This is a genomic window from Alkalihalobacillus deserti (assembly GCF_020734105.1).
Taxonomy (GTDB): Bacteria; Bacillota; Bacilli; order Bacillales; family Bacillaceae_D; genus Halalkalibacter; species Halalkalibacter deserti.
In genome coordinates this window covers 634,386-692,056 of record NZ_JAJAFR010000001.1, presented here as the reverse complement: position 1 = coordinate 692,056, position 57,671 = coordinate 634,386, and the positions used below count along the sequence as shown (strand labels likewise).

60 protein-coding genes, 4 pseudogenes and 1 riboswitch (2 of these 65 cut by a window edge) are annotated in these 57,671 nt (G+C 35.8%); of the genes and pseudogenes, 31 read left to right on the top strand and 33 right to left on the bottom strand.

Features of this window, described 5'->3' with window-relative positions; all coding sequences use genetic code 11:
• From LDX58_RS03435 to tenA, 3 genes are all read right to left on the bottom strand, one after another.
• Positions 1-1,060 carry the 5' portion of an ABC transporter ATP-binding protein gene (locus LDX58_RS03435; RefSeq protein WP_227935426.1) on the bottom strand. The gene continues 629 nt to the left of window position 1, outside the view, so only the first 1,060 of its 1,689 coding nucleotides appear in the window; it begins with the start codon at positions 1,058-1,060; its stop codon lies off the left edge, out of view.
• The gene (locus tag LDX58_RS03430; RefSeq protein ID WP_227935425.1) at positions 1,047-1,649 is read right to left on the bottom strand and encodes an ECF transporter S component; all 603 of its coding nucleotides are present in this window, start codon (positions 1,647-1,649) and stop codon (positions 1,047-1,049) included. The genes LDX58_RS03435 and LDX58_RS03430 overlap by 14 nt, the downstream gene beginning before the upstream one ends.
• 79 nt (positions 1,650-1,728) lie before the next feature.
• Positions 1,729-2,415, bottom strand: a complete 687-nt coding sequence (gene tenA, locus LDX58_RS03425) for a thiaminase II (protein WP_227935424.1) — start codon at positions 2,413-2,415, stop codon at positions 1,729-1,731.
• Positions 2,416-2,573: 158 nt separating this feature from the next.
• Positions 2,574-2,677, bottom strand: a riboswitch (TPP riboswitch).
• A gap of 491 nt (positions 2,678-3,168) precedes the next feature.
• Between tenA and LDX58_RS03420 the strand changes: the two genes are divergently transcribed.
• Positions 3,169-3,621, top strand: a complete 453-nt coding sequence (locus LDX58_RS03420) for a hypothetical protein (protein WP_227935423.1) — start codon at positions 3,169-3,171, stop codon at positions 3,619-3,621.
• Positions 3,622-4,038: 417 nt separating this feature from the next.
• On the opposite strand, the gene LDX58_RS03415 is transcribed toward LDX58_RS03420, so the two are convergent.
• The 7 genes from LDX58_RS03415 to LDX58_RS03385 all read right to left on the bottom strand — a co-directional run bounded on the left by LDX58_RS03415 (position 4,039) and on the right by LDX58_RS03385 (position 11,943).
• On the bottom strand, positions 4,039-4,902 hold the full coding sequence (locus LDX58_RS03415) for a DUF421 domain-containing protein (protein WP_227935422.1): 864 nt from the start codon (positions 4,900-4,902) through the stop codon (positions 4,039-4,041).
• 334 nt (positions 4,903-5,236) lie between these two features.
• Positions 5,237-5,446: a DUF1657 domain-containing protein gene (locus LDX58_RS03410; RefSeq protein WP_227935421.1), complete on the bottom strand. Its 210-nt coding sequence runs from the start codon at positions 5,444-5,446 to the stop codon at positions 5,237-5,239.
• Between the two features lie 216 nt (positions 5,447-5,662).
• On the bottom strand, positions 5,663-7,084 hold the full coding sequence (locus LDX58_RS03405) for a phospholipase D-like domain-containing protein (RefSeq protein ID WP_227935420.1): 1,422 nt from the start codon (positions 7,082-7,084) through the stop codon (positions 5,663-5,665).
• 391 nt (positions 7,085-7,475) lie between these two features.
• Positions 7,476-8,768 carry a voltage-gated chloride channel family protein gene (locus LDX58_RS03400; RefSeq protein ID WP_227935419.1) on the bottom strand — a complete coding sequence of 431 codons (1,293 nt, stop codon included), beginning with the start codon at positions 8,766-8,768 and terminating at the stop codon, positions 7,476-7,478.
• A gap of 11 nt (positions 8,769-8,779) precedes the next feature.
• Positions 8,780-9,391, bottom strand: a complete 612-nt coding sequence (locus LDX58_RS03395; RefSeq protein WP_227935418.1) for a DUF421 domain-containing protein — start codon at positions 9,389-9,391, stop codon at positions 8,780-8,782.
• Positions 9,392-9,868: 477 nt separating this feature from the next.
• Positions 9,869-11,341: an alkaline phosphatase family protein gene (locus LDX58_RS03390; protein ID WP_227935417.1), complete on the bottom strand. Its 1,473-nt coding sequence runs from the start codon at positions 11,339-11,341 to the stop codon at positions 9,869-9,871.
• A gap of 434 nt (positions 11,342-11,775) precedes the next feature.
• Positions 11,776-11,943 (bottom strand): hypothetical protein, encoded by a 168-nt coding sequence (locus tag LDX58_RS03385; RefSeq protein WP_227935416.1) that lies wholly within the window; start codon positions 11,941-11,943, stop codon positions 11,776-11,778.
• Positions 11,944-12,308: 365 nt separating this feature from the next.
• Between LDX58_RS03385 and LDX58_RS03380 the strand changes: the two genes are divergently transcribed.
• Positions 12,309-12,470: a hypothetical protein gene (locus LDX58_RS03380; protein WP_227935415.1), complete on the top strand. Its 162-nt coding sequence runs from the start codon at positions 12,309-12,311 to the stop codon at positions 12,468-12,470.
• 371 nt (positions 12,471-12,841) lie between these two features.
• Here LDX58_RS03380 and LDX58_RS03375 read toward each other — a convergent pair whose 3' ends face one another.
• The 3 genes from LDX58_RS03375 to LDX58_RS03365 all read right to left on the bottom strand — a co-directional run bounded on the left by LDX58_RS03375 (position 12,842) and on the right by LDX58_RS03365 (position 14,064).
• Positions 12,842-13,000: a hypothetical protein gene (locus LDX58_RS03375; protein ID WP_227935414.1), complete on the bottom strand. Its 159-nt coding sequence runs from the start codon at positions 12,998-13,000 to the stop codon at positions 12,842-12,844.
• Positions 13,001-13,642: 642 nt separating this feature from the next.
• Complete coding sequence (locus tag LDX58_RS03370) at positions 13,643-13,822, bottom strand: CsbD family protein (RefSeq protein WP_227935413.1); 180 nt, start codon at positions 13,820-13,822, stop codon at positions 13,643-13,645.
• A gap of 92 nt (positions 13,823-13,914) precedes the next feature.
• Complete coding sequence (locus LDX58_RS03365) at positions 13,915-14,064, bottom strand: hypothetical protein (RefSeq protein ID WP_227935412.1); 150 nt, start codon at positions 14,062-14,064, stop codon at positions 13,915-13,917.
• 351 nt (positions 14,065-14,415) lie between these two features.
• Here LDX58_RS03365 and LDX58_RS03360 point away from each other — a divergent pair, with 351 nt between their 5' ends.
• Positions 14,416-15,099 carry a DUF421 domain-containing protein gene (locus LDX58_RS03360; RefSeq protein ID WP_227935411.1) on the top strand — a complete coding sequence of 228 codons (684 nt, stop codon included), beginning with the start codon at positions 14,416-14,418 and terminating at the stop codon, positions 15,097-15,099.
• A gap of 229 nt (positions 15,100-15,328) precedes the next feature.
• Positions 15,329-15,850: an undecaprenyl-diphosphatase gene (locus LDX58_RS03355; RefSeq protein ID WP_227935410.1), complete on the top strand. Its 522-nt coding sequence runs from the start codon at positions 15,329-15,331 to the stop codon at positions 15,848-15,850.
• Positions 15,851-16,705: 855 nt separating this feature from the next.
• Here the strand turns inward: LDX58_RS03355 and LDX58_RS26595 are convergent.
• Positions 16,706-16,879 carry a YetF domain-containing protein gene (locus LDX58_RS26595; RefSeq protein WP_227935497.1) on the bottom strand — a complete coding sequence of 58 codons (174 nt, stop codon included), beginning with the start codon at positions 16,877-16,879 and terminating at the stop codon, positions 16,706-16,708.
• Between LDX58_RS26595 and LDX58_RS27035 the strand changes: the two genes are divergently transcribed.
• From LDX58_RS27035 to LDX58_RS03295, 12 genes and pseudogenes are all read left to right on the top strand, one after another.
• Positions 16,856-17,029, top strand: a complete 174-nt coding sequence (locus LDX58_RS27035; RefSeq protein WP_504752622.1) for a YetF domain-containing protein — start codon at positions 16,856-16,858, stop codon at positions 17,027-17,029. The two genes, LDX58_RS26595 and LDX58_RS27035, sit on opposite strands and share 24 nt — an antisense overlap.
• 537 nt (positions 17,030-17,566) lie before the next feature.
• Positions 17,567-17,773 (top strand): hypothetical protein, encoded by a 207-nt coding sequence (locus LDX58_RS03345; RefSeq protein WP_227935409.1) that lies wholly within the window; start codon positions 17,567-17,569, stop codon positions 17,771-17,773.
• Positions 17,774-18,128: 355 nt separating this feature from the next.
• Positions 18,129-18,335: a DUF1657 domain-containing protein gene (locus LDX58_RS03340; protein ID WP_227935408.1), complete on the top strand. Its 207-nt coding sequence runs from the start codon at positions 18,129-18,131 to the stop codon at positions 18,333-18,335.
• 123 nt (positions 18,336-18,458) lie between these two features.
• The gene (locus tag LDX58_RS03335; protein ID WP_227935407.1) at positions 18,459-18,896 is read left to right on the top strand and encodes a hypothetical protein; all 438 of its coding nucleotides are present in this window, start codon (positions 18,459-18,461) and stop codon (positions 18,894-18,896) included.
• Positions 18,897-18,910: 14 nt separating this feature from the next.
• The gene (gene spoVAC, locus LDX58_RS03330) at positions 18,911-19,390 is read left to right on the top strand and encodes a stage V sporulation protein AC (RefSeq protein WP_227935406.1); all 480 of its coding nucleotides are present in this window, start codon (positions 18,911-18,913) and stop codon (positions 19,388-19,390) included.
• Between the two features lies 1 nt (position 19,391).
• Positions 19,392-20,408: pseudogene (spoVAD, locus tag LDX58_RS03325) on the top strand (stage V sporulation protein AD).
• Positions 20,405-20,755, top strand: coding sequence for a stage V sporulation protein AE (gene spoVAE, locus LDX58_RS03320; protein WP_227935405.1), 351 nt, complete (start codon positions 20,405-20,407; stop codon positions 20,753-20,755). Before spoVAD ends, spoVAE begins: the two are co-directional and overlap by 4 nt.
• A gap of 13 nt (positions 20,756-20,768) precedes the next feature.
• Positions 20,769-20,975 carry a DUF1657 domain-containing protein gene (locus LDX58_RS03315; RefSeq protein ID WP_227935404.1) on the top strand — a complete coding sequence of 69 codons (207 nt, stop codon included), beginning with the start codon at positions 20,769-20,771 and terminating at the stop codon, positions 20,973-20,975.
• Between the two features lie 14 nt (positions 20,976-20,989).
• Positions 20,990-21,850 carry a DUF421 domain-containing protein gene (locus LDX58_RS03310; protein ID WP_227935403.1) on the top strand — a complete coding sequence of 287 codons (861 nt, stop codon included), beginning with the start codon at positions 20,990-20,992 and terminating at the stop codon, positions 21,848-21,850.
• A gap of 63 nt (positions 21,851-21,913) precedes the next feature.
• Positions 21,914-22,207, top strand: coding sequence for a DUF421 domain-containing protein (locus LDX58_RS03305; RefSeq protein WP_227935402.1), 294 nt, complete (start codon positions 21,914-21,916; stop codon positions 22,205-22,207).
• A gap of 16 nt (positions 22,208-22,223) precedes the next feature.
• Positions 22,224-22,394 carry a YetF domain-containing protein gene (locus LDX58_RS26590; RefSeq protein WP_372459083.1) on the top strand — a complete coding sequence of 57 codons (171 nt, stop codon included), beginning with the start codon at positions 22,224-22,226 and terminating at the stop codon, positions 22,392-22,394.
• Positions 22,395-22,464: 70 nt separating this feature from the next.
• Positions 22,465-22,623 carry a hypothetical protein gene (locus LDX58_RS03295; RefSeq protein ID WP_227935400.1) on the top strand — a complete coding sequence of 53 codons (159 nt, stop codon included), beginning with the start codon at positions 22,465-22,467 and terminating at the stop codon, positions 22,621-22,623.
• A 477-nt stretch (positions 22,624-23,100) separates the two neighbouring features.
• Here the strand turns inward: LDX58_RS03295 and LDX58_RS03290 are convergent, their stop codons facing one another.
• Positions 23,101-23,373 (bottom strand): DUF1294 domain-containing protein, encoded by a 273-nt coding sequence (locus tag LDX58_RS03290; RefSeq protein ID WP_227935399.1) that lies wholly within the window; start codon positions 23,371-23,373, stop codon positions 23,101-23,103.
• A gap of 692 nt (positions 23,374-24,065) precedes the next feature.
• Between LDX58_RS03290 and LDX58_RS27030 the strand changes: the two are divergent.
• Together LDX58_RS27030 and LDX58_RS03275 are read left to right on the top strand one after the other, a co-directional pair.
• Positions 24,066-24,646, top strand: a pseudogene (locus LDX58_RS27030) (DUF421 domain-containing protein).
• A gap of 193 nt (positions 24,647-24,839) precedes the next feature.
• The gene (locus tag LDX58_RS03275) at positions 24,840-25,418 is read left to right on the top strand and encodes a class I SAM-dependent methyltransferase (RefSeq protein ID WP_227935397.1); all 579 of its coding nucleotides are present in this window, start codon (positions 24,840-24,842) and stop codon (positions 25,416-25,418) included.
• A gap of 462 nt (positions 25,419-25,880) precedes the next feature.
• Here LDX58_RS03275 and LDX58_RS26360 read toward each other — a convergent pair whose 3' ends face one another.
• From LDX58_RS26360 to LDX58_RS03260, 3 genes are all read right to left on the bottom strand, one after another.
• Positions 25,881-26,180: a hypothetical protein gene (locus LDX58_RS26360; RefSeq protein WP_308017425.1), complete on the bottom strand. Its 300-nt coding sequence runs from the start codon at positions 26,178-26,180 to the stop codon at positions 25,881-25,883.
• 134 nt (positions 26,181-26,314) lie between these two features.
• A complete protein-coding gene (locus tag LDX58_RS03265; protein ID WP_227935396.1) occupies positions 26,315-26,644 on the bottom strand; it encodes a cadmium resistance transporter in 330 nt (109 codons plus the stop codon).
• Positions 26,645-26,847: 203 nt separating this feature from the next.
• Positions 26,848-27,732, bottom strand: a complete 885-nt coding sequence (locus LDX58_RS03260; protein ID WP_227935395.1) for an SDR family oxidoreductase — start codon at positions 27,730-27,732, stop codon at positions 26,848-26,850.
• Positions 27,733-28,068: 336 nt separating this feature from the next.
• On the opposite strand from LDX58_RS03260, the gene LDX58_RS03255 reads away from it, so the two are divergent.
• The 4 genes and pseudogenes from LDX58_RS03255 to LDX58_RS03240 all read left to right on the top strand — a co-directional run bounded on the left by LDX58_RS03255 (position 28,069) and on the right by LDX58_RS03240 (position 29,527).
• The gene (locus tag LDX58_RS03255; RefSeq protein WP_227935394.1) at positions 28,069-28,275 is read left to right on the top strand and encodes a DUF1657 domain-containing protein; all 207 of its coding nucleotides are present in this window, start codon (positions 28,069-28,071) and stop codon (positions 28,273-28,275) included.
• A gap of 94 nt (positions 28,276-28,369) precedes the next feature.
• Positions 28,370-28,651 (top strand): annotated as a pseudogene (locus tag LDX58_RS03250) (SpoVA/SpoVAEb family sporulation membrane protein); the annotation flags it as partial.
• A gap of 24 nt (positions 28,652-28,675) precedes the next feature.
• The gene (locus LDX58_RS03245) at positions 28,676-28,882 is read left to right on the top strand and encodes a DUF1657 domain-containing protein (RefSeq protein WP_227935495.1); all 207 of its coding nucleotides are present in this window, start codon (positions 28,676-28,678) and stop codon (positions 28,880-28,882) included.
• A gap of 486 nt (positions 28,883-29,368) precedes the next feature.
• Entirely contained in the window at positions 29,369-29,527 is a 159-nt protein-coding gene (locus tag LDX58_RS03240) for a hypothetical protein (RefSeq protein WP_227935393.1), read from the top strand.
• A 787-nt stretch (positions 29,528-30,314) separates the two neighbouring features.
• Here the strand turns inward: LDX58_RS03240 and LDX58_RS03235 are convergent.
• Positions 30,315-30,878, bottom strand: coding sequence for an HPP family protein (locus tag LDX58_RS03235; protein WP_227935392.1), 564 nt, complete (start codon positions 30,876-30,878; stop codon positions 30,315-30,317).
• A 904-nt stretch (positions 30,879-31,782) separates the two neighbouring features.
• Between LDX58_RS03235 and LDX58_RS03225 the strand changes: the two genes are divergently transcribed.
• From LDX58_RS03225 to LDX58_RS03215, 3 genes are read left to right on the top strand one after another with little or no spacing between them, the layout of a single operon-like run.
• Positions 31,783-32,097, top strand: a complete 315-nt coding sequence (locus tag LDX58_RS03225) for a hypothetical protein (protein WP_227935391.1) — start codon at positions 31,783-31,785, stop codon at positions 32,095-32,097.
• 52 nt (positions 32,098-32,149) lie between these two features.
• Complete coding sequence (locus tag LDX58_RS26585; RefSeq protein ID WP_372459081.1) at positions 32,150-32,569, top strand: protein kinase domain-containing protein; 420 nt, start codon at positions 32,150-32,152, stop codon at positions 32,567-32,569.
• Entirely contained in the window at positions 32,560-32,877 is a 318-nt protein-coding gene (locus LDX58_RS03215; RefSeq protein WP_227935390.1) for a hypothetical protein, read from the top strand. Before LDX58_RS26585 ends, LDX58_RS03215 begins: the two co-directional genes overlap by 10 nt.
• A gap of 392 nt (positions 32,878-33,269) precedes the next feature.
• Here the strand turns inward: LDX58_RS03215 and LDX58_RS03210 are convergent, their stop codons facing one another.
• The 4 genes from LDX58_RS03210 to ytvI form a co-directional block, all read right to left on the bottom strand.
• Positions 33,270-34,226 (bottom strand): calcium/sodium antiporter, encoded by a 957-nt coding sequence (locus tag LDX58_RS03210; RefSeq protein ID WP_227935389.1) that lies wholly within the window; start codon positions 34,224-34,226, stop codon positions 33,270-33,272.
• 130 nt (positions 34,227-34,356) lie between these two features.
• Positions 34,357-35,178 carry an EcsC family protein gene (locus LDX58_RS03205; protein ID WP_227935388.1) on the bottom strand — a complete coding sequence of 274 codons (822 nt, stop codon included), beginning with the start codon at positions 35,176-35,178 and terminating at the stop codon, positions 34,357-34,359.
• Positions 35,179-35,454: 276 nt separating this feature from the next.
• Complete coding sequence (locus tag LDX58_RS03200; protein WP_227935386.1) at positions 35,455-35,841, bottom strand: sporulation protein; 387 nt, start codon at positions 35,839-35,841, stop codon at positions 35,455-35,457.
• A gap of 603 nt (positions 35,842-36,444) precedes the next feature.
• Complete coding sequence (ytvI, locus tag LDX58_RS03195; protein ID WP_227935385.1) at positions 36,445-37,560, bottom strand: sporulation integral membrane protein YtvI; 1,116 nt, start codon at positions 37,558-37,560, stop codon at positions 36,445-36,447.
• A 477-nt stretch (positions 37,561-38,037) separates the two neighbouring features.
• On the opposite strand from ytvI, the pseudogene LDX58_RS03190 reads away from it, so the two are divergent.
• Positions 38,038-39,068: pseudogene (locus tag LDX58_RS03190) on the top strand (aldehyde dehydrogenase family protein); the annotation flags it as partial.
• 221 nt (positions 39,069-39,289) lie between these two features.
• On the opposite strand, the gene LDX58_RS03185 reads toward LDX58_RS03190, so the two are convergent.
• Together LDX58_RS03185 and LDX58_RS03180 are read right to left on the bottom strand one after the other, a co-directional pair.
• Positions 39,290-39,823, bottom strand: a complete 534-nt coding sequence (locus tag LDX58_RS03185) for a flavin reductase family protein (RefSeq protein ID WP_227935384.1) — start codon at positions 39,821-39,823, stop codon at positions 39,290-39,292.
• Positions 39,824-39,965: 142 nt separating this feature from the next.
• Positions 39,966-41,051, bottom strand: coding sequence for an LLM class flavin-dependent oxidoreductase (locus tag LDX58_RS03180; RefSeq protein WP_227935383.1), 1,086 nt, complete (start codon positions 41,049-41,051; stop codon positions 39,966-39,968).
• Positions 41,052-41,365: 314 nt separating this feature from the next.
• Here LDX58_RS03180 and LDX58_RS03175 point away from each other — a divergent pair, with 314 nt between their 5' ends.
• From LDX58_RS03175 to LDX58_RS03160, 4 genes are all read left to right on the top strand, one after another.
• Positions 41,366-41,797, top strand: coding sequence for a MarR family winged helix-turn-helix transcriptional regulator (locus LDX58_RS03175; protein ID WP_227935382.1), 432 nt, complete (start codon positions 41,366-41,368; stop codon positions 41,795-41,797).
• A complete protein-coding gene (locus LDX58_RS03170; protein WP_227935381.1) occupies positions 41,784-42,989 on the top strand; it encodes an MFS transporter in 1,206 nt (401 codons plus the stop codon). Before LDX58_RS03175 ends, LDX58_RS03170 begins: the two co-directional genes overlap by 14 nt.
• A gap of 347 nt (positions 42,990-43,336) precedes the next feature.
• The gene (locus LDX58_RS03165; RefSeq protein WP_227935493.1) at positions 43,337-43,894 is read left to right on the top strand and encodes a DUF2179 domain-containing protein; all 558 of its coding nucleotides are present in this window, start codon (positions 43,337-43,339) and stop codon (positions 43,892-43,894) included.
• Between the two features lie 776 nt (positions 43,895-44,670).
• Positions 44,671-46,170: a bifunctional metallophosphatase/5'-nucleotidase gene (locus tag LDX58_RS03160; RefSeq protein WP_227935380.1), complete on the top strand. Its 1,500-nt coding sequence runs from the start codon at positions 44,671-44,673 to the stop codon at positions 46,168-46,170.
• A 777-nt stretch (positions 46,171-46,947) separates the two neighbouring features.
• On the opposite strand, the gene brnQ is transcribed toward LDX58_RS03160, so the two are convergent.
• From brnQ to LDX58_RS03135, 5 genes are all read right to left on the bottom strand, one after another.
• Complete coding sequence (gene brnQ, locus LDX58_RS03155; RefSeq protein WP_227935379.1) at positions 46,948-48,258, bottom strand: branched-chain amino acid transport system II carrier protein; 1,311 nt, start codon at positions 48,256-48,258, stop codon at positions 46,948-46,950.
• 475 nt (positions 48,259-48,733) lie between these two features.
• Positions 48,734-49,735 (bottom strand): LLM class flavin-dependent oxidoreductase, encoded by a 1,002-nt coding sequence (locus LDX58_RS03150; RefSeq protein WP_227935378.1) that lies wholly within the window; start codon positions 49,733-49,735, stop codon positions 48,734-48,736.
• Positions 49,736-49,940: 205 nt separating this feature from the next.
• A complete protein-coding gene (locus LDX58_RS03145; RefSeq protein WP_227935377.1) occupies positions 49,941-50,627 on the bottom strand; it encodes a MerR family transcriptional regulator in 687 nt (228 codons plus the stop codon).
• Between the two features lie 432 nt (positions 50,628-51,059).
• Positions 51,060-51,266 carry a hypothetical protein gene (locus LDX58_RS03140; protein ID WP_227935376.1) on the bottom strand — a complete coding sequence of 69 codons (207 nt, stop codon included), beginning with the start codon at positions 51,264-51,266 and terminating at the stop codon, positions 51,060-51,062.
• Positions 51,267-51,345: 79 nt separating this feature from the next.
• Positions 51,346-51,969, bottom strand: a complete 624-nt coding sequence (locus tag LDX58_RS03135; protein ID WP_227935375.1) for a histidine phosphatase family protein — start codon at positions 51,967-51,969, stop codon at positions 51,346-51,348.
• A gap of 639 nt (positions 51,970-52,608) precedes the next feature.
• On the opposite strand from LDX58_RS03135, the gene LDX58_RS03130 reads away from it, so the two are divergent.
• Positions 52,609-53,172, top strand: a complete 564-nt coding sequence (locus LDX58_RS03130; RefSeq protein ID WP_227935374.1) for a hypothetical protein — start codon at positions 52,609-52,611, stop codon at positions 53,170-53,172.
• Positions 53,173-53,850: 678 nt separating this feature from the next.
• On the opposite strand, the gene LDX58_RS03125 is transcribed toward LDX58_RS03130, so the two are convergent.
• The 3 genes from LDX58_RS03125 to LDX58_RS26355 all read right to left on the bottom strand — a co-directional run.
• Complete coding sequence (locus tag LDX58_RS03125) at positions 53,851-55,353, bottom strand: ATP-binding protein (protein ID WP_227935373.1); 1,503 nt, start codon at positions 55,351-55,353, stop codon at positions 53,851-53,853.
• A gap of 382 nt (positions 55,354-55,735) precedes the next feature.
• A complete protein-coding gene (locus tag LDX58_RS03120) occupies positions 55,736-56,407 on the bottom strand; it encodes a spore coat protein (protein WP_372459080.1) in 672 nt (223 codons plus the stop codon).
• Between the two features lie 336 nt (positions 56,408-56,743).
• Positions 56,744-57,671, bottom strand: partial view of a bifunctional diguanylate cyclase/phosphodiesterase gene (locus tag LDX58_RS26355; RefSeq protein WP_308017434.1) — the 3' portion only. The gene runs 617 nt beyond the window's last position; 928 of the gene's 1,545 nt are visible here — the last part of the coding sequence; its start codon lies beyond the right edge, outside the window; its stop codon occupies positions 56,744-56,746.

Genomic DNA, 57,671 nt, shown 5'->3' with positions numbered 1-57,671 from the left:
AAATTTGAGCGAGCGTACTTTTCCCTGTTCCATTCGGACCTAAAACGGCAACAAAATCACCAGATTGAATGGAAAAATCAATATCCTTTAAAACGTGATGATTTTTATATGAATACGATACATGATCTACGTGTAAGATCGATGAACGAGGATTGACGTTAGGACTAACTGCCGCTGCCTCTTTTTCTTCAATTATCGCCTCTGGTAAAGTAAGCCTTCTTTTTTCAAATTCACATTCCCATTCTTTCTTTGAAAGCGGGAATGTTTCCCATTGCAGTCCCTTTTGTTCTAAAGATTTGGCATAGGCACAAATTTTCGGGACCCAAATTCCTTGTTCTGTGAGCTCATTGAAAGAGTGATTAAAAATAGTACGCGGTGTATCATCGGCTATAATCTCTCCCGTTTTTCCTAGAACAATCACCCGCTCCAAATAAGGTAATAACTGATCAAGTTTGTGCTCAATAAAAATCAATGTTTTATTTAATTCAGAGGATAGCTTTATCATTAGATCAAAGATTTCTTCCGTACTAGCAGGGTCTAGATTCGCTGTTGGTTCATCTAAAATGAAAACCTCAGGATCCATCGCAATCAAGCAGGCAAGCCCTAGCTTTTGTTTCATCCCACCTGAGAGCTCTCTTATCTGAGCCTTCTTCCAGTCTATCAACCCTACTAATTGCAAGCTTCTTTCTAATCTCACGTCCATTTCTTCTTTTGAAAGATGAAGGTTTTCTAAGCCAAAAAGAATTTCATCTTCAACAGATAACATACAAAATTGCGTATCCGGATCTTGAAAAAGAATACCGATATGGTTACATATTTCACTGAAGCTTAAACTGATTGGATCCTTACCATCAATAGCTACAGTTCCACTCACCTCAGCTTCCATCGATTTCGGAATAATCCCATTGAGTGCAAGAGCAAGCGTACTTTTCCCTCCGCCACTCGGTCCAAGAATCAGTACAGTTTCCCCTTTCTCAATATCCAAGTTAACCCCTTTCAGCACATCTTTGTTCTGAAAGGGGTAACGGACGGTTAAATCATCAATTTTAAGATACTGCATCATGGTCAATCCTTTTTTTCCGTTCCACTTTTCCTAACGCAAAATTATCCAAAACTCCTGTTCTACATAACGCATCCGCAATGCTCTTGCTGCCCCATCCTGCTAATAAAGCCCCGCTAATAAGCATCGTCACAAACATAAGTCCAGTCACAATCGAAGAGTACTGGCTATACCCATATAGGAAGTAAAGAGTGATAAAGTTAGCAATAATTCCAAACATTCCACTTAGCATTAACACAGGTAGACGATAGCTTCGATATAAAAAGAGTGCTAAAGCAAGCTCCGCCCCAAGGCCTTGAGTGAAACCGAGAATGAGAACCACTCCAGCATTTACCGAGCCAACAAGAATTTCCGTAACTGCTGCAATCATTTCCGCACTTAATGCGACACCTGGCTTTCGAATAATGTAGGCACAAACAATTGGGGCCATAATCCAAAACCCCGAAATCAATCCTCTCCCGACTGGACCAAAAACACCTTCAACAAATTGACCAAAGAAAATCCAAACAAGATATAATATCCCAAAAACAACCGAAATTGACGACATCACAACAATTTCTCTTAAATTTAACGCCTTCGAATTTTTCATCGTCATCCACCTTTTTTTATGTAATAGTTGTTCAAAGAGAGTTCTTAGAATATCCCCCTTTGAACAACGATCTATGAATTTATACAGTCGTACTATCTTTTTGAACAGGCCATTCTTCTAACTTATACGGCATATCAAAGAACATATATTCAAGCTGGCAACTTAACACAAAGTGTTCTTTCATTCTTCTCTTTTCTTCTTCTGGAGCCTGTTCAGCTAATTCATCAAGCTTCGTTAGGTAGGCATTCATTCTCGGTTCCTCTTGTGCACCGTAAAATGAAATCCACTCGTAGAACGGATGGTTTGGTTCAGGCTTGTATTCCTTCATAATCCGTTCTCCGATATACAAGTAAATCCATGGGCAAGGTAGGGATACAGCAATTATTTCCCCAAGCGTTCCTGCTTGAGCAACGTTAAGCATATGGCTAATATAGTGTTGAGCTGTTGGTGCTAGTGGATACCCTTGCAAGTCCTCATACTCTACACCTGCGACTTCGCAAAAATTACGATGCGGATGAATTTCACTATTCAAAATAAAACCAATACTCGTATTAAACATTTCCATGTCTTCACGATTTGTGCATTTGGCCATACCCAAAGCTTTCGTCTGGATCATCGCGTTTAAATATTCATAGTCTTGTTTCACATAGTGAATCAGCTGTTCTTTTTCAACCTTCCCCTCTGCAACTCCCTTAATAAATGGATGGTTGAAACACGCCTCAAAAATGTGATTGGCTTCTTTACGTAATTGCTCTGAAAAACTCATGAAAACACCCTCCTATTTTTTATAAGACTCCTCCTATTTCGAACAAAAAAAGGCCGCCCCGGAAGTGGAGCGACCTTTTCTAAATAAACGTTGATTCGTTTCAAATTCAATGAAACTACGATTCGAATCTACGTAAAATTAGTATTTTCATAAAATATACTGAGTCGACTCCACTTTCCTACGCTGGTGCTAACCAGATCAGGTTCGAAGGGATTAAGGAAAACTCCTTATCTCAGCCATTATGGCACCCCTAGTGGATTTCTTATTAAGTTGACACAATCATACCATATATCCCCAATCCGGTCAAAGTTTTCTTATCAACAACTTTTTCATTCACTGCGATTCGTATTATGCTCTTTGGCTTTGTTAATGCTCAGAAGAAAAATTTAACATTAAACGCCAAATACACTTCTATTTATTTAGCATTCAATTCAGTAAGAAATGATAGTATCTTTTTTTCGGATAATAATCAATCCATTAATACATGAAATTATATCCTGTATATGATGGATTAAATAATTATTACTGTATTCAACGATCTGGCCCGGTTGCATGTCTGCTTAATTTAAATTACATTTCCTTCAATTATAGAGTTACTGATAAATGGTTATTCACATAGAATATTTTAGGGATTTAGCGATACATGCAATGTTCAATTATCCGAAAGTTATTCCAGTAAATTTACTGGAACAATCTTAAGTTCTACTTTTTTAAGCTGAATATACTTTGTTAATGGAAAGGCAGGTTAGTCAATTGAATCATTATGGTTTAAGACAAAATTGGGACCAGATTTTAGAATTATTAAATCAAAGCTTATTTGCTGAGCAAATGGTTTGTTCAACGAGTTCACAGTTGTTTCATATTGAAGCAACAAAAGACCTAGAGGGTAATTCAGAAATGCATAACCATCTTGTACCAGCTTCGTATCACAGAGTTACAGCATTAGGTTCCGCTCATCGACTTCAAAATGGCGAATCCCATGTTTCAGTTATTGATACTTTGATTTCATGTGTAAATAATGCCCTTAAAGAAGATCAGGAAGTAACGAAATGGTTACAAGTGATGTTGGAAAATGCACCAAATGAATTTAAACCATTTATTCAAAACATAAGTAGTTGGCAACAACAAAAAGAACAAAGTTTATTTTCTGTTCAACAACTTTTAAACCAAATGGGCTTTGAATCTAACAATCAAAATCAATATTGATAACGAAAATTACTGTTAGGTCGTTGTATTGTTCATTCTATTAATCATCTTTAGTTCTACTAATTTCCACACCGACTGACCAGAGTTCAAAAAAAGAAATAAGAGTCATCATTGTGGCTCTTATTTCTTTTGATAAGGGAAAAAAGCCACCGTATTACCTCTTAGTAAATTCAAACATAGTAGGTTATTTTGTATTCTTGAAATAAAAACAGGCTGAATTTATATCAATCATCATCTTATCGCCATTTAAATCAAGTTCAAATTTTTTACTATGTAAACATCACTCAAATACGGAAAATAATATTCATACTTATTCAATTTTTCTGCATCGTTGAAATAAACGAACCCGATAAAGGTTTAATAAAAACGTAACAATGACTTAAACTTATGCTACTTTTTCACTTAACCCAAGCTGTACTACTCTTTTAAATACCCACTCATATCATCTAACAATTTATCCATTTGCTTAGCATAGCCATTGTACATATCCTTTGCATTTTTATTTTCAGTTTGCAAAGAAAAATTTACTAAATTTGCCTGTAGTTGCTTAATATTGGCTGCAACCAATAACTTTTGTTTCACTTGTGGCATTTTCAATGTATCGTTATACAGGTCAACATAAACATTTCCCATCGAATCTATTTGGGCAAAAAACACCTCCGAAAATTTCTTTGCTCCTTGCTTCATAATTTCTCCTAATAGCCAATCTTTTGTATACCCATACTCACTCAAACTTCTTTCCATCACATTCCCATCTATAATAACAATCCGGGGTTCTCGTTCTTGTTCCGTTACCTTCCCGACATCCTTTGGCGTTAATGGTAGCAGTTCGCTTTTTTTCATCACACTAACTTGTCCATTTTTCTCCATGACGGCTGTTTCGACTTCGGAAAGTTTAAAAACATCCTTTTGTCTTAAAGCAATCATAAGTTCATCGACTGTGAAATCTTCCTTTTTTAAACTTTTTTCTAGGATTTTACCATTTTTAATTAGAATTCTCGGTGTACCTTCGACCAGTGTTCGAAAGCGTAATGACTTTAATTCAATTTTCGATATAAGAACCGGTATGGCTGCCCAAATAAGCATCCCAAGAATAAAATTAGACATTCTTACCTCTGTTCCGAAAGTTAATTCCGCCGCTAAACTTCCGATTGAAATCCCTACAACATATTCATAAAATGTCATATTCCTAAGATGTTTCTTTCCCATAAGACGAGTTAAAATTAGTAAAAAAATAATTCCGAACACGCCTCTGAATAAAACCACCCCTAATTCATTCATTTAACTCACCTCTAATTTGATTCAAATGTACTATTCTAACATTATTGGGTAAACGATCTCTAAACATACTTATTTAGAAACTTATTTTAGATGTGTCAATAGCGAAAAATGGAACTTACAACTTCTAGAAGTACAAAGTGACTAGCACGAGATTGAATAAAAAAATAACATTACCTAAAGGAATGTTAAAAATGAGGACGAGGTAGAGACTAATATCGGGCTAAGAAAAATTCTCTATTATCTGAATTTTATTTATAGCAGCTAACAAAATTAAATAGATCTAACTCAAAACTATTGAGTAAGACCTATAATTTTTACAGTGAATGTTCAAAAGTTACTGATCAATCTTAAAACTTGGTTCTTCCTGCTCGATTTCTCCCATTCGTATTTCTAACCCTTCAATTATTTCTTGAATCTGTGCCGCAGCTTTGTTATACCGCTCGCTAGCCTCCTCATCTTTTGTTTGCAAGGCAAACGTTTCAAAATTTGCTTGTACACTTCGTGCATTTGCTAAAGCTTGTCTAACTTGTGTTCCTACTGTCACTTTAAAAACCTCCTCTGAACGAGTAACTAACCAATTAACCTATTCTCTATTGAATCTAAGTTTGAACAGTATTTATGATTGCCAAGTACAGTACTTTAAAATGTTACACAGTTTATACTTGCTTAGTACTCGCCTCAAGTGTAACTATAAGGCTACGGTACTTTAAGACATACTCAAATATATAAATTTTCAACAATGATATCCATTTCAGGGAGATCATAACAAATGTTCATTAAACCGAGTAAGGCCAGATAAAACTCGAGTAATAGTTGCTTTTACAGGAGAAACCATTTTTTCTTCTATCCGTGGGTGAGCGATGTATGAACCGTTATTTCTGACCCTTAGGCTATTATGATTGATAACATCATCAATCTTATTTTTCATTTGGCTTGCGAACTCCTTGCTATCAATTACAACCATTATTTCCGTACTTAGATAAGTACTTCTTGAATCTAAATTAAAGGAGCCAACTAGACTTATTCTGTTGTCAAAAATAAATGATTTAGTATGATACGATTCTGACGGGCCTTGAAATTCGTAGACATTGATCCCTAAATCAACTATTTTTTTTCGATACCTTCTATATCCTGAATAGGCCAAAAGATTGGGGGAGGCTGCAAGTGAATTCGTCAAAGCCACTACTTTGCCAGCAGAAAGATTTTCTTTATCTAAGGTTTGCAACATGTTATTAGTAGGAATGATATACGGACTTTGTATTAAAATAGACTTTTTTGCTTCCTTCATCAAATTTGAGATCTCATACCAAACCCAAGGCTCTTTTTTTAGACGCTCAATTGGATTGTGAATAAACGTAACTTTATTAGTTGGCTGAGACCTTTCTATCCAATTGATTTCACGTTGAAACATTTCAAGGTGAGAGTGGAGAAGAGTTTTAAAAAGCTGCCTTATATCTGAAAGTTTTTTTTGTGCGATTAATTGCTGTTTCTTTGTTAATTGAGTGACTGGGTGTTTGGTAAATTCGTGATTCCAAACATATTCATAATATTCTTTAATTTGCGAAATAACACTTGTTTCAAAGTTGTCGACATCCGTATTAACAATCACTACATCGCGATCATTTGTTGCCCCGTCATATCCAGCAGGAGCAAAATACTTATCACCTATGTTCCGACCACCTATCATCGTCAGTTCATGATCGACGATAATGATCTTATCATGAAGTCTGTTATTCCACGTCCAAGGTCGTAAAGGATCAAAAGGTTCATAAAATTTCAACTGTATATTGGGGTGATCAGACAAAGAGTAAAGAATATCTTTCCTCTTTCCCTTCATGTGATGAAATAATCCGTCAAGAAGAATTCTGATTTGAACTCCTTTATCAGCTGCATTCACAATACTAGCAAGAAAAATATTACTAGCTAATCCAGGACTAATCATATAGTAAGATATATCCAATGTCTCATGCGCATTTTCAATAAGGTTAATACGAGCAAGCCCTGATTCATACCTCTCTTCCACAAGAGCGACCCGATCCTGACAACTCTCTTCACCAAAAAAGCGTTGAGGAGCGTGTTTATCTTTATAATGACTTCTCTTATGCTTGTAAAATTTAAATAAAATAAACCCTGAAAGTAATACATACAAAAAATATATGCACACTATGTAAGTGATTATCATGATCAAATCCCTCTTTTATATCGATATTTTCCACACTTTTTAAACAAATGAATTAGATCTAACAAACCAATTCTCTATATATTATCCTTCTCATTACCACCATAATTCATGAAGAATTTTTCAATAAGTGATTTGTAAAATATTTCTAAAGATAGTTTAAAACCTTTATGTGAGTAATAAGGATTACGTGCACTACCATTATTTTTCTACTATACAAATATTGTTATCGAATATTACCATTTACTATAATGATGGCGCCCTAAGGAAAAAATATAACGGCCTTTTCCCGGTTGAATACTAAGAAAAGGCCGCAACTTTATATTGTTTCGAGGAGCAAGGAGACGCTCTTTATTGTCATTATTTAAGTATTTCATTACGAGATCCGACCAAGCTAACGTTTTCTCAACTTTTCAATATGGCCGATGGTTTCTTCGTTAGAGATCGTATATAATCGGCTCTTCGGCTCATATATCGTTTGAGAAGGCCAAAGTCCATGATGTCCTGAAAAGATATAACTGACTAGGCATGCAACAAAAAAATATTCAATTCCTTTTCCATCAAACATCTCAAGAGCTAAGAGGAAGGCTGCTATAGGAGTATTAGCACCACCAGCAAAGGTAGCAATCAGTCCTAAAGCAGCAAGAAAGGACATAGGTAAATCAATGAAGGTCGACAAGGTATTCCCTAAGGTGGCCCCCATAAAAAATAGCGGGATGGCTTCCCCGCCTACAAAGCCAGTTCCCAGTGTAATTGCTGTAAATACTAGCTTAGCTAGAAAGGCAAAGGGAGGAACATCTTCTTTAAAAGATTGTTCAAGCATGTCTAACCCACGCCCATTGTAGGCTTCCGAACCTACGATCAACGTTAATGCCACAATAATGATTCCCCCAACAAAAGCTCTTAACATATGATTTTTCTTTAAATACTTCTCAGAAAAGTTTTGTATCCCATGTCTTAATTGGCAATATAAAACACTTAAGAGACTAAAGACAGTTGCTAGGAGAATAACGATTGTAAATGTGGACAGAGAGGCTTCAGGTACTGTTTGAATGTTGAATGATTCATGTTGAATTCCCCATGCTTTCTCGGACATATAATGACCGACGTAACTCGCGATAAGACAAGGGACGAATGCTTCGTATTTCATTTTCCCTAAAGCAGTCATTTCCATTCCGAAAACAGCTCCTGTAATAGGAGTACCAAACGCTGCTCCAAACCCTGCGCTTATTCCACTCATCAATAAAATGTTTTTGTCCAATATATTCACTTTAAAAAATTGATTTATCGCTTCCGCTACACTTCCTCCCATTTGGATAGAGGCCCCTTCTCTTCCAGTCGACCCACCAAATAAGACTGTAATAAATGTACCTAAATAGACAATCGGCCCCATTCTCCGTAGTACTTTAGCTTTACCATGAATCCCCTCTATAACCAGATTATTTCCTTTAGCTGAGTCATTTCCCGATTTCTTGCCGTAATTCATATATATATAACCTATAATTAAGCCTGCTAGCGGGAGAAAGAAGATCAGCCAAGAGTCTTTCTCACGTATCTCTCCGAGTAAGTCATTCGTATGTAAAAGGAAAGCCGTGGTCGATCCTATGATGACACCGATCCCTACTCCCGAAAGTATCCATTTGGATAAGGTTGAAATAAATGTTTTATACCTGAGTTTTAAATTCACTCTATCTTCCCTCATTTCAAATGTTCTGGAGGTTCCTGTATATGCTTTTTAGTTTCAACTTCAGTAAATAGGTTGTCTAATCCATTTGATTGAGTCACTGGGGTTTGGATAGGTGAGATCATCATGTTTCCTTGAATCGTCGATATCAGCATTTGAATATCTTCTTTGGTTGCGTATTGCTTTTCTGGTTTTAGCATATATCCTAATTGACCGTTTGATTCTACCGTAGCCCATTGTAAATCACTGATTCTTTGAACGCTTTGCTGTCTCAATCGGACTTCTAGCATATCAACGGTTAAACGCATTTTTTTTAAATTTCTTTCATTAACCTTTCCATTTTCAACCACCATGATTGATTTGCTGTAAATTATGCTTTCAAGGACGTCAAATTTCATTACGATATACTCAATAAAAATAAGAGTGAGTACAAGTAAAAGTGTAATTACCATAGTAATCCAAATGTTTCTATCTCCCACTGGCTGAATAATCAATGAACCAACGGCGACCATCATGACAGTCTGAGCAACCGTCAGTTGTGAAATTGACTTTCTTCCTGCCAATCGCAAAATAAGAACCCCACCAATAACAATGACGATAGATTTCCATATAAAATGTAAATCCAAGTCATAACCTCCTTCTCAAGCTTCTTCTTTTCTTTCTTCTTCTTTCAATATCTTTAACTGAAATTAATTAATATATGTAGGTAGGTTGTATCTGAAGGCAAGTATAATCGGAAAAATCGGATAGTATTACAGGTTAGCAGGGACTTATAATTGGGATTGTTCTACCATGCGATCGAATACGTTTTAGGAGGATTAGATACTGAACGAAAAGTCTTTCCTGCAATTAATCTATTACGTTCGGGGACGAGGAAGGAGAAAATGCTATTTACAGATACTTAGACGTATATGGGACTAAAATTCAGCCCCTGAATCCGGCAAGCTTTTAACACAAAGACTAAAATTTTCACCAATTTACTTCCATTGGAGAAAACTCTTTACCTTTAGAATAATTGCTTCTTTCATTTCGTCAAGATACTTTCCATTCGATGCCCTCCCACTATAAGGTTCCTATTATTTATATTTGGAAATGCTAAGCAATTAATTAGTAAGGTCTAAAATCCACTTTTTTAAGTCAATCATTCGGAAAAAATCAGGAGTAGATTCTGTACCTGTAACCAGCATCGGAACCAAAGAATCATTTTTATGAAAACCTCCATGACTTGCTCCTCCAGCATGTGAAGGTGTAATTTCCCCTTTTAATTCACAACCCGGTTTTACAGATATAACTACAAAGTCTCCTTCATGAGAATGGAGAGTGCTATGAAGCCTTCTTAGGGCATCTGGAAAATCACCGAAAGTGACGTCGTTTTCCTTTATAGTTAAATCAAGAATAGAGTGGTCTCCCCTAATCTCCCAAGTTTGATTGAATTCGTCCTTTGCTTTTCCACTTTCTTTAAATTTAAAGCTTTCTTTGCTCTCACCCGATGCAACATGAATCCATTCATCTATTTTCCAAGAGATCATATCGAGGCGTTCCTCTGTTTTTAATTTCTCGACAATCTCTGTTATTGGTACATCGTTTGTGTCTAATGAATAGATAAAACATGACCTCAAATTGTTTGCTATAACTACTTGATCTTCCTTTCGCACGCCCTTACTCAATTTTGTGATCTTTAATGGCCGTAATAATTTCATTAGATCAACAAAAGCTTGTTTGCGATCATCTTTTATGCCCGATTGACCATTATCCCCAATCAAAATCCAAATATGATTGTCAAGTGCCTCTTGCCATGTCGGAAAGGAGTCCAACATTGTTTGTAAGTTTCTATCCATGTCCTTAATACCCTTCGTATCCATAGGCCCTCGTTTATGAACATTCTTATCATGATCAGGCAGATAGACAAAGGAAAAGTCAGGAATGTCTTGATTATTAACTAAGTGAGTAAATTCTTGAGTCGAGAATTTATTATTAAAACCATATTTATGCCAAATACTGCTGTATTTCCCATTAGGATTCAGCCTAGATAAGCTACCATAGACATATTTTGTAGTTGCAAATGTATCAATGTGCTTATTAATACTTACAAAGTACCTTATAAAACCAGGAATTGTTAATCGGTGCTGAACGTTCCCTCTGTTTACAAGCGGATTGATAGAAGCAGTTTTTTTCCCTTGCTCGTGTAACTCCTCATGAATGGTTTTCACTTTTTTATTTAAATGTTCATTATTTAAACGGTAAAGAGAATCTTTCAAGCATGTACTAAGTCCCAGTTTCATTTGATCGAAAAGGTGTGTCCCATAATTAATGATCCTATTTTCTTTTTGGCTATACCATGTAAGAGAAGGGATTCCATGTTGATCTGAATAATGTCCTGTCAGTAATGCGCTTTCCACATTTACTGAGATTGTAGGGAAAGGGGCAACGACGCTAGGATAATATGTTCCATGTTCCATAAAGTATGTAAAAGCAGGTAAGGTTTCCTCTTTTAACGCAATGTGTAATGGTTTATCCATTAATGTATCAAGCATTACCATAATAACTTTTTTATTGGAAGTAGTAATTGATGTCACCCCTAATCATTCTTATTAAAATTTCACCTAAGAAACTAGTCCATTTTAGTATGCAAAAAATAATAGTAAATTATGTAGTAAAAAATATAGCTTACTGCTTGCTTCAAAGGTTCCATGGGCTAGATAATTATACATAGCAGTCATGATAACCCAAAGAACGACAGCCACCATTATGGTTTTGACAATTAGAGTGATACGTGTCGAAAATTAAAACCTCCTTAGTTGTTATTCAAATTTACCTAAGATGGTTATAAGTTTGAACTCATAATCTGGATGGTTGGATGGTCCCGTTCTCTTATTTTCTTGAATTAAATAAGCATCCTAAATTAAGGCTATTTTTTCTTTTAAGTGAAAGATAACAACAGAAAGGTGTCAACTGTTAGTTGACACCTTCTTTGGCTATGCGAGTGTGTGAACGAAGCTGAGAGAGCTAATTAGCAATTAGAGTTGTTAGTGCGATTATTGTTGTTATTTTTACTGTTGTTTAAGTTTTGTGCGTCATTTTCAATTGCAAATTCTACATTTTCATTTTCAACATTAAGCTCATTATTGTTATTATCCTTATTATTGTTGTTATTATTACGATTGTTGTTGTTAGTCATTTTCTCACCTCCAAGAATTAAGTTCTCCCATAATTTCTTTTTGATACGTCTTAGTCCTTCAATAAAAAAAGGATTCAAAAGGAAGATACAAATGGCTGATATGGAAGTTTAAGTCCTTTTGGAGATGTTGCAACTCCCCTTCACACTTGAACAAAATAAAAGAACTAAATATTAAAGGCTTCTATTTAATCAAGATGAGGATATCCCTTAGCTTAAAAAATTTGGTAACTAAAACCTTGTTTATTTTTAAGATCAAAAGTGAGACTAATTAATGTTTGAATATAGACATTTGATATTTCAAACGTTTTTTAGGTAACTCCGCTGACGAATTGGGCTTCAAACAACAACCGATAGGAGATGTTAATATGTTTGGGATGGGACGAAATAATAATGGAAATACTCTAATGTGGTCATTAGTTGGCTTAGGAGTAGGTGCAGCTACTTACGGAATCATGAGGGGACGTAACAATAACGGAAATAACATGATGCAGCCAGTTCAAAGAGCATTTAATCAGATGAGAGATTAGTTAACCGTTTTGGAGTTGATATAGGACAGCTTATCTTAGATAGGCTGTTCTTTCTATCCAAGTATTACTGATGCTTACCTACACATTATGGATTGAAAGCATTGTGATTTACCAATTCTGAAATTTCTCTTTAAATAATAACAACAGTATTTAATCCAAGCATTATCCCAACTGGCTATAAACATCTTTTCAGTTAGAACCTTCCTTAAAATCATTATTAGTAATTTAAATCTAAGATATTTTTATTGTATCCCTTACTTTTTTATCGTTCCTATACTTGAATCAATTGTTGATAAAAAAAACTCCAGTACTACGGTAATTAAACCCGTTGTCTGGAGTTTACTTTTATTATTTTTACAGATAAGGATGTTTTATTCTTGATCTAATACTCCAGTTGTCTCTTGTGATGCCATTTGTTTTTGAGCTTTGGCAACATGGTTACGTTCGTGGTTGAATTCGTTGACTTCACTGTATTTTTTTATATCTTCTTGTTCCTGTTCTTTTTTTGTTAGAGATTCCAACTTATCCATATTTATCCCTCCTACCAATAACTTTTTGAAGTTAACTGCAAAAAATCCTATCTCAACTAATTGGTAACTTTGTCTTTAATCATATACCTCTTCAGGTTTCTTGTAGTATGTCATGAAATAGGAATTGTTATGCGTAGTTTCCAATCGCGTAACGGACCCAATGGAACAAATTCATTGAAGAATATTTTGGCTTTAGAAAGGAAGTTTAATTATTTATGAAAGCAGAATACCAAGCTTTCCTGTTTTCCTAAACTGGTGAGGTGACGTAGCTTAATAATAAGTACCTTTATTATTGGAGTAAAACCTTTTAGGTTCATCAACTATTTTTTCTAAACGATTTTGCTTTTTACCCTTCTTAGTTTTATGTGCCTTTGGACGGTAGTATAATCCCCCATTGTTCAATACCTTAACGCCTGGGATCGCATTTAAAGCGGTTCCTTATTTGTTTTGCTTTTGAGTTTCTGAGTTTCATTATTAAGGAAGATTGCGTAGGAGCTACGACTTCTCCTGAACATAAGATAGTATATTCTCAAGCTGTATCCTCTTTTATATTAACAGATACAAAAAAAGCATATAAAGATATCATCCTTATATGCTCTGTCATTTATAAATGAAATATGTTATTTTTTTATATAGTTTCAATTAACGGTCCTTCGCTTTGCCAACCTCCTCTTGCACATCACCTTTTACTTTATCCTTCTTACCTTTGCGTTGAAGTTTTTGGTTGTCTGTTGCATTTCCTACTTGATCTTTCAGTTCACCTTTTGCTTTATTTACTCCACCTTTTACCTTATCTGATACCCCGTTATTGTTATTTGCCATGATCAATTCCTCCTTCTTGTGTTTAGAGGTATATAACCTTTATTTAATGGATGTAAACATTCAAGTATTAGGTGATAATATTCTTTCTTCTTCTATTTCTTTTGATGTAATTTTTGTTCTTCTTCGGTTTTATTTGTAACATATTCAAATCCATACCCTGTTGAACTTATTTCTAAAGTTTCTTCGTTAGCTTTTTTTTGCAAATTAAAATTTAAATCATCCTGACTTTTATCTTTTTCCATGTTAAAACCTCCTGTTATTTTTATGTTATTTTGCTACCTTATAAATTCACTTAAAAGTGTCTCTATCTTTTATATGGTCCCACTCTACTTAGGAGACATACTGAAAAAAATTGTTCGACTATTTACTTCTATCTAGAAACGAAGAAAAGCTCTTTATTGATAATGGCTGCCGTTACGACAACATCCTGCTCATTTGTTCTGGTACCGTTGCGAAATGAATTCCATTCCATGCTTATGTAGCCGTTTTTTAGTGATATACCATCTAAAAAGGACCCCCCTATTCCTCTTTTTGAGTATTATCCCCTTAATTGGTTAAAAATAGGTTTATGTAGTAAGAAGGAGGCAGGTAAAGTGAATACAAATTTCTTTCATCTAACAATTGAATTAACTATTGGTTTTATTGCATTAATCTTATTAACAAAGATTCTTGGAAAAACACAAATTACACAACTTACTCCCTTCTATTTTATTTCTGCTCTTATACTTGGAGAGTTATTAGGAAACGCTATTTATGATAAGGAAATAGGAATACAATATATTCTTTACGCTTTAACACTATGGGCAATACTTATTTTCACCGTTGAAGTAATCACTCAAAAAGTTAAAAAAACCCGATCTCTTCTTGAGGGGAAACCTTCGATTGTTATTCGAAATGGAATAATTGATTATCAAGAGTTGAAAAAAAATCGTCTTGATATAAATCAATTACAAATACTTCTTAGAAAAAAGGATGTCTTTTCTATCCGTGAGGTAGCCTACGCTATCTTAGAATCTGATGGCTCTGTCAGTGTAATGAAAAAATCAATGTATGATACCACTACGAAACAAGATATAAATATGATACCGAAGCCAGTCTTCTTACCTACCACCATTATTTCAGATGGAGAAATTTTATATGACAATTTAGCACAATCAGGCTACAACGAAGAATGGCTACTTAATGAGCTTAACAAACTAGGAATTGCAAGTATTAAACAAGTATTTTATGCAGAATGGCTAGAAGGGGAAACGCTTCTTGTAAATAATTACCATTAATTTGTAATGAGAAGTGAAAGAAACATGTGAACAAATCCATTAAATTAATAACCAAACTATTTTTCGATCATTACAGAGCATTTACCCGTTAATATTCGCTGCGATAAATTGTTGTACCAATTTAAAATTCAAAATCGCATTAAAAATTGTTAATTTCCTTTGTATTTCTGTATAGTACATGTTTCTCATTTCAAAGGGTATGATATGTATATCTACAAAAGATTAATTTATGGACTACAAAATATTTAGGGCGTTCAATCGGTTGGCGGGACGTAACTTTTTAATAGATATGCTAATGATATTTATTTCAAACAAAGTTCGTTTTATATTTATATTTGTTTTGATTTTTATGTTATTCCGAAACTATTCACACAAAAAAGTAGCGCTATCTGCGATTACAACAGCAGCTTTTACCTTGTTTATCAATAGTGTGATTAGACTCGTTTATTTTAAGCCCCGTCCCTTTGTTAAACACCGTGTAGGCATTCTTATTCCCTCAAAGGTAGACTCTTCATTTCCAAGTAAACATACATTGCTTGTATTTGCTGTAGCTACTTCAATTTTTCTACGGGAACGCGTTCTCGGATCAATCATGTTGGGTCTATCCGTACTAACGGGATTATCGCGTATTTGGGTAGGACATCATTTTCCATCTGATATCATCGGAAGTGCCTTCATTAGCATTTTCACAAGTATCGGCATTGGTAAATTTTCTAACTGGTTCACTTCAAATTTGAAGTCCAAAAACTAAGATAAATAAGATGGCATTTTTGCGTATCTCAATTGCAGTTATAAAGAGTTTAAATAGCACATAAGCGCAAATTTGATCAAATTACTCAGCAAGTATTTTACTGTCTTCTTTTACTAGTTTTTTCTTATGTCTTTAGGAACTAAGTTCTAACTATTTTAGATAAGGGAATACGCGTACCGAAGCTTATTGAACATAAAAAAGTAGCATTTAAAGCTACTTTTTTTATTAACCAAAACCTCACTAAACACCTATCCTTTAACAAAGACTTCAACCTCGATAACGGTAGACTGGAGCTTACAAAAACATTAAGAAGTATTGAGTAAATTGCTCTATTGTTTAGCGTGTTTTTTCATCTATAGTTATTTTTGTTTATACGCTTTTCTTTCATAAAAGGGGCTAACTAGTTTTATAAAAAATTTGTCTTTTTCACTCCAATTTCCTACTTAGCACTTACAATGATTATTTCTCCTAATTTCCATAGAGTTATAAGTATAATTAAACTCTTCTTTCAGTAGCTTTAGGTTGGAAACCTATTCTGCTTGACAGAACTATGATGCTATTCTTTTATATCCACTCATATCATCTAATAATTTATCCATTTGTTTAGCATAGCCATTGTACATCTTTTGCATTTTTATTTTCAGTTTGCAAAGAAAAATTCACTAAATTTTCCTGTAATTGCTTAATATTTGCTGCAACCAATAACTTTTGTTTCACTTATGGCATTTTCAATGTATCGTTATACAAGTCAACATAAACATTTCCCATCGAATCTATTTGTGCAAAAAACACCTCCGAAAATTTCTTTACTCCTTGCTTCATAATTTCTCCTAATAGCCAATCTTTCGTATTCCCTTACTCACTCAAACTTCTTTCCATAACATTTCCATCTAAAATGACAATCCGGGGTTCTCGTCCCTGTTCTGTTATCTTCCCGACATCCTTTGGCGTTAAAGGTTGCAGTTCGCTTTTTTTCATTACACTAACTTGTCCATTTTTCTCCAGATGGTAAAAATGAACCTTAAAAATCTCACTTTTATGAATAAGACAGAAGAATGGTTAAAAAGCGAATTAGAACATAAAGGATTCGATGACTTTAAATCTATTTTTTATGCATATGTTAAGGAGGAAAACGATTCATTAACGATTTTTCGCATAAATAATTTTTCTCACTTCTGAATCGACAATGGCTGTAAAATAAATGTTTTATATAGTCCCTGTCCCCAAGGACATCGAAAAAAGTAGCTCCGAGCACCTCGTATCAAACCGAGGGTCTCTTTTTTTGTTCAACCCTCAAATTACTTCATTACAGGAATGCTCCTTAAAACTTTCTTCGTCTACTCTCTTTTTATTTCAGTATCTCTTACTGAAAAATTAATTTATAGTTTGGTTCAGTGATTAAAGCATTATAAAACCCAACCCAAACTCAATAACGTAAGCTATGACCTAAACACTCTTGCCCTATTACAGTAAGTAAGAAGAAATTTAATTGGACTGATAAGCTTCTTTGCTTAAAAGCATTGCAGAGTTATGTACTTTTCATTTGCAACACTCTGTACTTATATTCTCACTTATATACCACTCCTAATACTAAGTCAGAGCTTTCCTGTTGCTAATCAAAATACTTAAAATAATTTCCTTAAATACAAGGGATAAAACATTTTGTTTGATACATCCTATACTTTGTCGACAAAACAAAAATTAGGAGGAAAAAACATGACAAATCAAATCGATACTAATAAATTAAAACAAGCGGAGGCTGCTGCTTCTATTACAAAAGATATGATTGCTCAAGCAATTGAACAATCTGCGGCAAACTCCACTCTTGCTTCAGAAGCGTTAAAGCAAGCATCATTTGAAGTTGCACAAATACAAACTTGGATTAGCCAAGTACAATCAGAGTTGCAAACTCAATCATCGTAATAAAAATGATTTTAATTTTCTAAAGAATTAAAGGGTTAATTAAAAAAGTCTTTTTCAGCAACGAATTCAGGCGAATAAATATATTGACAACTTATTAAGTACTTTTCATTTGAAAGTGTTTTTGACAATTAAAAATGTATTTTATGATAATCTCTTTTTCGGATGTAAATAAGCCGTTTATATACAAGTTATAACGGCTTATTCCCAATCCAACGTACAAAATGTCCGAAATATTGATTTGTTTCCATTATTTTGAACATATGGTAGGATTTCACAATGATCAAGCAGGATAGTGCTTGATCTACAATATAAAAGGAAGTTTATCAGACTTCAAAACACTAAGGAGGACTTACAAATGACAGTAGCAGCAAAAATGAAACAAACCGTAGCGGGATTAAAGAGTGCTCAAGCAAGCTTAGAAACGTTTGCACTTGAAACAGAAAACGAACAAGCAAAACAGCTTTTCCAACAAGCAGCTCAGCAAACACAAGGGATTGTTGATAGTTTGGATCCTCGTCTTCAGCAAATTGAAGAAGAAGAGCCACAATACAAACAACAATAAACTATTAGGGTGACTCAAACAAAAAGGGTCTCCCCCACGAATAGTAGGCGCTATGCACAATTGTGGGGCAGATTCTTTAGAGTCACCCTTTGTTATACATAACCATTAAAGGAGGAGGAAATGATGAAAGCGATCATTAACGCAATGGTTGTGGTAAGCTTGTTAGCCGGTTGTCAAACATTAACAGGTGGTGCAAGACAGGATATAAGGCCAATGCAGTTATCAGAAACAGTCATTATTGATCAAGAATATGCTGATGAAGCAAAGAAAATCGTCCTCTTAATGGAAGAAGTAGTTGAAATCAAAGGCGTTTCAGATGAAGACAATATTTATTTAGCCCCAAAAGTTAAGCACTTTGATCGCTTCAGATTAAAAGAAATTCGCAAACAAAGTCATGATGCTGTAAAAAAACGTTATCCAAACGCAACCGTTCATGTATCAACGGACCAAAAGATATTCATGGAACTTGAGAAACTAGAACAAGAGTTACAAAAAAGAACAATAAGTGAAAAACGTTTAAAACAAAAATTAAAAAAGCTTGATGAGATGATGAAAGTCTAATGAGGTGAATGTAAATGTCATCGAGTAATAAGAAAAATGTTACTCCTGCTCAAGAAAAGTATCAGAAATTAGCAAACAAATACGAAAAAAAACGTCCGGTTGTTAAAAACTGTCTTCGAGCATTTTTGATTGGTGGCCTTATTTGTTTAATCGGACAAGGCTTTCAAGTATTTTATTATACTTTCTTTGATTTTACTCAACGGACTGCAAGTGATCCAACGGTAGCAACAATGATCTTGATTTCCGTTTTATTAACTGGATTTGGAGTATATGACCGATTTGCACAATTTGCTGGTGGTGGTACAGCAGTGCCTGTAACAGGATTTGCGAATTCAGTTGCATCCGCTGCTATTGAACATCGAACAGAAGGTTATGTCCTTGGTGTAGGCGGGAAAATGTTTAAACTCGCTGGATCCGTTATTGTTTTTGGTACAGTGGCTGCCTTTTTCATCGCTATTATAAAGACAATTCTTATTCAGTGGGGAGGTTTATAAAATGTTACGAGGACATCAAACATGGGAATTTGAGAATAAACCTGTTATTCTTTCAACCGGTACTGTTGGTGGACCTTTTGAAGCCAAAGGTAAATTAGCAGATGATTTTGATTTATTACATGATGATTTATGGCTTCAACAAGATTCTTATGAAAAAGCTCAAAAAGTTTTAGTTGAAGAATCTATTTCGCGTGCCATTGAAAAGGCGGAATTACGAAATCAAGATATTTAATTTATGTTTGCTGGGGATTTAATTAATCAGATAACCCCTACTAGCTTTGCAAGCAGAACTCTTGCTATTCCTTATTTTGGTCTATTTGGTGCCTGCTCAACATCGATGGAGGGGTTAGTGCTAGCAGCTTTTGTCGTTAATTCTAAAGGTGCTGAAAGAGTGGTTACAGCTGCTTCCAGTCATAATGCTTCAACAGAAAAGCAATTTCGTTATCCAACTGAATATGGGGCACAAAAACCCCCTACTTCGCAATGGACCGTAACGGCTTCTGGTGCTGCCGTTATATCTAATGTTGGAGATGGTCCAGTTGTAACATCAGCTACGATAGGAAAAGTCATAGATATGGGTTTGTCAGATCCATTTAATATGGGCGGAGCAATGGCCCCTGCAGCAGCAGATACTATCGTCTCTCATTTTAGAGATCGAAACCTTCCACCAGATCATTACGATCTTGTTGCTTCTGGGGATTTAGGAGAAATTGGCCTTCCAATTGCAAAAGATCTTCTGAAGCAAAAAGGATTAGAGTTACCAGAAGGTACGTTACAAGACTGTGGTTTGATGATTTATCGTAAAGGACAACCAATCCTTGCTGGCGCTAGCGGTGCGGGGTGTTCAGCGGCAGTAACTTATGGACATTTATTAAATCGCATGAAAAGAGGAGAAGTAAATCGAATATTAATTGTAGCGACAGGAGCCTTATTATCACCAATGACTTTCCAGCAAAAAGAGACAACCCCTTGTATTGCACATGCTGTTTCAATTGAGGTAGGAGGTGGAATGACGTGATTTTTATATCGGCATTTGTTGTTGGAGGCCTTATTTGTGTCATTGGACAAATATTAATGGATGTATTTCAATTAACACCTGCACACATGACAAGTACGCTCGTTGTATCTGGTGCCGTCTTGGATGGCTTAGGATTATATGAACCATTAATAGACTTTGCTGGTGCAGGTGCGACTGTACCTATTACAAGCTTTGGTAATGCACTTGTACATGGGGCGATGGCTGAAGCGGAGAGCAACGGTTTAGTTGGTGTGCTTACAGGTATTTTTGAAGTAACAAGCGCTGGTATTTCCGCAGCAATTATTTTCGGATTTATTGCTTCCCTTATATTTAAACCAAAAGGATAAAGGAGTTGAAATGATGACAGTAGGAAGTCAGGTTCAAGGGTTACTTATTTCATTACAATCAATTGATGCGATCCTCTCATCGCTAGCAGTAAAAACAAAGGAGCAAGAAGCAAGGGAAGTATTTCACCAAAGCGCATTAAAAACAAGGACGGTTATTAAAGAAATTCAGAAAAGAAAGGGTCAAATTGAATTTGAAGAACCCGAGTACCAACAAACGTAAAAGGAGGTATTAACATGCAAGGTTGGATTGAGGTTGCACTTCGAAGTTTTGTTGCTTTTTTGTTATTTCTCGCAATTGCTCGTTTATTTGCCCGAAAACCTATTGGAGAGACCTCTCAATTAGAATTTGGTCTTATTGCCTCCGTTGCCGTCATTTTAGCAATTGGTTCAATTCAATTATCAATTCCTATTTCGCACCTGCTAGCGGCTCTTGTAATTTGGATTGGGGGAGCATTCGGAATCCTTATGTTTAGCTTGAAAAATGCAACATTTCGGTCCGCTATCTATGGCAAAGGGATCCCTATTATGAAGGATGGAAAAATTCTAGAGGAAAATATGAAGAAACAGCGTTTAACAACTGATGAGTTATTACGGAAACTTCGTACGAAACAAGTGTTTCAAGTAGCCGATGTTGAATTTGCTGTACTGGAAGGAAATGGCGAGTTAAATGTTCTTGTAAAAAAAGAACAACAGCCTCTTACTGCGAAAATGTTGCATCATCATGTACCACCCATTAAGGAACCAGAAACGGTTATTATGGATGGGAAAATCCTTCACGAACCCTTGGCTACAAGAGGATTAAGTCAAGAATGGTTAAAAACGGAGTTAAATAAAATGGATGCCATTGTTGAAAATGTCTTCATGGCACAAATAGACGAATACGGCCAGGTAACATTCGATTTATTTGATGATATTCTTCAAGTACCACAGCCAACCGAATTACCATTGCTTGAAGCAAGCATCAAAAAAGTACACGCTGATATGGAATTGTTTACCCTTGATACAGAAAATGTCCAGGCTAAAAAAACATATAAATGGTGTGCTGAACAAATGAAACAAGTTCACAATATGGTATCACCATTTATAAAATCATAGGTTATTTGGGTTAGTAGGAGGATATATTTCATCTTTTCATGTGATACCAAGGAGGAACAAACGTTGGAATATCTGATTTCGTTTGTTAAAGCACTAGGTATGTTTGCTGTTGGGCTTACAGCCTTCCGGATTATGGGCAGTCAAGCCGTTGGTAGATTAACCGATTTTGATCTAGTTGTGGCCATTGCCATTGGTGCGCTAATCGCTAAACCGCTATCAGATCCGGATTTAAATCCATGGATTTCAGTGGATGCTATTTTAGCACTCGTCATCGCCCAAATTGTTTTTAGTTGGCTGTCCCTTAAAAGTCTAGTCTTTGAAAGAATCATTGCAAAGAAAGCCTATCAAGGTGGTTGACAATGGTTCCATTATTATGAAAGGGTTACGTAAAGCAAGATTAAGTAAAAATGAATTGACCGAAGAATTACGAGTCAAAGGGTTTAGGTCCCCCTCAGAAGTCCAACAGGTTTTTTTGGAACCAAATGGTAAGATTAGTGTGTTCGAGAAATCAAACCAGGATCTGTCAAGCAAAGATAATGTTTAATTTTGCAATCTTTCATAAAATTAAAAATGTGAAAAAATCTATTTAATATCCCAATTGGGGGAATTTGTAAATGGTAACAAATTATGAAGTCTTTGTACGAGTACAAGTAAGGCATAAGCAAAAGGAATATGATATTGAGCAGCTTTTCAAAAACCCATTGATTCATCGACAAATTAAAGGTGATCAAGTATACACACCTTTAAATACCGAGAGATTATGGGGATATTAATTTAAAAATCTAAAATGCTTCTTGTATGTTTACGAGAATACAATATAGTTCCCTTTCCCTTCCTACCTAATTGTGAAATCTCAACTTGAAATAGCACAACAATAATTTGAAAATCAACAAGGAGATCTACCTTAAGTCTACTCTTGGAGGCTAAATCACCAAAAGCTTGTCCAAAAGATTGAATGATCACAAAAGTTAATTTCATTATCCCATCTAAAAACTATATTTAGGCGTTAAGGCAGCAGGCAACATGTTCTCAGCTGTCTTATTTTTAAAAAAGATAAGTCTTCTCTCACATTCATTAAGATTCTAATTCTTTCTATTTTGATCACTACCTTAGCAATTTTTTATTACGGGAATGATTTTATATTGCAATATATGAGGAAGGCTTACCGTAAATGCTTCCGCTTATTTTTTCGTCTTAAAAGTAATGTCGGTTTCTTTATCGATCGTTGCATTTGAAAGATACTTTTTGGTTCACCTATAAAAAATAGTCAGTAAAACAGCTACTGCACTTATGTTTATGATCGAAAGCAGAGGTAAACCATAGCTGAACTTTTTTTTCAGCTTTTTATGGCGAAACTTCTTAAGACCTAACAAAAGACCAATAGCACCACCAATATAACCTATTAAGAATAAATGTCTTTCTGGAATACGACGCATATCTTTTATAGCATAATGTTTATCTAATCCCATCATGCTAAAGCTGATAGCATTAATTATTAGTAGATAGAAAATAATAAATTCCATAATTTTTTTTATCTCCTTTACAAGAAGTCTTAATATTGTCTTAGGTCATATTAACATTTTTTTCCACAAAAACCAATTATCTATATAACATGATCCTCTTGAATAATTTCTCCAGATATTGTCTTTTATGACACCGTTCGACAGATTAACCTTATTGCTTAGGTTTGAGAAACGCTGAGCTTATTCCACACTCCTTTTGGTTCAGCCCTTCCCAACTTTATTGATACTATGGCTACTGCTGACTTCTGTCAGTTCAACATTCGTTTCCACATGATTTGCCGCCGACTTCCTTCAGATTCCGGGTTGCCCCAGAAACCCTTGTTTTAAGCTAGCTGTAAACACAGTTCGGAACTTGAACCCTAGAGAATGTGTGCATGCCTGGCGCGCAAGTAAAAGGAGAAGTGTTAGAAAAGCTTCTCCTCTCTTACCCTATATAAAAAATAAATTTGAGGAGATGATTCCTCTCGACGAAGAATACCTCTCGCCAAAAATTTGTGGAAGAACCATTCTTCCACTCCTATCACTAACGCAGAGGTAGGGAGATTGAAAATGGAACACCAAACCTCTAATCCAATTATCTACTTCACCACAAAAAACGAAAAGAACTCGTTCTCTCATGATAGTTGAAGTTGTGATGAAAATTTGAATAATGAAGATAGCAATTAAAGTAAATTATAAGGAGCAGTACAATTATGGATTTTATTTGGGAATCAATTTTAATGGTCATTTCTGGATTTCTCCTTCTCAGAATATCTGGACGAAAGTCTATTGCACAAATGACAATTACTACAACAATTGTGATGATCTCAATAGGAGCCATTATTGTTCAGCCAATTATAGAAGATAGTGTTACAAAAACACTAATTACTATAGCTATTTTTATAGGAGTACTTGTTTTTATTGAATACCTCCAAATGAAGTTTAATTCTCTTGAGAAATTTTTCACGGTAAAGCAATACCAGTTATTGAGAATGGTCAAATCAACACAAAAAATCTCAAAAAAATGCGTTTAACTATAGATAAATTAGAGATGCACATACGACAACAAGGAGTCTCAAATATTTCTGAAATAAAAAACGCAACAATAGAGCCGAATGGACAGTTAGGATACGAACTAATGCCAGATTCTAGACCATTAACTGTAGGGGAATTTAAAAAATTGATGGGACTAATGGTACAACAACAAAACCAGTCCCCTAATATTGATTGAGGACTTTTTTACGAAGTTATTAATAAAAAGCATGCCACCCCTAATCCTAATGATTTGAAGTAAGTTTCATTTTAGGGGTTTTTTAGGGGTCTTAAAGAAGGTTACTATCCTTGTTAAGAATCTTACCTTTTAATTACATTTATTGTTTGCAATGTATTAGATTAGTTATTTGTAACATAATAAAATCAGTTATTAACAATAATCGTTACACTACCCTAAATAAACAAAAACATTTTGAAAGTGCAGGTGCTTCTCATTGCAATTATCACCTAGAATTTACCATTCACTAATTAGACCAAAATGGACGACTAAAAAATATATTCATAATCATATTCGACAGTTTTTTGATTTTACAGATAAAAAAATACTCGATTTTGGAGCAGGTACCGGAGCTAATTGCACCTTATGTTCGCCTACTCACTATTACGGGCTTGACCCCGATTCCCACAGAATTAACTTTGCAAAAAGTATGTATCCTCATTATCAATTTGATGTTTTTACGGGGAATAAACTTCCTGCAGAGGATAATAGCTTTGATTTCATTTTAATCATTGCCGTACTCCACCATATTCCTCCAGAAACGATAAAATGTTATGTTAAGGAATTTAAAAGAATGTTAAAACCAGATGGAAAAATCGTTTTAATTGAACCTTGTTTTTTTAAAAAATCCCCGATTGGTAATTGGTTTATGAATTATTATGATAAGGGGGACTACATTCAAAGAGAAGACGATTATTTAAATTACTTTACTAAAGAAAATTTCCATTGTAATGTGCTAAAAAGGTTTAAAAAATGCTTTTTTTATAATGAACTTTATTTTACTGCTTCATTATAATTTCTTTAAAGTAACCTTTCTACTTGTGGTATATGATTTTATACACCGCCACAGTTATTACTTACACTAATCTGCATCTTTAATAAATAAGCGATAGGAGCTGCCGATAACGACAACTCCTGCTCTTTCGTCAAGCACCCCATTAACTAACGTAATGCACGATATTTGTACAAGAAAGTTAAATGCCGAAAAAGGCCCCGAACTTCTCTGTGAGGTTATGTCGGCTCAGATGATGAATAGACCAGCACCTTATGCTAAGAAGCTTAGTTCGATGTGTCAAAAGTACGACGTTGTGATGATTGCTGCTGAAATGGTAGAACAAATTAAAAAGACAAAGTAAACGATATAATCAGTACGGGTAATGGTAGGTATCATTACATACGTTGAAAACGGTAGAAACTCAAATCATACTGAATCCGTTCGTTCAACACAATTACCCATCTATTTTAGAAACTCCCAATGCTAGGTGTTCCCGAAGCCCTCTTCTACTTTCTCTACTAGTTCACTAGAACATTCGATAACCAAAACGACTTCTGATTTTTTTCCTTTGACTTCCCTTTTTCTTTTATGAACTACTTTAAAAATCATATAATCGATAATAAATCCAATAATAAATCCACTTGCTGCACCTATTAGCCCCCAAAAAATCGGACCCCAATCTAACCCGAGTCCAACATTTGCTTCAATAACAGAAAAGGCCGTTCCGATCGCAGCTTCCTTATCAAACAGGCTAACCCCATCTGCACGATGAAGCGTTATCAAACAATCTTCTTTCTTCTACTCGGTTAATAAGCGGTACAGCTAGAATCTTCTCTTTTTTCACCCCTATTTTTTTCCAATGAGGTAATAGCTAATTCAAGGTAAGTTGAATGCTCAAAGGTAGAAAAGATTTGCAATTATCTCACCTCATCTACTAATGCTGGTATTTTAACTCGATATTGTTGATACTGCTTTGTTAGAAATTTTCTTTGTTCACTTTTGAATAGCTTATTATTTTCAACTGTATTAACGTACGAATCGTAGACAGCAACCCCCATTACAGAAGGCATAACAGGAACCACTATAATACTAAGGATAGTAAGAATAGCTATGCCAAGATACTGACCAATAACAATATGATGATTTCTAAATTTAAAATTACGTTGAGAAAACAGCATCATCAAAATAAAAATGTCGTCCAAGTTGGTTGATGCAAATGCTATTGTTTCAGAAACTACAGCACCCAAACACTCATTAAACCACCAGCTCTCATAATCATTTAACATAATTTAATAGGATGAAATGGAGGAATTTGTGAAGGGTTTTTATCTTCAATTAAACTGCGTAGTTAGTAAAAAAACGTTCCTGCTAGTATTGCAGGAATGAACCCTTTACTATTGAAAAAATTCCCTCTTATTTTTTTAGACCTATTTCATTTTGTTTTTTTGTATTAACTGCTTGTTTTTAAGCCCCCATTAACATGAATTATTTGACCAGTCACATAACTCGAATCCTCGCTTGCTAAATAAACATATGCTGGAGCAAGTTCATAAGGCTGACCTGCTCTATTCATCGGTGTTGAATAGCCAAAGCTTAGCATATCCTCAGCCGGAAAACTTGAAGGAATAATGGGTGTCCAAATCGGCCCTGGCGCCACTCCGTTGACTCGAATCCCTTTACTAACTAAATCAAGAGCAAGGGAACGAGTAAATGTCACAATTGCTCCTTTTGATGTAGAATAATCGAGGTTTCCTCGTTGGCCTTCATAAGCCACTGCTGAGGCAGTATTAATAATTGAACTACCTTGCTTTAAGTAAGGCAAAGCTGCTTTTGTTAAGTAGAAGTATGAAAAAACATTAGATTGAAAAACTCGAAAAAGTTGCTTAGCGCTAATATCCGTTAATTGATCTTTTGGATAAGACTCGGCACAATTATTAACAATAATATCTACTTCCCCAAACAATCGTAATGTTCGATCTACGACTTCATGACTTGTTTGCTCTTGACCTAAATCCCCGGCGATGGCAAGACATTTCTGTCCCAATTGCTCCACACGCTGTTTCGTTTCAAGCGCATCAACATGTTCATTTAAATACACAATAACGATATTGGCCCCTTCTTTGGCAAATGCATAGGCAGTTGCTCGGCCGATCCCACTATCTCCCCCTGAAATAATAGCTACTTTCCCCTGTAGTTTCCCCGATGCCAGATATGCTGGATTCTCAGAGATTGGTCTTGGTGTCATGATCCATTCAAACCCTGGATGAAACGGTTGGTGCTGTGAAGGGAATTGAACAGGTATCTTTTCTGTTCTGATTACGTATTGCTGTTCCACTTTCTACTCACCTCTCGCCTATCTAACTGTTATTGGCTAATCTATGCCTAGAAAGTAATTTCTGTTCTTGTTTCTCTCCTATGCCGTATGTATACAAGGCTAATTATTTCTTTTAACTAACCATTATCAAATTATTCGTTAGTCTCTAACAATCTCTTGATTATTTCTTTTTGATTTTTATTACCAAACTAAAAAACTGCTATCAGTAAACTTAGTTTAATACAAAGCTACAGGAAAATATTTACAAAACTTATGACTAATAATTTACTGAGGATATCATCATGATAAAACGAAGCTATCACTTCAAAATCGGGTTAAACCAAGGAGGACATACAAATGACAGTAGCAGCAAAAATGAAACAAACAGTAGCGGGATTAAAGAGTGCACAAGCGAGCTTAGAAACGTTTTCACTTGAAACAGAAAATGAACAAGCAAAACAGCTTTTTCAACAAGCTGCTCAACAAACACAAGGAATCGTTGATGGCTTGGAGCCTCGTCTTCAGCAAATTGAAGAAGAAGAGCCTCAATATAAACAAGAATAAGCTATTTGGGTGACTCAAACAAAAAAGGTCTGGTCGCATGCTTTTACAATGCGGGCAGATTCTTTAGAGTCACCTTATCTTATATATAACCATTATGAATGTATTTAAATTAACACCTGCACACACGATGAGTGCGCTGGTTGTATCTGGTTCCGGTTTGATTGCTTAGAATTATATGAACCATTAATAGACTTTGCTGGTGCAGGTGCTACTGTATCTATTACAAGCTTAATTCACTTGTACATTGGGCTATGGCTGAAGCTTTGGTAATGTCTTGGTAAGTGTGATTACAGGTATTTTTGAAGTGACAAACGCCGGATTCCCACAGCAATGTATTTCTGGGTTTATCACCTTACTTGTATTTAAACTAAAAGGACAAAGAATGAAGGAGAATAGCAAAATGACAGTTGGAAGTCAAGTTCAGGGATTGCTTATTTCACTACAGTCAATTAATGCAACACTATCGTCTCTTACATTAAAAACAAATGAGCCTGAGGCATGGGAAGCTTTTCATCAGGGAGCATTAAAAACACGAAAAGTCATACAAGAAATTCAAAAAAGAAAGGGGCAAATAGAATTTGAAGAACCGCAATATCAACAAACATAGGAGAGGATTAAGAAACAAGTATGATTGAGGTTGGAATATATGATTTCGTTTGCTAAAGCACAAGTATGTTTGTTGTTAGGGTTTTAGCCTTCCGAATCATGGCAGTTAAGTCGTTGGCAGATCAACTAATTTTGATCTAGTTATTTCAGTTAGCCATTGGTGCGAGTTGGCTCTTCCCTAAAAGTATAGTCTTTGAAAGATCATTGCGGGAATGCCTATCAAAGTCGTTAAAAATGGTTCCATTATCATAAAAAGGTTACGTAAAGTGAGGCTACGCAAAAATATGAATTGAACGAAGAATTATGAGTAAAAAGATTAAAATCACCATCAGATTTTAACTTGAAAAATTAGTGTATTCGAAAATTCAAACTAGGACCTGCCAATCATAGGTAACGTTTAATTTCTTTAGAATTCTGCATAAAATAAAAAAACAGGAAGAAAATAGGATGTAATTTACATATTACCCACTTTGGAGGAACTAGTAACATGTTAACGAATTATGAAGTCTTTGTACCTGTAAAAGTAAGACATAAGCAAAAAATAGGTGATATTGAACAGCTTTTCAACAAACCATTGATTCATCGACAAATTAAAGGCGATAAGGTCTATATACCTTTAGACACAAAAAGACTATGGGGATATTAATTTCAAACGAAATAAATCCAAATTGATTCTTTCTTGATTCTTTCTTGTTTACAAGCATTCAAAATATTTTTCCTTCCTAACTACTGTGAAGTCTCAAATTTTCATTCTAGCCTTGCTCCTTGTCCCAAAATACTAACCCCCGCATCAGGTGAACGTTTTTTTAGATGCACAAGAAAATGAACATAACTATTCAGATTGAGGCGGAGTCCGTTGGCCCATCTCTTATAATCCAGGATGTATTCGTAATTTTTCTTGCAATAATCCAGCTTTCCTCTAAGAAAAATCAGCGAGGTTCAATCTACTACAGCCGTATCGATCCTGTTGGAGTAGAGTGACACGAAAGTCAAATCAGTCAATATGTCAAAACTTGCTTTATATGTCGTTTGTTTTTAACGACCACTCGTCATTGGGGTAACGTGGAAATTCATTGGTGACATTATAAATTCGAAAGTAACCCTGTCTCTTATTGTCTGAATTAGTTACTGTTAAAAATGAATAGTCCGAAACCACTTCATCTATTTAAAAGCCTCTCTGTAATACTTTCTGAATATTCTCACTTACATGTGCGGTCGGAGCCATTCATCACTCAGAAACCTTAACTTAAACTTATATACTAAAAATGGTTGAAACTTATAGTTATTAATGCAAAAAGGTTCCGACCTCCACCATTTTATTGTATGGGGTCAGAACTTAAACACCTGAAGTTAACATATAAAATGCTATCGAATATTACACATTCCATGGTTTCGTTTCATCCTCTCTCTCATGAAAGTTTAAAAAATGATTGTTACATCCACCTTTGAGGATAATTCCTAGTTTTGAACAAATTGTTATACAAAATAGATATGACAACTACTAGTATGGCACTAAAAACAACGGTTAGAAGAAACCCCCAACCAACTTGGGAATTAATTGCAACTACAGCACTTGCTGCAGCAGGTGGATGCATCATTTTTGTAATCATCATAAGTAATACAACAACAGCTAAAGTGATTCCAATTGTTATATGAGACCTTCCAAACAAATCCCAAATCGATAATGCTACAAAAGTTGAAAGTAAATGCCCGCCAATAATGTGGCGCGGTTGAGAAAACGGACCTTCATGCGCTGCAAAAACTAGTAAACAACTCGCACCTATAGGGCCTAGAGCCATCGGGTACCCAAGACTAACAGCTAGAAGGCTTATAATTGTCATTGCAATTAAGCCCCCACCAGCAGATACTAAAGAGTCTGAAAAGAGGACTGTACGATCTTGAGCACTAACCCCTTTCATTTTACTTAAATAGTGTGTAAAGCTCCATCCCTTTTCCAAACCAACAGCTTTTTTCATTTCTCCATTATCCAAAGACAAAAGCAAACCTCACCTTTCTTTCACACAAAAAAGTCAAGAGACTTGTTAGATTTATTCACATAAAATTCATTATAAAGGGATTTTTTAGAAAGGTAAATACAAGAGGGGGTAACTTATAAATCAATTGACTTAATTGATAACGGTTTACTATGTCTTTTTAGTTAGCCATCAAGAGAAAATAACGCATGTTTGAGTATACATGCACGGGGGATGATCCTACTCTATAGGAACATGCTGATAGGTTATCCTTTAAATCATTTGTAGTTTCTAGAAACTTTTTCAAATTGCCTTTTGCTTGATCATGTTCGTATTCCATAACAAAGATACATCTCTTCCGATTGGGAATAGAACTCCTTCTTCCCTTTCTGAATGTGGATCTAAATCATTAACTAAATCAGCAACTCCTTTCTGTAATTTTACGTCAGTGTTTTCTTAGCTGTAACCAATTTTCAAATGTCTTTAGCAACACTATATCGAAGAAGCTTTTAGGCTTTTACAGCAATAATTGAAGTCATTATAAAGAAAGAACTAGAAAGGATTTTTCATCAGATGTTGTAAAACAACATCCTACTGACATTGATGAATCTTTAAGAATTGCAGCTTTGATACTAAGTTGGGGAATTTACGGGGCTTCAGTGGATTGGCAACATAATAGCACTTTGTCACCAGAAGAATATATAAACTTGGCGATACTGTATATTACGCATGGAATGGATTTCCTAGTTTCAGAGGAAAGGTAAGTTCAAGAAATAAGCCCTACTACCATTAAAATTACAAATTTTTTTAACTCCCTATATCGAATTCAAATACAAGATACCTATCGCCATCCGAGATATCACATGCAACAAGTAAATAAAATTATGATATGATTTAGAAAATATTATTTTTTTATAGGAGTGAGGACATGGTGTTTGATGAGAGAGCAGCAATCCAACTGCGGATGCAACAAATATTTCAGGAACGTGAGAGACTACAAGATGAATATAAGGAATTGTTTTCTCGACTTAGAGAGATTGACCAGCTTGAAGGAACACAGGTCCCCGCTACTCCTCTTGAGATTGAAAAACCGAAGAGTAAATCGACTCAAGCGGGGGCTCATAATAATCCATCGCAATGGGAAAATATTGAGTTAGATGATAAAATAGAAGAAGAAGTTGATACGAAAGATTTTGACAAACGTATCGATCAATTACAGGAGTTTTTAGAGACTGAAACGTAAATTTACTCTACTGGAAATCACTAGGAGTCAGATTACAACTTAAAATGGTAGAATTTCAAAGCACATACTTCGCTTTATCGGTAAAGGAAGTTACGGGCAGGTCTATCTTGCTTTTGATCAGAAAAATCAAAATACGGTTGTTGTTAAACAGCATAGAGAGAGAAAAGATAATAATAGTAAAGAAATTCTTAAAGGTGAAGCAAAAACTCTTTCTTCTCTTAACGATCCATCGATTCCTATGTGTATAGATTTTTTTCAAGAAGACCAAAAATGGTTTCTTGTTATGGATTATATCGATGGCAGTAATGTTGAGGATCTTATTTTAAATAGCGGTCAATCATATAGCGAAAAAGAAAGTTTACAACTATTTTTACAAGTAATAGCAGTGGTTAAATATTTACACGAGAATCAGCTGATCCACCGCGATTTACGACTGCCTAGTATTATTTTTAAAAAAACCAAGTGTTTATAATTGATTTTGGTCTTGCTGTCTTTGGTGAAATGAATGAGGTTGCGGTTTCCACAACCGATGCATCTGAAAAGACATTGTTCAAAGAGCGGTCCTATAAAAGTGATTTCTATGCATTAGGGCACTTCCTTCTTTTTTTACTGTACTCCCAATTTCATCCTACCTCCCAAAAAGAACAAAGCTGGGAAGATGAATTAGTAATCAAAGCTGAAACCAGGGATATTATTAGAAAATTGCTGAGGATTAAAGGCAGCTTTAATCACATTGACGAAATTTTTCTTGACGTTGAAACGGTCATAAAGACGCTTTGAAAGTTCTACTGAGAGTGTAAATTTAAAACTTTAGGGAACCATTCTAAGCATTACCGTGGAGAGAAGTAACATAGGAATCAAGTGTAAAATCGCATAGATTTTATACTTGATTTTTTATATTCTATCAGCATCTGAATTAGTTACTTATTGGGACTATGTATGGGGGCACTTGTGTAATTAGGGGGTTAATTGCGGATTAAATCGATGCTCGTGTGATTTAAAAATAGTGAATCCTTTCCCAGTACGCTGCTATGACGACCTCTATTCTTAATTTGTATTTTCCCACAAAAAGACCTTGTAGAGCGAGAGTTTGCAGTACAGGGTCCAATTTCATTCATTTCTCTAGCTCAAATAGTCCTGCCTTTCTACCATGTATCATTCATTGCTATCGATTAATTTCTAATAATAATGTAAATCATATAGAGAATATAAGCGATTGCCAGAATGATCCCCTCAAACTTTCCAACTCTGAAGTTCGTTCTTGAAAACAGGAGTAATACAATCGTTATGATAATCATTAAGAAGACATCCACAAATATTTTACTGTCTACAGCAAGCGGAGAAATAACAGAAGCCGCCCCAAGAACAAAGAAAATATTAAATATGTTACTACCAACGATATTTCCGAGTGCAATTTCACTTTCTTTTCTAATTGCCGCCGTAATCGAAGTGATTAATTCAGGTAAGGAAGTACCAATAGCTATGATCGTTAACCCAACTAAGGTTTCACTCATTCCGAGCGAAATTGCAATCTCAGTGGCACCGTCTACGACTAAATCGCCGCCAAAAATAATGGCGGCAAGACCACCGATTGTAAATACGATATTCTTCCCCCATGAAGTAGCGACTGGATTTGAAATGCCACTCGTTCCTTTTTTTCGATCGCGTCTTGCAACTTCAAATATATAGTATAAAAAGACAGCAAAGAACAGTAATAAAATGAAACCGTCACTTCTCGTAATAAAATTTCCGCTTATTGATTGGAGAAATATATCACTTATTAAGATGAGTAGGGCAACTCCAGCTAATAACGTAAATGGAATTTCCTTCCTAATCGTTTCACTCTCTACTTTTAATGGATATAAAAGAGCTGTCACCCCAACAACAAAGGTAATATTAAATATATTACTTCCGACAACATTTCCAATTGCCACCCCTGCATTTCCTTCAAATGCTGCAACCATACTAACAGTTGCTTCAGGTGAACTAGTTCCAAACGCTACAATCGTCAAACCAATTAATAAAGGGGAAACCTGCAAAGCAGTCGCAATGCTTGAAGCACCTTTAACAAAATAATCAGCCCCTTTAATTAGTAAAACAAAGCCAATAACTAAAAGGATATAAGTCACGTTTATCCACCCCTATTCAAAACCATCATAAGATTAGTATATACAATCTAGCGTAAATTACCGAATCAGGATAAGCTATACAATGGCCGATACTTTGCATCTTAAATTCATAAAATTCCAATGTTTTTTACTATTTATCTTCTTCAAGTGGCTGTTTATCTAAAAGTGAAAGCTTTTCCATAATTCGTCGCTTTTTATAGAACATCTTTCCTGTTTCTCCAATATCACTAATCATAGACTTATTGATCAAAGAACCAAAAATCATTCCGGCAATGGGAATTACCTGAAATAACTTCTTCCACCCTAAGTTATCTCTGTACGTCATCATTACCTCTCTCCACCCTTGAACTTGTGATAATGTTTGATCATTATTCTTTAAATTATCATAAGCAGAAAGTTCGGTCAAAATTGCTTGTTTGCCAACAATATCTGAAGAAGAAAACTGAAGACATTTTACAATGAAAATTCTCTCTTTTTTGTCATTTGGATCATAGCCATAACTCAGGGCGATTTCTTGAAGAGTTTTCAATGAAATTCCAAGGATGATTGGGATATCGATCGTTAAAGTGAATATGCCTCCAATTCCAGTTGTGGCTCCTTGAGTCATAGCTACTTTCTTTCTCGAATGAATAATTTTATCGCTTACTTCGTCCATATGATCGATCGGTAGCTTGGAAATAAATTCCAGAGTTACTTCCTTTTCTCCAGTCTTTTCCGTAAAACGTTTAAACATACCTTGTTCGCTATATAAATAACGCCCCCCTGTTTGAAGATAACTTCCGATTTCATTAAGAGCTTGACCGATCTTATTATGAATAAACTGCGGTGTAAAGCGATCAAGTAACTTGAAAGGCAGACGCCCCATTTTTTCCCAAAACCACAGTCCCTTTTGCCCTGATTCCCAACTGTGAATATGGTTCAATTCCTTCATTAATTGTTCTTTTGTATCCATGGGATCCACCTATTAACCTTTCTCTCTTATCGTACTTATTGATTAATTCTTTATTGGAGAAACCACTTCTACCAGCTATTCAAAAACCTTACACTTAGATAGCCTAGCAATGGTCATTCCCTCTTTATTAAATTCTAAAACTATAATTGCTTTGCTATGCCTTTAAGTAAGAAAATGTTTTTTTAGACTGTTCTACGGCGGCACCGGTAACAATATCATTTTAGCTTCCCCGACTGTCCATTACAAAACAATGTCATTATAGACTCTACAGCTTTGTTAAATAATTTTTATATAATCCAAATCTGTACTGACAACCCCTTCATTAAAAGTAAGCTTCGTTCTAAAACCATATGAATTTTTATGGGTGGAAACTGGGGTATCAGCATCTAACTTAAAATTAAATGATAATTTTTCTTCCATGTCTTGATTAATTCGTTTTGCTACAGTTATTGTTTTAGTACTTAGAATCGTTTCCTCATTATTCATATGGTCAATTCGAATTAAATTGCTGTCAATCCGCTTGATTTGCTGTTCAACGATCCCACCTTTTATTAAAAAGTAACCGACAATCTCGTCACCGCGCTTAAAAGTTTCCTTAGGCAATATAAGATCAATTTGTGCAGAGCCTATTCCTATAAGTGATGCGTACTTTCTCAATATCAAAAGTAATCCTCCCTGTCCATTATCGTTATCGTATTTTCATATAAAATTCTAAATTACTATCACAAAAGTCAATTCTCAGAAGAAATTCATGAAATTCAAAAAATAAAAAACCTTTACCGCGACCGGCAAAGGTTTTTAAAATATAAAAGACCTTTACCATAACAGTAAAGGTCTTGCTAACAATGTTAGATTGCCAACAAAGCCGAGAGCAAAGAACTCTGTAGTGACGACTGTGTTGTAAAAGCTACTCCCCTTTAGGAATACTATTTAATTACTTTCATCGTAAGGGTTGCATCTACATTTGTCAATAATTACTTTCTTAGGAAAACCACTGAAAAAGATAAAAGTCAACCTTTTTCATAAGCCGTTCGGTTGAGAGGGTGAAAAAAATGAATCAATAACTTATTTAACAGATCGCATAAATTTATGCGGTCTTGCTAAAACAGGTGTTAATATGGCTGTTATTACACTTATTAATATTGCAAAACACTTGGTATAACAGTAGAAGAGACAAAAACCGGTGCGAATCCCGTCTCTAAATGGTATGTTTCTTATAGGTTTCTCCCTCTATTCCGAACCCGTTACCTTTTTCAGCTCCTCTTTTTAGGACTCTCCTTTTATAAAACGCCATATTCCTTCAAATACGTTAGCTTGGTAAAATGACAGGAGTAAAACTAAGATGACAGGACCAATGAACAGTCCCATAAAGCCGAATAATTGTAGCCCAGCAAATAAAGAAATTAGTGTCGCTAATGGGTTTAGACCTAAGCTTGATGAAAGTACTTTTGGTTCAGCCAATTGCCTTAGTGTAATCGTTAAAATATATAAGATTAATAAGCCAAATCCAAGAAAAAAATTGCCTGTTACCAAGCTATAACCAGCCCATGGAATTAAAATTATACCCGTTCCAAGATAAGGCAATAAGTCAACAACACCAATAATGAGAGCGATTGTTAACGGTTGCTCAACTCTCAAAATGAGAAGCCCAATAAAATTTAAAATGGCTGTCATGCTTATTAAAATTAACTGTGCGGTAAGGAATCCAACAACTTTTGATTTTAAATCTTGATACACATCACCAAACTGATCAAAAATATGAGGGGGTAGTTTATCTTTTACGTTTGCCTGGAGTCGATTCCAATCCTTGCTTATAAAATAAAGAGCAAGAATAATAAAAACAAAAACCGTTAGTGTGATCGGTAAAGCACCAACAAAGTGCGAGAGACTATTAGCGATGGCCTGACCTGCATTTCCAAGTATTGCGGCGAACTGACCGCCCAACTGCTGAATACTATTTTCAATTGCATTTTGTTGTGTCTCATCTAAGTGATCGATTAGCCCAATTCCTTTTACCCAAAGGGGAAAAAAGTGTTCATTTACATATGACTGGATATGAATCGAAATCCGTTCAATTTGGTTTGGAACAAGTCGAGATAAGTATTGGAATCCATCAATAAGTTTTATAATGATTAAGGTGAGCACTCCACCTACTAATCCAAATAAAAATAAAATACCCGTAAACACGGCTAGGATTCTCGGAAATCTCGCTGTTTTTTCAAAAAAACTCACGACTGGATTAATTAAGAACGCTAATGCTACAGCAATTAAGAATGGAAAGGTTAGCCACACAACATAATAAAAGATATACCAGCCAAGAACTAGCAATATGGCTACAATCAAAATTCGAACAATTACTTGAAACACCTTATTGTCAGACACTTATTCCCACCTCACTATTCACCATCGTTTTAAAAAAAAGACCTTACCAAAGGCAAGGGTCCTACAATCAAACATTGTCATGACCCTAAACACTTTTAGACAGTATTACTACGCTCATTTTAATTCCTTTTTTTTACTAAAGCAATCAATTATTTATTCAATAAATAGACGACGTTCCGTCTTAATCTCATCAGGTGTAAAACTCTATAAAAGTTCATTTAACTCTACTTTTCTAACATTTATAAAGTTAAAATGTATCAAGTACCTGTAATTATAAACAGTTTGACGATCTCTACTTTCAACAATCTTCTCCCCATCTCCAATTTGCGTTAACCTTGTCGCATCTGAGAAAAGATTCCTGCTCCCTCCAACTAAAAATTTATCATCAAGCCAATACAACTATTTCCTTTTATCAACAAAAGATTTTGACAATTTAGTTAAAAAGGTTGTAAGCTTTTTTGATTTATTGTACGTGCTAAAGCAATTGCCTCTACCTTCCGCGTACCTATAGGAGTGGTAGCTGCCATTACTCCATTTAACGCACCTCTTAACCTTGTTTGTCATAAAGTTGGACCAGCTTTTGCTGCAGGTAATAGCGTAATTCTAAAACCAGCTTCTCAAACAACATTGATTGCAACTAAATTAGTTAAACTTCTACTTGAGGCAGGACTTCCAAAAAATGCGATCAATTTGGTTATCGGGAGAAGAGAAGTAGGACAACAGATTGTCAAAGATGATCGTGTCAATGTAATCTCATTTACTGGTGGAACTGTTGCGAGTGAAAACATTTGTTCATTAGCTGGAATGAAAAAAGTTCTACTTGAGCTAGGTGGAAATGCTGCAACCGTTGTTCATGAAGATGCTGATTTACAGCGTGCTGCAAGCATGTGCGCAGCAACAGGTTCCAGTAATTCAGGGCAAAGTTGTATTTCTGTACAACGAATTTATGTTCACAAGCCAGTTGTAGAGAAATTCACTGCACTATTAAAAGAAGCTGTTGCAAAACTAAAAATTGGCGATCCTTTGCTTCTAGATACGGATATTGGTACTCTAGTTGATACTCGTAATGTAGACCGTATCGTAGAGTGGGTTAACGAAGCTGTTGAACTCGGCGCGGAGTTAATCTTAGGTGGTAAACAGCACGGTGCAACCGTTGAACCAACTATTCTATTAAATTCACCAAAAGCAGTAAAGCTGTATGTGAAGAAGTATTCGGACCAATTGTTAACGTGATTCCTTTTGACACGATTGAAGAAGCAATTGATGCGACAAATGACTCAGATTTCGGCCTTCAAGCAGGAATTTTCACGAATCAAATGGATGTTGCTTATAAATTTGCTCACGCCATTGAAATGGGCGGAGTTGTCATTAATGGTACATCCAACTTCAGACTTGACCACTGGCCTTATGGTGGCGTGAAAAACAGCGGAATCGGTCGTGAGGGTCCACGTTTTGCGATTGAAGATATGACTGAAACAAAAATGATCGTTTTACGACTTCCTGAATAATAAATAAACAGACTAATAGAGCAGCGTTAGAATAAGTGGCTGTTTTATAATAGTCCAAGCTATAGAAAATCACCCCTCTCTTCTAGTAAGAGAGGGGTGATTTTTCTTATATTAATGAGTATTCCTCAAAAGTGAAACACTTTAAACTACCTGCCTACTATTCCATATTAAATTAAATTAAATTAAATTAAATTAAATCAACCCATACCCGTAGCTAAATTTCAATTATGATCAAACCCAACTAAAGGAACGATTGCATTCTCTGGTACACCACCTTCGCGTTCCATTAAGTGATTTACGGTAAGGCTCCGCTTTTCTGGATGAAGAATTTCAGCGGCTAAGACATTACCGATAACGATTAGGAAATCGCGGTTATCAATCATTTGGACAACCTCACAATCAAAATAGGCTTGAGCATTTTTAAAGATTGGACATCCAGTTTTCATATATATGAATTCCTCTTCGCCCATTGACGCAATATCCTGATCACCAGAAAAAAAACGATCTATCAAAGACTCTTGGTCCTCAGCTACCATGCTAAGGGCAAATTTTCGGCCACGTGTAACAATCTCTGCCCCCTCCATCTCCTTAGGAAAACAAACGAGCATTTGTGGTGGTTCATGCGAACATTGAGTCACCCAACACCCATTATGAAAATGGGTCCTCTTACCATCTGTAGTCGATATAAAGAACGCTCCTCGCAGACGCTGATTGTAAACGTCTTCAACGTGATCCAATTTTGATTTTGTATCCATCTTTTAAATACCTCCAAAAGGGATTTCTTCTATCTTACCGCAAAACATGACGATCTAATAATGAGTTGCTTAGGTTTATCACCTTTATTGACAAGTTGACAAAAGCTATTGCTCTGTCATTTAGATTGTTTACAGGTAAAAGTTAATAATCATCCAAATAACAAGGATTAGAAAAGACCAAACTTTCAACTTCCCATCTAAATGTTTCTTCTCGAACCTTTGGTGCCACTTCTTTTCCTAACAGTTCAATCGCTTTCATCACATCATCATGAGGCATTGAACCAACCGGTACGTGCAACATAAAACGTGTGATGCCGACATTCTTACGCAGGTGTATGATTTTCTTGGCAACCGTATTCGAATCGCCTACATATAATGCTCCTTCTAAGCTGCGAGCAGCATCGAAGCTGGTTCGGTCATAGGGTCCCCATCCACGCTCTCGCCCTAATTTGTTCATAACTTGCTGGGTCGAAGGAAAAAATTTGTCAGCTGCCACTTCTGTATCCTCCGCAATAAAACCGTGCGAATGTGAGGCAACTGATAACTTCGATATGTCATGGCCTGCTTGTGCTGCCGCTTTCTTATAGAGCTGCACAAGCGGCTCAAACTGCAGTGGACGGCCGCCAATAATCGCTAGAACGAGTGGCAATCCAAGGAGGCCTGCACGGATGACGGATTCGGAGTTACCACCACTGCCAATCCAAACAGGTAAAGGATTCTGAACTGGGCGTGGATATACCCCGAGATTTTCAATTGCCGGACGATGCCCACCTCTCCAGGTCACTTTCTCGGAATCACGTATTTTCAACAACAACTCCAGTTTCTCATTGAACAACTCATCGTAGTCTCTTAAGTCATATCCAAACAGTGGAAAAGATTCAATAAAAGAACCCCGACCCGCCATAATCTCTGCTCGCCCGTTCGAAATCGCATCGAGCGTAGCAAAATCCTGAAACACGCGCACAGGATCGGCAGAAGAAAGCACCGTTACCGCACTTGTTAATCGTATCCGTTTCGTTCGCGATGCAGCCGCAGCCAGCACAACTGCAGGAGAAGACGCCGCAAAATCTTCGCGATGGTGTTCACCTACGCCAAAGACATCCAACCCTACCTGATCCGCTAGTACAATTTCCTCGACCACTTCACGTATTCGTTGTGCGTGACTGATCACCTCACCGGTTTCAACATCCGGCGTTGCCTCTACAAACGTGCTCACACCTATTTCCACAAAATTCCCTCCACTTTCCTGTCTTGATCTAGCACAAAATTAAATTCATTAACGACAATAGACACACTTTTATTCCTAAGCTAATCTTTCTATAAACGCTGTCAATAATCAAGTTAATTGACTCATCATTACCTTTTAATATAAAACCTCGAGATTAACGGAACAGCACCCTCTATCCAAAGAACACGAATGCAAGCACTAGGGGTCAGTAACTTAATCTAGGTCATTAAGGGGTTTACTTTAAGCTTTAACCTTAGTATAATTGGTTCAATAATTACTTACCTAGGTAAGTAATATAGAGAGGATATCATACAATGGATACGAGTAATCTTCTGCATACCTTAAATCAAAAAGTACGGCTATTATCAAAGGAAGTAAATGAACGGTTGCAGGAATATGACCTATACATGTCTCAATGGACCATTCTCTACATCCTCAGTCAAAAGGGACCGATGACCCAAACTGGTATTTCGCAATACCTTAAAGTCGAGGCACCGACAGTGACAAGGACGCTTGTTCGAATGGAATCAAGTGGCTGGATTATTAGAAAATCAGGAAAAGATAAACGCGAGCGAACCGTAGAATTAACAGAAATGGCAAAGGAAAAATTCCCATTAGTGAAAAAGTCTATTGAATACTTCGACCAACAATACGTCGGTCAATTATCAGAACAGGAACAACAACAGCTCCAGCGTCTCTTGGAGAGGTTAGGGACCACAAGGAGTGATCTAGATGAAAACAAATAAGAAACCGATTTGGACAAAGAACTTCCTGAGTATTGCTTTTGTAAATTTAATTGTCTTTATTATCTTCTACGCATTATTAACTACCTTGCCTATTTATGTGATTTACGACTTGGAAGGAACAGAAGCACAGGGCGGCCTGGTTGTTACAATCATGCTCTTAGCTGCCATTATTATGAGGCCATTTTCAGGAAATTTACTAGAACGATTTGGCAAAAGGAAAGTACTTTTAATTAGTACCTTAGCATTTGCAGCAACGTCATTTGGGTATATCTGGGTAGAGCAATTCATACCGATGATGATCTTGCGCTTTATTCATGGTTTATCTTTTGGAATTTTGACTACAGCTACATCAGCAATCGCTGCAGATATAGTGCCCAATGAACGGAAAGGAGAAGGGCTTGGTTATTTTACAATGTTTATGAATCTAGCCGTAGTCGTCGGACCATTTTTAGGGCTTACACTCATCCAATCCATTTCGTTTCAACAATTGTTTTTTATCCTCAGCGCTTTCGTACTAATCAGTGTAATCTGTGCTTTCCTAGTAAAGCTAAAGGATACAGCAACACCAACCAACTCTTATAGAAAAAGAAAACTGTCAATTGATGACTTTTTTGAACTGAAGACGATGCCTATCGCATTAATAAGCTGCCTAGTCGCATTTGCATACGCTGGCATTCTATCCTATATTTCAGTTTATGCGCTGGAAATTGGACTAGAAAAGGTATCTGGATACTTCTTTCTTGTATTTGCTATAACTATGCTTGCCACCAGACCATATTTAGGTCGGTTATTTGACCAGAGTGGACCAAAAGTTGTTATTCTACCTTGCTTAGTTATGTTCGCTATCGGCTTTATGATCCTGAGTGTTTCAGAAACAGCTTTTCTATTTTTAATTTCTGCTGCAGTAATCGGAATAGGGTACGGGTCTTTGTTACCTTTTTTATTGTCATTGTCCATTCAATTTGTGCCTGCACATCGAAATGGCCATGCAACGGCAACGTTCTTTACATTGTATGATACAGGACTCGCAGCAGGAGCTTTCGTTTTAGGAATAGTCGTCCCCTATACAGGGTTTTCAAACCTATTTATCTACCTTGCCGGTTTTGTATGTATCATTACCATAACCTTCTATGTCTTGATCAATCGTTTGCAAGCATCAAGAGAAACGATGAACCTTAAAAAGAGAAGTTAATTGCCTAAATAAGAATTCTGTCGCCTTAAACATCAATATGATACTAATGTTACTGTCAAAAAAGTTGTATCTTCACGGTTTTGACAGTAACTTGATTATAGAATGTACGGTCTAATCATTTCTTGAAGTTACCGATCATAGCAAACCTCATAATCAACATTCAATCAAGAAGTTACATGCATTTAAATTTAAAATCAAAACACCTTTGAAATTTCCTTCCTCTTCTCATTCCCTTAATATAAACCTACAAGGTCAGAATCACACTGCTCCGTAAAAATGACTAGCTTCAGCAATAAAATCTTGTTACACTACATAAGTTGAAAATTTTTTAGGGTGAAGGTGATATGATGCTTCAAGCACTTATCATTTTCATTGCCCAACTGTTATTTGTTCCAGTATTAACATTGAGAACAATTACGATGGTCAAGGGAATGAAAGAAAAGGCTGCTGCTCTCGGGATGCTCGAAGGAATCATCTACGTTATTACACTTGGAATTGTTTTTAGTGATTTATCGAATTATTTAAACATGATTGCCTATGCGTTAGGTTTCGGTATAGGTTTATATATTGGTCAAATCATCGAACAAAAGCTAGCTATTGGCTTTGTTTCGATCGAAGTGAATATCTTGAATAAAAACGAAGAATTAACGAATCACTTGCGAGATGAAGGCTTCAGTGTATCAACGGCAGAAGTTGAAGGAATGAATCAAGCTCGGAGATATCGACTTGATTGTACAGCTAGACGTGACCGCGAAGGTGAATTTATAAAAATTGTTAGTACGTACGAACCGAGTGCCTTTATCGTATCCTATGAACCTCGTAATTTCAAAGGTGGATACATCACAAAGGCAATGAAGAAAACGAAAAATAAGCATGTAAAAAGCAAGGTTCATACTTCCTCATAAAAAAGGTGTCCTAATGGTCTAATATTGACCTATGGGACACTTTTTTTATGAGGCATAGTTCACTTGTTTCTGCTGGTAACAAACTAAGTTTAACGGGAACTTGGTCGCTCCAGAGCGATATTTTGGGATGGTGACCCGCATGTTCGATAAGAAGATATGAATTGAAAAAATACTGATCAATTACCAATTACAACGATTGCCCCCACTCTAACAACTTTTCTTTTATATTTTATTCTTTGTTCTCTATTTGACTATGATTCTCTACACAAGGGAAGCAAATAAGTACGCCTTCCTTATGAATAACCCCATTTAAAAAACCACTAATACAAAAAATCGTTCTTCCACAATGAGAACACTTGCCTACTTTTTCTTTCATTAAAAACACTTCACTCCTTTTTCCGAAGGTACCTGATCATTTGTCACCGTATATTATACTCTTTTTTCGTAAGGAGGAAACGTCACAGTAATTGCTGATAGAGCAAGCCAATTGGGTTAAGAGGAGAGCAATTTTTTTATCCCAGCTAAGATTGCTAATTCTTTTAACGCCGTTCACTATTAGGCAAGTAAGGCTTCATCAATAATATGTTCACGTCCTATATTTTAATAGATACAATTGACTTCCCCATTATGATTATCCTTAGAGCTACTTACCCCAGACCGTTTGTACCCTAAAGATTTTCTCATTCTTCAGCCACACTTTTTAACCAACTCACCTAGTTTACATACTTTTATGACACATGGGAAAACTAAACCATACATTATTTGGAGGGTTTCCCATGCAATTAAACAAGAAGAAGAGATGGATCGTTTCTTTTCTTTCAATCATTTTTCTTTTAGTAGGTCTACCTGAATACAAGCATGTCTCTGCTGATAATAACATTGTAACGATAACCATTTTACACACGAATGATCTCCATGCGAAGATTGATGATTTTGGTAAAATGGCTGCTTATATCAAAGCGGAACGGGAAAGAAATAAGCATACTCTTTACTTAAATGCAGGAGATTTCTTTAGTGGAAATCCTGTCGTAGATTTGAATGACGGTAAACCAATGATTGAGCTGATGAACAAGCTCAATCTTAATGCACATACGATTGGAAACCATGAGTTTGATTATGGGCAAGAGCATTTTGCCGCTCGTGTAAAACAATCTACCTTCCCTTGGTTAAGTGCCAATACAAAAGTGGTCGATGATGCTATTCCGATCAAACAGCCTAAGCCTTATCAAATTTTTGACATCTCCGGACTTAAAATCGGCGTTTTTTCATTAACTGAAAATCCTCCATCAGCCGCTCCAGCAGGGAAAATTGGCCTGAAGTTTTTTGACTATGTCGAAACAGCTAATAAATATCGCTCCCTAGCAGATGAAGTCGATCTTTTAATCGCGCTTACCCATATCGGCTACAAGGCCGATCAACTGTTAGCAGAAGAAGTTGACTTTTTTGATCTTATTATTGGCGGACACACACATACCGTTATCGAAGAACCTGTGATCATTAACAGGACACCAATTACTCAAACTGGTAGTAACGGGAACAATATTGGTCATATTACGCTAGATTACAACAAAATAACAGATGAAGTCGCTGTCACTGGTTTCTTACAAAGTGTTAAGGAGTTAACAGAAGTAGACAAAGACGTTCAACAATTAGTGGAACAATACAAGTCAGAGACGGATAAATGGTTAAACAAAGAAGTTGCCCGCACGAACACCGGTTTATACCGAGAGAATCGCGATCAAATGGATGTTTCACTCGGGAACTTCTGGACAGATGCGATGCTAAATCAATCCGAGGCGGATGTTGCTCTAATCAATAATGGCAGCATCCGCGCAAGCATTGATCCAGGGATGGTTACAACAAATGATATTTACACAATCGAACCCTTCTCAAATGAAATGATTGAAATTCACATGACTGGTCAAGCGATTAAAAATGTAATTGATTACTCATATCAACGCGAAAACAAGATAGATCTGCAAATTGCTGGATTCACCTACAAAGTATTAACAGACGAAAATGGCGCATTAATTCAGACGGAAGTATATGATAATGGACAGCCTATTGATTTGGAAAAAATTTATGTCGTTGCCGTATCTGACTTTCTCGCTACTGGTGGTGATGGCTATGAGTTCGTTGGTGATGTCAAAAAGAAGAAAGCTGGTTTCATCACGAATGCAATGCTGATCTATGCCAAACAATTAATGAAAGCGGTTGGTACTGTTGATTATGAAGCGACAGAAGGTAGAATAAGCGTGGAAGTTGTTGAAGAGTGAGGATTTTGTGCCCTTGACTTAACGCATATCTGTTTCATCAACTAGAGTACTCATCGTAATAAGAACTCTATTAAACGAAAATCGCTCACAATTGCACAAGCTTTAAATTTATCATATAAAGAACACCTACAATTGCACGAGTATCGGATTTATTGCACGAAAATCGACTGGATATGTTCAACACACATTTTGCGGTGCCTAACCTCACCAATTAAACGCATCGTCCAATTGGGACGCAGACGCCCTTTTCGGAGAGTCGTTATGATCGACTTTTCTTTCTTTTTATCTAGGATTGCTCTCTCGTAAAAAACGAGTAAACTTCAGGTGATAACCACTCCTGCTGAAAAAAGAAAATGCCCATTTTTCATCGTTTTGAAAAATAATTTTCATTACGATGAAAAATAGGCGCTTCTTTTGGTAGTTCTCTGCTATTTTATTAAGTTAACGCAGTAAGCCCTCTCTAAAAGAACAATGAGAAACAGAGTCCAGCCGTACACCTCTTCCACTAGTTAAATTTTTTAAAGAAAGGAAGTTGAGCTTACCTACCCCTACCCCTACCACTTAATCGAAAGGAACTGAAAAAGGTACGATTTTCACCTTTTTCAGTGGCCTTTAAGCAATGAGCGGAACGGTTGCTTTGTTTTAGAGTGGGTTTCTCAATCCGCAGACGCGCAACGTGTGGAGCCATTGCTGCTTCCTCGAATCTGCTTCAGTGGCCTCCTTAATCGGAAGCTAGGCCACCCTATTACGGACATCCCTCTTTCTCTATCATCATTATTACAGATTTACTGAAAGATCTTCCTCTTTCTGTTTTGTAACCTGTTTATGAATGATCGTTCCTACTATAAACCCAACTATCGCTGGTAGAAGCCATGCGAATCCATCAGCACTTAACGGAATCATCGAAATTACTTTCAGCGCACCAGGAATCTCCAGCCCAATGACACCTAACGTTTCCGTTAAACTCACGATAAATGTTAACAGAATCGCACCTCGATAAGAGCCCGCATTCGGAATAAATGCACGACATACACCAAGCAATACTAATACAATCGCAACAGGATACAGTGCTAAAAAGATCGGCATTGCATAGTTAATAATTTTTCCTACACCAAGCGATCCTATTGCAACTCCTGTTAAACAAACGATAAATATCCAACTACGATAACTTAATCTGCTTTTCGTAAGGCTACTCAAAAACTCCGCGATCACCGCAACGACACCAATCGCTGAAGTCAAACAAGCTAAACCTACTGTGATCGCTAATGCGAGCACCCCGAAGTTTCCTAATATAATATTAACGATCTCTGAAACAAGCGCTGTGTCGCTAATACCTGGAGGAACCTGTGCATTCCCAGCTGCTCCAAGATAGAGCAAGCCTCCATAAACAACTAATAAACCAAGACCCGCTATGAGCGTACCTGAGATAGCAATTTTTTTCACTTGCGCCCCTTTATACCCCATACTAGCGATCGCAGCGATAAAAATAGGGGCAACAAAGATCCCTGTAATCACATCACCTGTCTGATAGGCATTAATAAAGGCATTCGAAAAAGAGTTTTCAATATCTGTTGCAACCGGTGTTCCAATCGGTACCAAAATACCTTTTCCTACAATTAATAATAGAATAATAACTAAAAGCGGCGTAAGGAACTTCCCAATCTTGTCGATGACATTTGACTTGTCCATCGCAAAATAAAAGCAGATAGCAAAAAAGATGATGATCGTAACAACAGATGGAACCCCCGGAAACAGTTGACTGACTCCTAATTCGTGAGTCGTTGCCGCCATTCTCGGAACGGTAACCAACATACCAATCCCAACCATTAGAGCTAAATTAAAAACAATATGAAACCAAGAACTAATAGGTTTCGTTAATTCTTCAAATTTCCCACCAGCATTTAAAATTGCATAAACAGCTAACAACGGAAGCACAATCCCCGTCATTGAAAAACCAATTAATGCAGCAACCCAATCCGTTCCAGCATTCAATCCAATGGAAGGAGGAAAAATTAAATTACCCGCCCCGAAAAATAGCGCAAATAAGGCAAAACCAATAACCAGTGTGTTTAATGTCGTTTTATTCATTACATAATTCACATCCATTTTCAAAATTTCAAAACTGTTACCGCTTACATTTCTATAGTTTCTCAGCTCCCTTTTTCGTTCACAGTTATTAATGCAATTTTTGTGCCAAATTTCTACTTAAACCTATATTTCCTTCTACACTCATACTATTTTTCTATTAATATCGATCTTTTAAACGATTTTTATTAACACAAAATATTTTATTCTTAATAAATCATGAAGTAGAGAGAATTTCCAGCTTCACCGTAAAAGTTTAATTTGCTTTTGATATACAGTACCTAACTTTAGCTTAAAGTGAATGGATAAATTTAAACAGCAAAGAGCATTGGATTTTTATTATCCAATGCTCTTTTACTTTTATTGTCTTTAAAAGGAGAAATGCTCCTCTTCTTTTCACGTATTTGTTTACAACAAAACGATTAAACTCGGGTTATGACAGGCGCAGTAGACAGGATTTTCTTCTTACATTCTTACCCTAATTCCCATCAACCACTTCTTTTAATAGTTCATAAGAACGTTTTTGTTTATTAGGATCATACATATAAGATACCGCCATTATTTCATTAACGTTATATTTCGCTTGAAAACTCGTCAGCTGTTCTCGTATCGAATCTTTACTTCCTAACAGAGTCCCACTAGACATCGAAGTAGCCATTGCTTTTTCGCGCTGATTCCAAATATCATCCATGTTTTCAACAGGAGGACTTAACGGCGTCTGAGAACCTCGAACCACATTAAGGAAAAATTGCTGCATCGTTGTCGATTCAAATTGGGCCTCTTCATCACTTTCAGCTGCAATCACATTTAAACATACTATCATATGTGGAGAGTCCAAGTATTCAGATGGCTGGAATCTTTTACGATAAATCGAAATAGCTTCTTCCATATACCTTGGTGCAAAGTGTGAAGCAAATACATATGGTAAGCCTAATTTAGCGGCTAAATAAGCTGAATCCGTCGAAGATCCAAGGATATAAACCGGTACATTCGTGCCAACACCTGGGTATGCTTTGACATTACTTTGAAGCTTTTCGGGCCCAAAATACGTAAGCAATGCGTTGACATCCTCAGGAAATGTATAGACAGAATCATTTTGCGATCGTCTTAATGCATTTGCCGTTATCATATCTGTACCAGGCGCCCGACCAAGACCTAAGTCTAGACGATTCGGATAAATCGTTGCCATCGTTCCAAATTGTTCGGCTATTACCAAAGGTGCATGGTTTGGTAGCATAATTCCACCAGACCCAACACGGATATGGTCTGTGTGTTCTAACGTATGTTTAATTAACATCGAAGTTGCTGAACTTACTAGTGTCGGCGTATTATGATGCTCAGCAATCCAATAACGTGTATAGCCCATCTTCTCAGTCGCTTGCGCTAAATCGACCATAGAATCAATGGCTTCTTTAGGACCCTGTCCTTTGCGAATAGGGGCCAGATTTAAGACAGATACAGGTATTTGTATATTTGACATTTACATTTGTCCTTTCTTGACGAAGTTACAACATTAATAGTAACAAGTTAAACTCAGGAATCAAAATTAAATGCCTCTAGAATTTATACCCGCGATAAGTTGGGCTATTGATCTTTTAAAAGCCCTACCATGAGTAGGTTTCTCATAGTAGGGCGATCAGCACGCAAGCCAGCGTTAGCTAATTAAAGCGTTTTCAACATATTTTTCAAGAAAAATCGATGGAACTATCTTTTTTCGTTTTGAAAATCTTTAGCCAATTGGGAAACCGTTGTTTTTGTTTTGCAGCAGCTGATTCTCTAAAAGATAAAATAAATTCTTGGAATTGTTCTTCTCTTTCTTCAAGCTTTTGTTGAATAAATAATTTCTCTTCTTCTTCCCGATAAAAGTCTTGTCTTATTCGTATTAATTCTTCTTGTGTGTTGTCTGCTGTGTCTATAATCATATTGGAATATGATTGAATAAGAGATGTCGTTTTACTATGCCCTACATTCATTTCTGTTTTTAATTCCTCTTTGATATCTTGAATGAATTCTTCCTTAAGTCTGACGAAGGAGTCGGTTAGATTTTGCATTGTTTCGGTCGTTTCATTTTGTAAGGATAAAAGCATCTCTACATATTCTCGAGATTGGTCGCTTTGACCTTCTTGCTTAATCTCAGTATTGACATCAATAATAAAGTTCACGTTTTCCTCGCTAATATTATGATCCTTCAGTATTTTAATTTTTTTTAAAGTCTCTATTTCATAATCCTTGTACAGTCTTGCTCCTGTTTTTGTTCTTTGCACGTAAAGAGCATTCGGAAACAAGTCTTCCCATTCTCTAAGTTTCCCTACTGGTATTTTTAAACTTTTTGAAACCTCCTTGATTGTATACTTCTTTTGTCCATTCACCATATGCTCACCCCTTATATTCATTTAATAATTAAATGGTAAGGTACATATTTGATACGACTATAGTCGTTTTCCTCCCACACGACAAAAGTTCTAATAATAAGCCGTTATTCGGCAAATGGGTCCAAATTCCTTATATTCAAAGAGAATTTATCAATATTAAAAACCAGGTAAATTAGAAGAGATCGCAAATGTAACTAATTGCACGAGAATTATTTTATTTGCACGAATTTGACTAATAATTGCACGAGTTTTTAATTAATTTCACTAAAGTCATTAATAATTGCACAAGATCTCAAATATATGCACAAAAAAAATATTACCACTAAACTTGGTAAGCTCAACTAAAACAACGCATCAATAAGTATCGATGCGTTGTTTTCTCGGATGTTTTTAATATGGATCTGATAGATGAAACATTTTGTTAATAAGCATTTAATTAATTTCTACCCAATCAGAAAAAGAACCACTACCATTACAACCATTACAAACATAATAATAACTCATTGTATATTGTTCAATTCCTAACATGTTAACACCATTACCTTGACACTCCGGACATGTACCCTCTAATTTGCAGAATGCAATTCTTTTCTTATTTCTCTTTTCAACCAATCGACTAAAATAATGTAAAAAACCCATTTATTCCCTCACCTCAGCATTATTTTTCCTGAAAACTGAGAAATTATTCGAGATGAATCGACCTTTTTAGTAATCTATCTTAAAACTGAGAGGTACCTGGCATTAATTCGAGCAAGCTTGTCATTTCCGCTAAAGATACTTGAGTCACCACTTCATAACCATTCCCCTGCCCACGAGGTTTCACGACAACAGTTCCCATATCTGGAATTTGACCAAAACCAACCCCTCTTGGTAAACTGTGAGCGATAATAACCTTATTATATCCTGGTGGTGGTAAAATTTCTAAATCTGATTGGAGATCGTTTAATATCCTTTCCTGTTTCTCTGCGCTCATATTAACGCTCAACTTATACAATTCAACCAAAAAAGGGTCGATATGAACATAATCGACTCCAAAAGCCAACGCAGCAGTTTCTCTAGTTCTGCAAAAGGGACTGGCGAGCACCGGGTACATAACAGGAATGCGCAAACGGCTAAGTACCTCCCCGTAAGTTACTGCTTGGCTTCTTCCAACCTCGGAAAGATTTCTTTGGCTGAGGCAATTATGGAAGTTGAGAAAAGGTTGGTCTTCTCCCACATTTGCTTCTGCGTGCCTAGCATATAGAATTAATCCTCCTGCTTGAAGTAGAGCCAGTAACGTTCGGTTAATTGTAGCTGCTTGTTGCGAGAGGTTCTGAGCTATTCCTATATTATGATGGTTCATCACTTAATCTCTCCTTACCGTTTTATGTCTAATCACATTATTTGTCACCGATATAAAAAATGGTTGCCACCTACATTACTTCATTAAAAATGCTCTTTTACCGTTAGCAGTTTCTTTTCTTCATCACATGTGTACTTCTTAAACGTATATTCTAAATACATGTTATTTGTTACATTTCCTGTCACAATCGCTTACAACTTTTAAATTACTTGATATGATGATTTTATAACAAGCCGTTCACTATATTAGGAGGTCGTACACATGTCAAATACATTGAAAAACCCAGGAATCCTAACTTTAATAGTTCTTACGTTCAAAGTCTTTTATCAAAAAAGTAGATAGTAATAAAGATAAAATCCTAAACAAAAAAAGATAGGAACACCCTTTGGGTTCCTATCTTTTTATTATCTAAATCCTTCAATCTCTAAATCTCTAACTGGTGAAAAAAGTTCTTCTCTGTTTAAAAAGGTTCCGTTTACGTTACCACCTTCCTGCAAGTAAATCACCAACTGATTTGTTTCTAATGACACGAGAAAGTGGTGGGTGATTCCGATACTTCTTTATAAACTCTAACAACATATGGTGAAACCATTTTGTCAGTGAGTCAGTCTTATATAGAAAGAAAGGTGGTGAACATTGGTGAAAAAGCTTAAATATTTGATTCTGAGCGTGCTTGCCATAAGCTTTTTAATTTCCTTTTTTCCTTCAACGAGCTTTGCTTGCTCGTGTGTTGCACCTCCTCCTGTGGAAGAGTTATTAGGTGGAGAAACTGCTATTTTTTCGGGAATTATAAGGAAGGTGACGGTGGAAGATAAACCTAGTCCAATTCAATCTTCAGCGGATCAGCTTGCTGTTTTAGTTGAAGTTAACCAGACATGGAAAGGGATAGTGGATTCAGACGTTATCGTATATACCGCTAGAAGTTCAGCTAGTTGTGGATTTGAATTTCAAGTTAACAGTGAGTATCTAATTTATGCCCATGAGAGTGCTGATGGTTTTGAGGTATCACTTTGTTCAAGAACAGCATTGGTAGCAGATGCTCAAGATGATTTATACGTACTCGGTGAAGGTCAAACTCCATCTGTACAGCAAGACTTTGAAGTGGAAGCAGAAATAAAGGGTAGCTTTGGTTATCTACTATCGATATTTGTAGCGATTGCGATAATTGGTAGTCTATTTTTTATTAAAAGAAGAAAAAAATGATTAGGTGCCCTACTTATGTTGGGTAGCCGAGAATACAGCAGTAACATAAACAAGTTTCGTGTGATTGTTTAAGTAGGGTACAATCAATTGTAATCTCCAATGCTTTTTCTATAACAAAGTTTATTTGCTTTAACTTTTGTTCTCAAGATTTTATCACGCTAATGTTTCTACAATGTACGTTTCTACACGCTTTCCTTTTCAAAATTTTTGCTGATATTTTGCCTACTTCATTACTATCTTTTCAACTAACGTACGGCCCCCACTTGGAAATAATCCCCTTAATGTTTTTATCCAAGAATAACCTCCATATGGTTTTAAATGAAGGAAATGGAAATGAGGGAACATACAATACCCATGATGCAGCTCTTGTGATCATGGAGGAATACTATTAAACTGTTTCCCCTTTAAAATCCCAAAGCATACGTACATCTCCTGGTCCATCAAAACTAGTTACTTTATCACGTGATTCTATCTGAAATTGAGCATCTACTGTAAATTGAGAGACCTTCGAATTAAACCTTTTCGAGGTCCAAGTTCGCCTTTACTTCTGTTTCAAGGTTTTCAAATCTTTATTTTGACACCTATTCTCGTCTTTTTATAATACATAGTATCTATTCTAACTGAATAAAATGCCTGTCCCTCAGTACTTTAAAACACTGGCGAACAGGCACTTTTATTTTAATTGTTTGCTAATGGAATACTTATTTCAACTTCCGTACCCTCATTAGGTATACTTTTAATATTGATCTTTCCAGCAAATGAATGAATAATGCGTCTACAAACGACTAATCCCAATCCGGTACCACTTTTCTTCATTGTAAAAAAAGGATTAAATACTTGCTTCAGTACTTCTTCTGGCATACCACTTCCATTGTCGATCACTTTAATCATACATTTTTCATCATATTTTACTAATGAAATGATAACTTCTCCATCAGTACTTACTGCATCTAATGAGTTTTTGATTAAATTAAGAATGACTTGCTTAAGGTGGTCCGCTACACATGAAATAGGGAGTTCATAAGAAGAGTAACGAATAGATAAACGTACACTACTATAATTGGCTTCTGATTCAATAATAGGCTCAATTTCTTTTATGATATCATTGGCATTGTATGTTTTTAACGTATGCGCTGTTGGTTTTCCTAGGAGTAATAATTCACTAACGATCGAATTAATTCGATTTACTTCAGCTAGAATAATTTGGAAATATAGCTGATCTTTCTTATCCTTATACTTTTCACTTAACAGCTGTATGAGTCCTTTAATTCCAGTTAGTGGGTTTCTAATTTCATGAGCTGTACTAGCTGCAAGATTTTCTACCAATTCTAGTTTTTGTCTTTCGTTTTGTTCTAGCTCAAGTTTCACTCGATGTTTTAGTAAATAGTACTGAAAAAGTAAAAAGAAAATATGAGTCAAAATAAGAAACAGCCCTAAACTCATCAAAAATGCTCGTTCGTATATATAACTTTCTTCAGGTGTTACATAAGCACTAACCGTCCAAGGTACACTTTCCACTTTAACTAAATAGCTAAATAATTGATCTTCAAGAAAAGAAGAATTTGATTCTATTAATAGTTGTCCTGTGTTATCTGAAACAACTATAATTTCATCTTTTATTTTACTTTGAACAACTTCTTCTATCATATCTACTCTTAAACTCCCCAGTAATACGCCTTTAACTTCCTCATTTTGAAAAACAGGGACAGCAATTGTAATAACAAACCGTCCAGTGACTCGACCCAAGTGTACCGGTGAAATGGTACGATTCCCTGTTTCAATCGCTTTTTGGAAGTATTCACGGTCCGATACATTTATTGGCGTGGGAGAATGATTCGTTCCTATTACTAAATCACCTTCTGGATTGGCCCAATAAAAACCAGAGAATCGAATATCTTTTGCATGAGTTCTCATAAGAATTTCTTTCACATTATATAAGTCATTGGGGTTGATATTAATTAAAGTAGCTAACATATCTAGCCGGCTACTGGTCTCGCCAATAAACCTTTCAATATCATTGGCGTGAAGCTGAGCGTAGTCTCGGGCTTCACTTAAATAGTTACTATCATGCTCCTGAATTTTTTGTTGAGCTATAAAGTGACTAATCGTCATAGATGGTATCAAAGTTATCATCAAATATAGGAGCACACTTTTTTTTGACTTGACGATATGATTAAGCAAGATAAACTTTCCCCTTTTTTCTCTATTCTGAATTATTATACCATCAAATCAGATCAGAATGGTAGGGAATAAGTATTTTAAATTAAGGAATACAATTATAATAAAAGAGATACGCGCAGCCTAAGATATGAAGCTGAAATGTACGATTGTGGTGTGACATTATTTCAGTTTTTTTCTTTTTGTTGACCTCCTTTACATGCCTTAGTAAAATCAATTTTCCATATTTACTAATCACTTTCTAATTTCGATGTACTTGAAGACATAAATGGCAACACAATATTTCTTGAAAGCTGAGAATCAATTATCTTCAAAATGTGCTTTTAAACACATAAAAGCGGCAGTCCTATTGAAAAATCGGACTGCCACTTTCATTTTTAACGAGTTATTGCATTGGCTTATACATTTGACTTGGTGTTGGCATTGTTGGTTGGCCTGTGATTGGAGCAAAACCTTGTACCATTGAATTCATATCCTGCTGAGAAAGTTGCGGTACTTGATATTGGTGTTGCTTGTTTTGATACAAGAAAATCTCATACGCCATCTCAACAAAATTCGGAACACTGTCCACAAGAACACGTCGTACCACTGGGTTTGTTACTTCAAGCGAGGTCATTGTTAATAATGATGCAGTTGACTTTATTAACCCAAGCATATGCCCAGCAATCCCCTGATCGTTAATGTCCTCAATTGATTGATTCGGTTTTTTCGGTTGAGAAGGCTTAATACCGAATGTAACTGTGTTACTTTCGTTCATCATATACTTCTTCGTGTGATGGGAGGGCTCTGTCCCTGTCTGGAAAGCTTCACACGTAATATTGTAATTATCAAGAATAAATGAATACTGACGATCTATCATATTCATCAGTTCAGGCCCTTTTACAAACACACGGAACATCATATATTGATCTAACACATTAATCATGCCTGACAGTACCTCATGTAGATCAAAAACTTCGTGACCTCCATGATTCATTTGATTAGGAATTTGATTCGATTGTGGCATTTGAAACTGCCCGCCAAATGGTTGTTGAGAAGAAGTATATTGATTTTGCATCATGTTTAATGCCCCCCAAAAGTAATTGTGTCGTACGGCATTTAGTATGAGCAAAAACCCTTTTCTTTTTCCGTGTTTTTTTCTGGAAATTCAATTGATGTATGGTATTTTCACTATGCGCCATACTATGAATCGACCTTCTTTAAATTAAAAAAGTACAGAGTGTTTTTGAGTAAAGAATATATAAAAGAAAATTGACCGCTAATGCTTTTAAAGTACTTCAGTCAGTCTAGTTGCGTCTTACATCAGAATCATTCGTAGCCTTAAACAAATTAGTCTGAAATAACTTGATAGTCGTTTACTATTTTGGGAATTTCCTCAACCTTTAGTGGTTTACTAAAAAAAACCTTGGCCTAAGTGAAATTGTTGATCTTTTAGGTAAGTAACTTGTATAAGGTTTTCGATTCCTTCTGCAAGAACAGTAAAGTTTAGATTTTTACCCATATTAATAATTGTATTGACGATTACCTCTGAGTCGATATCTAGATCATTAATAAAAGATTTATCAATCTTTAATGTATTAATAGGAAGTTTCTTTAAATAACTTAACGAAGAATTCCCTGTTCCAAAATCATCAATAGAAATTCTTATACCCATAGATTTCAGTTCAGCTAATGTTTTTAATGATTCGTCTATGCTTAAAATGGTCCCTTCCGTTACTTCCAGTTCGAGATAATTGGGTTTTAGCTTTGTTTCTGTTAAGACTTGTTGGAGGTCTTCAAGAAACAGTTCGTTTCTAAATTGAATGGGTGACACACTAACAGCTATTCGCTCTAAGTCGAGCCCTTCATCTAACCATTTTCTCATTTGTGAGCAAGCAGTGTACAACACCCAATTGCCAACTGAAATAATATGGCCCAGTTGTTCTAAGATGGGAATGAATTCAACTGGGGATATATTACCAAGGGCAGGGTTTGACCAGCGCATTAATACTTCCATTCCAACTATTTTAGAATTATTCAAACTTACTAATGGTTGGTAAACGACGAAAAATTGATTCTGTTCGATCGCTTTTGGTATCTCTTGTTCAAGCTGATAATATCGCTCCAATTCGAGATTTTGGTTATTGGTGTTAAAACAATATGTATTGCCGCCTTTCTGCTTCACATGGTACATCGCTATATCGGCTTGTTTCATTAATGTATCAATAAACCCCTTGTAATTGTCTTGGTCACCATCCAATGTATCCATGCTAATTCCTATGCTTGTAGAGATGATAATTTGTTCCTTATTAATAGAAAAAGGCAAATTAAGCTGCTTATTA

Excerpts from the sequence above, each read along its gene's own strand:
- LDX58_RS03430 (WP_227935425.1), bottom strand. The coding sequence starts at position 1,649 with ATGAAAAATTCGAAGGCGTTAAATTTAAGAGAAATTGTTGTGATGTCG.
- tenA (WP_227935424.1), bottom strand. The coding sequence starts at position 2,415 with ATGAGTTTTTCAGAGCAATTACGTAAAGAAGCCAATCACATTTTTGAG.
- LDX58_RS03415 (WP_227935422.1), bottom strand. The coding sequence starts at position 4,902 with ATGAATGAATTAGGGGTGGTTTTATTCAGAGGCGTGTTCGGAATTATT.
- LDX58_RS03405 (WP_227935420.1), bottom strand. The coding sequence starts at position 7,084 with ATGATAATCACTTACATAGTGTGCATATATTTTTTGTATGTATTACTT.
- LDX58_RS03385 (WP_227935416.1), bottom strand. The coding sequence starts at position 11,943 with ATGACTAACAACAACAATCGTAATAATAACAACAATAATAAGGATAAT.
- LDX58_RS03380 (WP_227935415.1), top strand. The coding sequence starts at position 12,309 with ATGTTTGGGATGGGACGAAATAATAATGGAAATACTCTAATGTGGTCA.
- LDX58_RS03375 (WP_227935414.1), bottom strand. The coding sequence starts at position 13,000 with ATGGATAAGTTGGAATCTCTAACAAAAAAAGAACAGGAACAAGAAGAT.
- LDX58_RS03370 (WP_227935413.1), bottom strand. The coding sequence starts at position 13,822 with ATGGCAAATAACAATAACGGGGTATCAGATAAGGTAAAAGGTGGAGTA.
- LDX58_RS03365 (WP_227935412.1), bottom strand. The coding sequence starts at position 14,064 with ATGGAAAAAGATAAAAGTCAGGATGATTTAAATTTTAATTTGCAAAAA.
- LDX58_RS03355 (WP_227935410.1), top strand. The coding sequence starts at position 15,329 with ATGGACTACAAAATATTTAGGGCGTTCAATCGGTTGGCGGGACGTAAC.
- LDX58_RS27035 (WP_504752622.1), top strand. The coding sequence starts at position 16,856 with ATGGTAAAAATGAACCTTAAAAATCTCACTTTTATGAATAAGACAGAA.
- LDX58_RS03345 (WP_227935409.1), top strand. The coding sequence starts at position 17,567 with ATGACAAATCAAATCGATACTAATAAATTAAAACAAGCGGAGGCTGCT.
- LDX58_RS03340 (WP_227935408.1), top strand. The coding sequence starts at position 18,129 with ATGACAGTAGCAGCAAAAATGAAACAAACCGTAGCGGGATTAAAGAGT.
- LDX58_RS03335 (WP_227935407.1), top strand. The coding sequence starts at position 18,459 with ATGAAAGCGATCATTAACGCAATGGTTGTGGTAAGCTTGTTAGCCGGT.
- spoVAC (WP_227935406.1), top strand. The coding sequence starts at position 18,911 with ATGTCATCGAGTAATAAGAAAAATGTTACTCCTGCTCAAGAAAAGTAT.
- LDX58_RS03315 (WP_227935404.1), top strand. The coding sequence starts at position 20,769 with ATGACAGTAGGAAGTCAGGTTCAAGGGTTACTTATTTCATTACAATCA.
- LDX58_RS03310 (WP_227935403.1), top strand. The coding sequence starts at position 20,990 with ATGCAAGGTTGGATTGAGGTTGCACTTCGAAGTTTTGTTGCTTTTTTG.
- LDX58_RS26590 (WP_372459083.1), top strand. The coding sequence starts at position 22,224 with ATGAAAGGGTTACGTAAAGCAAGATTAAGTAAAAATGAATTGACCGAA.
- LDX58_RS03295 (WP_227935400.1), top strand. The coding sequence starts at position 22,465 with ATGGTAACAAATTATGAAGTCTTTGTACGAGTACAAGTAAGGCATAAG.
- LDX58_RS03290 (WP_227935399.1), bottom strand. The coding sequence starts at position 23,373 with ATGGAATTTATTATTTTCTATCTACTAATAATTAATGCTATCAGCTTT.
- LDX58_RS03255 (WP_227935394.1), top strand. The coding sequence starts at position 28,069 with ATGACAGTAGCAGCAAAAATGAAACAAACAGTAGCGGGATTAAAGAGT.
- LDX58_RS03245 (WP_227935495.1), top strand. The coding sequence starts at position 28,676 with ATGACAGTTGGAAGTCAAGTTCAGGGATTGCTTATTTCACTACAGTCA.
- LDX58_RS03240 (WP_227935393.1), top strand. The coding sequence starts at position 29,369 with ATGTTAACGAATTATGAAGTCTTTGTACCTGTAAAAGTAAGACATAAG.
- LDX58_RS03225 (WP_227935391.1), top strand. The coding sequence starts at position 31,783 with ATGGTGTTTGATGAGAGAGCAGCAATCCAACTGCGGATGCAACAAATA.
- LDX58_RS03205 (WP_227935388.1), bottom strand. The coding sequence starts at position 35,178 with ATGGATACAAAAGAACAATTAATGAAGGAATTGAACCATATTCACAGT.
- LDX58_RS03185 (WP_227935384.1), bottom strand. The coding sequence starts at position 39,823 with ATGGATACAAAATCAAAATTGGATCACGTTGAAGACGTTTACAATCAG.
- LDX58_RS03175 (WP_227935382.1), top strand. The coding sequence starts at position 41,366 with ATGGATACGAGTAATCTTCTGCATACCTTAAATCAAAAAGTACGGCTA.
- LDX58_RS03170 (WP_227935381.1), top strand. The coding sequence starts at position 41,784 with ATGAAAACAAATAAGAAACCGATTTGGACAAAGAACTTCCTGAGTATT.
- LDX58_RS03165 (WP_227935493.1), top strand. The coding sequence starts at position 43,337 with ATGCTTCAAGCACTTATCATTTTCATTGCCCAACTGTTATTTGTTCCA.
- LDX58_RS03160 (WP_227935380.1), top strand. The coding sequence starts at position 44,671 with ATGCAATTAAACAAGAAGAAGAGATGGATCGTTTCTTTTCTTTCAATC.
- brnQ (WP_227935379.1), bottom strand. The coding sequence starts at position 48,258 with ATGAATAAAACGACATTAAACACACTGGTTATTGGTTTTGCCTTATTT.
- LDX58_RS03150 (WP_227935378.1), bottom strand. The coding sequence starts at position 49,735 with ATGTCAAATATACAAATACCTGTATCTGTCTTAAATCTGGCCCCTATT.
- LDX58_RS03145 (WP_227935377.1), bottom strand. The coding sequence starts at position 50,627 with ATGGTGAATGGACAAAAGAAGTATACAATCAAGGAGGTTTCAAAAAGT.
- LDX58_RS03140 (WP_227935376.1), bottom strand. The coding sequence starts at position 51,266 with ATGGGTTTTTTACATTATTTTAGTCGATTGGTTGAAAAGAGAAATAAG.
- LDX58_RS03135 (WP_227935375.1), bottom strand. The coding sequence starts at position 51,969 with ATGAACCATCATAATATAGGAATAGCTCAGAACCTCTCGCAACAAGCA.
- LDX58_RS03120 (WP_372459080.1), bottom strand. The coding sequence starts at position 56,407 with ATGCAAAATCAATATACTTCTTCTCAACAACCATTTGGCGGGCAGTTT.